This is a genomic window from Pseudomonas reidholzensis (assembly GCF_900536025.1).
GTDB classification, from domain to species: domain Bacteria; phylum Pseudomonadota; class Gammaproteobacteria; order Pseudomonadales; family Pseudomonadaceae; genus Aquipseudomonas; species Aquipseudomonas reidholzensis.
In genome coordinates this window covers 1-57,539 of the sequence record NZ_UNOZ01000022.1, presented here as the reverse complement: position 1 = coordinate 57,539, position 57,539 = coordinate 1, and the positions used below count along the sequence as shown (strand labels likewise).

General features: G+C 62.4%; 50 protein-coding genes and 1 pseudogene (1 of these 51 running past the window's edge). 27 read left to right on the top strand and 24 right to left on the bottom strand.

Features of this window, described 5'->3' with window-relative positions:
* The 9 genes from CCOS865_RS15685 to CCOS865_RS15645 all read right to left on the bottom strand — a co-directional run.
* Positions 1-761, bottom strand: partial view of an aldehyde dehydrogenase gene (locus CCOS865_RS15685; protein ID WP_119142413.1) — the 5' portion only. 724 nt of this gene lie to the left of the window's left edge; 761 of the gene's 1,485 nt are visible here — the first part of the coding sequence; it begins with the start codon at positions 759-761; the stop codon falls past the left edge of the window.
* 33 nt (positions 762-794) lie between these two features.
* Positions 795-2,405, bottom strand: coding sequence for a 5-guanidino-2-oxopentanoate decarboxylase (locus CCOS865_RS15680; protein WP_119142411.1), 1,611 nt, complete (start codon positions 2,403-2,405; stop codon positions 795-797).
* 39 nt (positions 2,406-2,444) lie between these two features.
* Positions 2,445-3,176: an amino acid ABC transporter ATP-binding protein gene (locus CCOS865_RS15675; RefSeq protein WP_119142409.1), complete on the bottom strand. Its 732-nt coding sequence runs from the start codon at positions 3,174-3,176 to the stop codon at positions 2,445-2,447.
* 10 nt (positions 3,177-3,186) lie between these two features.
* Positions 3,187-3,927: an amino acid ABC transporter permease gene (locus tag CCOS865_RS15670; protein WP_119142407.1), complete on the bottom strand. Its 741-nt coding sequence runs from the start codon at positions 3,925-3,927 to the stop codon at positions 3,187-3,189.
* Between the two features lie 24 nt (positions 3,928-3,951).
* Complete coding sequence (locus CCOS865_RS15665; RefSeq protein WP_119142405.1) at positions 3,952-4,770, bottom strand: transporter substrate-binding domain-containing protein; 819 nt, start codon at positions 4,768-4,770, stop codon at positions 3,952-3,954.
* 81 nt (positions 4,771-4,851) lie between these two features.
* Positions 4,852-6,387 carry a purine-cytosine permease family protein gene (locus tag CCOS865_RS15660; RefSeq protein ID WP_119142403.1) on the bottom strand — a complete coding sequence of 512 codons (1,536 nt, stop codon included), beginning with the start codon at positions 6,385-6,387 and terminating at the stop codon, positions 4,852-4,854.
* Positions 6,388-6,619: 232 nt separating this feature from the next.
* Positions 6,620-7,570, bottom strand: a complete 951-nt coding sequence (speB, locus tag CCOS865_RS15655; RefSeq protein WP_119142401.1) for an agmatinase — start codon at positions 7,568-7,570, stop codon at positions 6,620-6,622.
* A gap of 26 nt (positions 7,571-7,596) precedes the next feature.
* A complete protein-coding gene (locus CCOS865_RS15650) occupies positions 7,597-8,916 on the bottom strand; it encodes an aspartate aminotransferase family protein (RefSeq protein ID WP_119142399.1) in 1,320 nt (439 codons plus the stop codon).
* A complete protein-coding gene (locus CCOS865_RS15645; protein WP_244216125.1) occupies positions 8,913-9,956 on the bottom strand; it encodes a phosphotransferase in 1,044 nt (347 codons plus the stop codon). Before CCOS865_RS15645 ends, CCOS865_RS15650 begins: the two co-directional genes overlap by 4 nt.
* Positions 9,957-10,204: 248 nt before the next feature.
* Here CCOS865_RS15645 and pdxR point away from each other — a divergent pair, with 248 nt between their 5' ends.
* Positions 10,205-11,668 (top strand): MocR-like pyridoxine biosynthesis transcription factor PdxR, encoded by a 1,464-nt coding sequence (pdxR, locus tag CCOS865_RS15640; RefSeq protein ID WP_119142395.1) that lies wholly within the window; start codon positions 10,205-10,207, stop codon positions 11,666-11,668.
* A gap of 145 nt (positions 11,669-11,813) precedes the next feature.
* Positions 11,814-12,206, top strand: coding sequence for an ACT domain-containing protein (locus CCOS865_RS15635; RefSeq protein WP_119142393.1), 393 nt, complete (start codon positions 11,814-11,816; stop codon positions 12,204-12,206).
* 70 nt (positions 12,207-12,276) lie between these two features.
* On the opposite strand, the gene CCOS865_RS15630 is transcribed toward CCOS865_RS15635, so the two are convergent.
* From CCOS865_RS15630 to CCOS865_RS15600, 8 genes are all read right to left on the bottom strand, one after another.
* Positions 12,277-13,245 carry an NAD(P)-dependent oxidoreductase gene (locus CCOS865_RS15630; RefSeq protein ID WP_119142391.1) on the bottom strand — a complete coding sequence of 323 codons (969 nt, stop codon included), beginning with the start codon at positions 13,243-13,245 and terminating at the stop codon, positions 12,277-12,279.
* 10 nt (positions 13,246-13,255) lie between these two features.
* Entirely contained in the window at positions 13,256-14,647 is a 1,392-nt protein-coding gene (locus tag CCOS865_RS15625) for an NAD(P)/FAD-dependent oxidoreductase (protein WP_119142389.1), read from the bottom strand.
* A gap of 132 nt (positions 14,648-14,779) precedes the next feature.
* Positions 14,780-16,195 carry a BCCT family transporter gene (locus CCOS865_RS15620; protein WP_415842609.1) on the bottom strand — a complete coding sequence of 472 codons (1,416 nt, stop codon included), beginning with the start codon at positions 16,193-16,195 and terminating at the stop codon, positions 14,780-14,782.
* Between the two features lie 42 nt (positions 16,196-16,237).
* On the bottom strand, positions 16,238-16,399 hold the full coding sequence (locus tag CCOS865_RS28775; RefSeq protein ID WP_415842610.1) for a hypothetical protein: 162 nt from the start codon (positions 16,397-16,399) through the stop codon (positions 16,238-16,240).
* A 70-nt stretch (positions 16,400-16,469) separates the two neighbouring features.
* Positions 16,470-17,597: an FAD-binding oxidoreductase gene (locus tag CCOS865_RS15615; RefSeq protein ID WP_119142642.1), complete on the bottom strand. Its 1,128-nt coding sequence runs from the start codon at positions 17,595-17,597 to the stop codon at positions 16,470-16,472.
* Positions 17,598-17,602: 5 nt separating this feature from the next.
* A complete protein-coding gene (locus CCOS865_RS15610; protein WP_119142387.1) occupies positions 17,603-18,859 on the bottom strand; it encodes an aromatic ring-hydroxylating oxygenase subunit alpha in 1,257 nt (418 codons plus the stop codon).
* Positions 18,860-18,989: 130 nt separating this feature from the next.
* Positions 18,990-19,928 carry a LysR substrate-binding domain-containing protein gene (locus CCOS865_RS15605; protein WP_119142385.1) on the bottom strand — a complete coding sequence of 313 codons (939 nt, stop codon included), beginning with the start codon at positions 19,926-19,928 and terminating at the stop codon, positions 18,990-18,992.
* Between the two features lie 120 nt (positions 19,929-20,048).
* Positions 20,049-21,500: an aldehyde dehydrogenase family protein gene (locus CCOS865_RS15600; protein ID WP_119142383.1), complete on the bottom strand. Its 1,452-nt coding sequence runs from the start codon at positions 21,498-21,500 to the stop codon at positions 20,049-20,051.
* A gap of 274 nt (positions 21,501-21,774) precedes the next feature.
* On the opposite strand from CCOS865_RS15600, the gene CCOS865_RS15595 reads away from it, so the two are divergent.
* From CCOS865_RS15595 to CCOS865_RS15580, 4 genes are all read left to right on the top strand, one after another.
* Positions 21,775-23,175 carry an amino acid permease gene (locus CCOS865_RS15595; protein ID WP_119142381.1) on the top strand — a complete coding sequence of 467 codons (1,401 nt, stop codon included), beginning with the start codon at positions 21,775-21,777 and terminating at the stop codon, positions 23,173-23,175.
* 59 nt (positions 23,176-23,234) lie between these two features.
* Positions 23,235-24,617, top strand: coding sequence for an NAD(P)/FAD-dependent oxidoreductase (locus tag CCOS865_RS15590; protein WP_119142379.1), 1,383 nt, complete (start codon positions 23,235-23,237; stop codon positions 24,615-24,617).
* 12 nt (positions 24,618-24,629) lie between these two features.
* Positions 24,630-24,980, top strand: a complete 351-nt coding sequence (locus tag CCOS865_RS15585) for a cupin domain-containing protein (protein WP_119142377.1) — start codon at positions 24,630-24,632, stop codon at positions 24,978-24,980.
* Positions 24,981-25,046: 66 nt separating this feature from the next.
* Entirely contained in the window at positions 25,047-26,558 is a 1,512-nt protein-coding gene (locus CCOS865_RS15580) for a CoA-acylating methylmalonate-semialdehyde dehydrogenase (protein ID WP_119142640.1), read from the top strand.
* Positions 26,559-26,613: 55 nt separating this feature from the next.
* Here the strand turns inward: CCOS865_RS15580 and CCOS865_RS15575 are convergent, their stop codons facing one another.
* Positions 26,614-28,062, bottom strand: a complete 1,449-nt coding sequence (locus CCOS865_RS15575; RefSeq protein WP_119142375.1) for a PucR family transcriptional regulator — start codon at positions 28,060-28,062, stop codon at positions 26,614-26,616.
* Between the two features lie 188 nt (positions 28,063-28,250).
* Here CCOS865_RS15575 and CCOS865_RS15570 point away from each other — a divergent pair, with 188 nt between their 5' ends.
* The 4 genes from CCOS865_RS15570 to CCOS865_RS15555 all read left to right on the top strand — a co-directional run bounded on the left by CCOS865_RS15570 (position 28,251) and on the right by CCOS865_RS15555 (position 33,059).
* Positions 28,251-29,657: an NAD(P)/FAD-dependent oxidoreductase gene (locus CCOS865_RS15570; protein WP_119142373.1), complete on the top strand. Its 1,407-nt coding sequence runs from the start codon at positions 28,251-28,253 to the stop codon at positions 29,655-29,657.
* Positions 29,658-29,676: 19 nt separating this feature from the next.
* Positions 29,677-30,024 carry a cupin domain-containing protein gene (locus tag CCOS865_RS15565; protein WP_119142371.1) on the top strand — a complete coding sequence of 116 codons (348 nt, stop codon included), beginning with the start codon at positions 29,677-29,679 and terminating at the stop codon, positions 30,022-30,024.
* Between the two features lie 44 nt (positions 30,025-30,068).
* Entirely contained in the window at positions 30,069-31,430 is a 1,362-nt protein-coding gene (locus CCOS865_RS15560) for an MFS transporter (protein ID WP_119142369.1), read from the top strand.
* Positions 31,431-31,571: 141 nt separating this feature from the next.
* On the top strand, positions 31,572-33,059 hold the full coding sequence (locus CCOS865_RS15555) for a PucR family transcriptional regulator (RefSeq protein WP_119142367.1): 1,488 nt from the start codon (positions 31,572-31,574) through the stop codon (positions 33,057-33,059).
* 18 nt (positions 33,060-33,077) lie between these two features.
* Here CCOS865_RS15555 and CCOS865_RS15550 read toward each other — a convergent pair whose 3' ends face one another.
* Entirely contained in the window at positions 33,078-33,665 is a 588-nt protein-coding gene (locus CCOS865_RS15550; RefSeq protein ID WP_119142365.1) for a biliverdin-producing heme oxygenase, read from the bottom strand.
* Between the two features lie 112 nt (positions 33,666-33,777).
* Positions 33,778-34,353: a TetR/AcrR family transcriptional regulator gene (locus tag CCOS865_RS15545; RefSeq protein ID WP_119142363.1), complete on the bottom strand. Its 576-nt coding sequence runs from the start codon at positions 34,351-34,353 to the stop codon at positions 33,778-33,780.
* 149 nt (positions 34,354-34,502) lie between these two features.
* On the opposite strand from CCOS865_RS15545, the gene CCOS865_RS15540 reads away from it, so the two are divergent.
* The 3 genes from CCOS865_RS15540 to CCOS865_RS15530 are packed head-to-tail and all read left to right on the top strand — an operon-like array spanning position 34,503 to position 37,481.
* Entirely contained in the window at positions 34,503-35,615 is a 1,113-nt protein-coding gene (locus CCOS865_RS15540; RefSeq protein ID WP_119142361.1) for an alkene reductase, read from the top strand.
* Between the two features lie 59 nt (positions 35,616-35,674).
* A complete protein-coding gene (locus tag CCOS865_RS15535; RefSeq protein ID WP_119142359.1) occupies positions 35,675-36,460 on the top strand; it encodes an SDR family NAD(P)-dependent oxidoreductase in 786 nt (261 codons plus the stop codon).
* A 1-nt stretch (position 36,461) separates the two neighbouring features.
* On the top strand, positions 36,462-37,481 hold the full coding sequence (locus CCOS865_RS15530; protein ID WP_119142357.1) for an NADP-dependent oxidoreductase: 1,020 nt from the start codon (positions 36,462-36,464) through the stop codon (positions 37,479-37,481).
* Here the strand turns inward: CCOS865_RS15530 and CCOS865_RS15525 are convergent.
* Positions 37,462-37,992, bottom strand: a complete 531-nt coding sequence (locus CCOS865_RS15525) for a P-loop NTPase family protein (protein ID WP_119142638.1) — start codon at positions 37,990-37,992, stop codon at positions 37,462-37,464. The two genes, CCOS865_RS15530 and CCOS865_RS15525, sit on opposite strands and share 20 nt — an antisense overlap.
* Positions 37,993-38,190: 198 nt before the next feature.
* On the opposite strand from CCOS865_RS15525, the gene CCOS865_RS15520 reads away from it, so the two are divergent.
* Positions 38,191-38,907: a class I SAM-dependent methyltransferase gene (locus CCOS865_RS15520; RefSeq protein ID WP_119142355.1), complete on the top strand. Its 717-nt coding sequence runs from the start codon at positions 38,191-38,193 to the stop codon at positions 38,905-38,907.
* Positions 38,908-38,939: 32 nt separating this feature from the next.
* On the opposite strand, the gene CCOS865_RS15515 is transcribed toward CCOS865_RS15520, so the two are convergent.
* On the bottom strand, positions 38,940-39,689 hold the full coding sequence (locus CCOS865_RS15515; protein ID WP_119142353.1) for an SIR2 family NAD-dependent protein deacylase: 750 nt from the start codon (positions 39,687-39,689) through the stop codon (positions 38,940-38,942).
* Positions 39,690-39,818: 129 nt separating this feature from the next.
* Between CCOS865_RS15515 and CCOS865_RS15510 the strand changes: the two genes are divergently transcribed.
* The 4 genes from CCOS865_RS15510 to CCOS865_RS15495 all read left to right on the top strand — a co-directional run bounded on the left by CCOS865_RS15510 (position 39,819) and on the right by CCOS865_RS15495 (position 43,418).
* Entirely contained in the window at positions 39,819-40,031 is a 213-nt protein-coding gene (locus tag CCOS865_RS15510) for a PLDc N-terminal domain-containing protein (protein WP_119142352.1), read from the top strand.
* A 69-nt stretch (positions 40,032-40,100) separates the two neighbouring features.
* Positions 40,101-40,505 carry a RidA family protein gene (locus CCOS865_RS15505; protein WP_119142350.1) on the top strand — a complete coding sequence of 135 codons (405 nt, stop codon included), beginning with the start codon at positions 40,101-40,103 and terminating at the stop codon, positions 40,503-40,505.
* Positions 40,506-40,675: 170 nt separating this feature from the next.
* Positions 40,676-41,176 (top strand): GNAT family N-acetyltransferase, encoded by a 501-nt coding sequence (locus CCOS865_RS15500; protein WP_119142348.1) that lies wholly within the window; start codon positions 40,676-40,678, stop codon positions 41,174-41,176.
* Positions 41,177-41,315: 139 nt separating this feature from the next.
* Positions 41,316-43,418: a sensor domain-containing protein gene (locus CCOS865_RS15495; RefSeq protein ID WP_119142346.1), complete on the top strand. Its 2,103-nt coding sequence runs from the start codon at positions 41,316-41,318 to the stop codon at positions 43,416-43,418.
* Positions 43,419-43,457: 39 nt separating this feature from the next.
* Here CCOS865_RS15495 and CCOS865_RS15490 read toward each other — a convergent pair whose 3' ends face one another.
* Positions 43,458-43,817, bottom strand: coding sequence for a response regulator (locus CCOS865_RS15490; protein WP_119142344.1), 360 nt, complete (start codon positions 43,815-43,817; stop codon positions 43,458-43,460).
* A gap of 260 nt (positions 43,818-44,077) precedes the next feature.
* On the opposite strand from CCOS865_RS15490, the gene CCOS865_RS15485 reads away from it, so the two are divergent.
* From CCOS865_RS15485 to CCOS865_RS15445, 9 genes are all read left to right on the top strand, one after another.
* Positions 44,078-47,539, top strand: a complete 3,462-nt coding sequence (locus CCOS865_RS15485; protein WP_119142342.1) for a response regulator — start codon at positions 44,078-44,080, stop codon at positions 47,537-47,539.
* The gene (locus CCOS865_RS15480) at positions 47,536-48,357 is read left to right on the top strand and encodes a CheR family methyltransferase (protein WP_119142340.1); all 822 of its coding nucleotides are present in this window, start codon (positions 47,536-47,538) and stop codon (positions 48,355-48,357) included. The genes CCOS865_RS15485 and CCOS865_RS15480 overlap by 4 nt, the downstream gene beginning before the upstream one ends.
* Positions 48,354-48,929: a chemotaxis protein CheB gene (locus CCOS865_RS15475; RefSeq protein ID WP_119142338.1), complete on the top strand. Its 576-nt coding sequence runs from the start codon at positions 48,354-48,356 to the stop codon at positions 48,927-48,929. Before CCOS865_RS15480 ends, CCOS865_RS15475 begins: the two co-directional genes overlap by 4 nt.
* On the top strand, positions 48,923-50,149 hold the full coding sequence (locus tag CCOS865_RS15470) for a hybrid sensor histidine kinase/response regulator (RefSeq protein WP_119142336.1): 1,227 nt from the start codon (positions 48,923-48,925) through the stop codon (positions 50,147-50,149). The genes CCOS865_RS15475 and CCOS865_RS15470 overlap by 7 nt, the downstream gene beginning before the upstream one ends.
* Before the next feature lie 44 nt (positions 50,150-50,193).
* Positions 50,194-50,571: a response regulator gene (locus tag CCOS865_RS15465; protein ID WP_119142334.1), complete on the top strand. Its 378-nt coding sequence runs from the start codon at positions 50,194-50,196 to the stop codon at positions 50,569-50,571.
* Between the two features lie 57 nt (positions 50,572-50,628).
* Positions 50,629-51,030 (top strand): hypothetical protein, encoded by a 402-nt coding sequence (locus CCOS865_RS15460; protein ID WP_119142332.1) that lies wholly within the window; start codon positions 50,629-50,631, stop codon positions 51,028-51,030.
* A gap of 406 nt (positions 51,031-51,436) precedes the next feature.
* Positions 51,437-54,148 carry a type VI secretion system Vgr family protein gene (locus CCOS865_RS15455; protein WP_119142330.1) on the top strand — a complete coding sequence of 904 codons (2,712 nt, stop codon included), beginning with the start codon at positions 51,437-51,439 and terminating at the stop codon, positions 54,146-54,148.
* Complete coding sequence (locus tag CCOS865_RS15450; RefSeq protein WP_119142328.1) at positions 54,145-55,941, top strand: phospholipase D-like domain-containing protein; 1,797 nt, start codon at positions 54,145-54,147, stop codon at positions 55,939-55,941. Before CCOS865_RS15455 ends, CCOS865_RS15450 begins: the two co-directional genes overlap by 4 nt.
* Positions 55,941-57,203: a DUF6396 domain-containing protein gene (locus tag CCOS865_RS15445; RefSeq protein ID WP_244216124.1), complete on the top strand. Its 1,263-nt coding sequence runs from the start codon at positions 55,941-55,943 to the stop codon at positions 57,201-57,203. Before CCOS865_RS15450 ends, CCOS865_RS15445 begins: the two co-directional genes overlap by 1 nt.
* Positions 57,204-57,256: 53 nt before the next feature.
* Here CCOS865_RS15445 and CCOS865_RS15440 read toward each other — a convergent pair.
* A pseudogene (locus CCOS865_RS15440) lies at positions 57,257-57,539 on the bottom strand (hypothetical protein); the annotation flags it as partial.

Sequence of the window (57,539 nt, the reverse complement as noted above, 5' to 3'; positions counted from 1 at the left end):
CCCGAAGCTTCCAGCAGCACCTTGGCCACGCCCGTGGAGCCGGTGAACGCCAGTACGTCGATATCCGGGTGCAGGGAGAGGGCTTTGCCGACGCTGTGACCGAAGCCTGGCAGCACGTTGAACACGCCATCCGGGATGCCCGCCTGTTTCGCCAAGGCGGCGATGCGAATGGCGGTCAGCGGCGACTTTTCCGAGGGTTTGAGGATCACCGAGTTGCCCATGGCCAACGCCGGGGCAATCTTCCAGCAGGCCATTTGCAGCGGGAAATTCCACGGCACGATAGCGGCGACCACGCCTGCCGCTTCGCGGGTGATCAGGCCAAGCTGATTGGCGGGGATGGGCGCGATTTCACCGTAGACCTTGTCGATGGCTTCGGCGGTCCAGTCGATGCACTCCCAGGAGCCGGGAATGTCCAGGGCCAGCGAGTCGCTGATCGGCTTGCCCATGTCCAGGGTTTCCAAGAGCGCGAGCTCTTCGGCATGTGCCTCGATCAAGCGGGCGAAGCGCTGCAAGGTCTTCTTGCGCTCGGCGGGCGCCAGTTGGCTCCACTCACCGCTGTCGAAGGCGCGTCGGGCGCTGGCCACGGCCAGCTCGACATCGGCCTGGTCGCAGCTGGCGACCTGGGTCAGCAAGCGGCCGTCGATCGGGCTGTGACAGGCGAATTGCTGACCACCCTCGGCATCACGGTACTCGCCATTCACGAATGCACGGCCTTCGAATTTCAAGGCACTGGCTTTGCGTTGCCATTCACTTAACGACATTGGAACTCCTATTGTTCAGAAAGACGGGTGTGCTTACGGTGCAGTCGCGAACGGCGCTGTTTCACAGACTTCAATCAGGGTCGGCACGCGGCTTTGCCCGGCTTCGACCAGCAGCCTGGCGAGGTCCTGATGATCCGTTGCACGGGCGGCCTGCCAACCGAAGCCCTGGGCGATGGTCTTGAATTCGGGGGTGTAGATATCGACGCCGAGCGGTTCCACATCACGGCGCACCATCGCCGTCTTGATTTCGCCATAGCCGTTGTTGTTCCACAGCAAGACGATGATCGGTGCATTGGCTTCGACGGCGCTGCTCATCTCGCCCAAGGTGAACTGCAGGCCGCCGTCGCCGATCAGGCAGACCACCGGCGACTGCGGGTCGGCGATCTTGGCGCCGATCGCGGCGGGCAACGCATAACCCAGCGTGCCGTAACCTGTGGAGGCGTTGAACCAGCGGCGCGGGCCGTCCAGCTCGACCAGGTGGTTGCCGGTGTAGACCGTTTGCGTGGAGTCGCCGACATAGCGGGCATTGGGCAAGGCCTGGGTGATGACGTCGAACAGGCGCGAGTAATCCGCCCAGCCTTGCAGATCCTGGCTGACCTGTTTGCGCACGCCTGCGGCGCGTTGGGCACCCACGCTGTCATGGCTGAGGACGCTGAGCGGCAACTGCTCGAGCAGCGCATCGATCGCCAGCTCGGCATCTGCTGGCAGGGCGAGGGTGGGCACGAAATTGCGATTGAGCTGGGCCGGGTCGACGTCGATACGGATGAGCGTGCCGTTCAGCTTGAAGCCGCCATCGAACACCACGTCGTAGTCGGTCTCTGCCAGTTCGGTACCGATGGCGAGAATCACATCGGCTTCGGCGGCCAGCTTGCGCACCGGAACGAGTGACTGGTTGCTGCCGAGAGCCAGCGGATGGCCGTCGGGCAAGATGCCCTTGGCGTTGATCGTGCACGCGGTAGGTGCATCCAGGGCTGCCGCCAGCAGGCGCACTTTTTCGAAGGCTGCCTGGCAGCCGCCGCCGACCAGCAGCAGTGGTCGCTCTGCCTTGAGCAGCAGCTCGGCGGCCGCGCTGATCAACTCCGGATCAGGCGCAAGCCGGCCCTGGCGCGGCAGCTCGAGGATCGGCAGGTGGCTGGCATCACTCTCGATCAGGTCCAGCGGTATTTCGATATGCACCGGTTGTGGGCGGCCACTCCTGAACAGGCTGAAGGCTTGCAGCAGGATCTGAGGCAGTTGCTCGAGGCTCAGTACGGTATGGCTGAACGCGGTGACACCGGCAATCAGATTGCGTTGGCTGGGCAGCTCATGCAGGTAGCCGTTGCCCAGCCCCAGTCGGCTGCGCTCGTTGACGCTGGAAATCACCAGGATCGGTATCGAGTCGGCATAGGCTTGCCCCAGTGCGGTGGCAATGTTGGTCATGCCGGGGCCGGTAATGCAGAAGCACACACCGGGTTTTCCGGTCACTCGGGCATAGCCGTCGGCCATGAAGCCGATGCCTTGTTCATGGCGGGGAGTGACGTGGCGAATACGGCTTTTGGGCAAGCCACGGTACAGGCCGATGGTATGCACACCGGGAATGCCGAACACGGTGTCGACGCTCCAGGCCTGCAGTTGATTGACCAGGTACTCTGCACAGGTAGTCATTTGAATCTCCATTAGAAAAACCGCACCAACGGCCAAGCGTCAGTGGTGAATCTGGGCCAGGAACGCGCGCGCACGGGGGCTTTGCGGCGCCTCGAAAAATGTCTTGGGGGCAGCGGTTTCAACGATCCGGCCAGCGTCCATGAACACCACCCGGTCAGCGACCTTGCGGGCGAAGTCCATCTCATGGGTCACGCACAACATGGTCATGCCGTCTTTCGCCAGGCCGGTCATCACCTCCAGCACCTCGCCGACCATTTCCGGGTCCAGCGCCGAAGTCGGCTCGTCGAACAGCATCACTTTCGGGCTCATGCACAACGCCCGGGCGATGGCCACGCGTTGTTGCTGGCCGCCAGACAGCTGGCACGGCTTTTTGTGGGCATGGGCACCGATGTGGACGCGGTTCAGGTAGCCCTGGGCCAGTGCCTCGGCGGCATCGCGCGACAGCCCGCGGACTTTCATCGGCGCCAGGGTGCAGTTGTCGAGCACCGACAGGTGCGGGAACAGGTTGAAGTTCTGGAACACCATGCCCACTTCGCGCCGGGCGAACTGGCTGCCCTGGCTTTTGCTGATGTCCTGGCCCTCGACGATGATCGTCCCGCTGTCGTGCGGTGCCAGCCGGTTGATGCAGCGGATCAGGGTCGACTTGCCAGAGCCGGAGGGCCCGCAGATGACGATCTTCTCGCCCGCTTGCACGGTCATGTCGATGTCCTGGAGGACATGGAAGTCGCCATAGCGTTTGTTGACGTGGTGGAGCAGGATCATTTCGCTCATGCTGACCTCCTCATACCCGCCGCAGGCGGGCCATGGTGCGTTGAACAAAACTCACGCGGTTGATTTCTGCCGTCGGTGCATCCCAGGCCAGGCGCCTCTCCAGCCGTTTTTGCAGGCCGCTCAGCGTGTAGACCATGACCAGGTAGTAGACCAACGCCACCGCGTAGTACTCGGAGAACTGGAACGTGGTGGAGACCGTTTGCGAGGTGACCGCCATCAGCTCCTGCAGCGAAATCACCGAGGCCAGCGAGGTGATTTTCAGCAGGGTGATGAACTCGTTGGCCGTCGGCGGGATACCAATGCGCGCCGCTTGCGGCAGGATCACATGGCGCAGGGTGTGCCAGCGCGAGAGCCCCAGCGCATGCCCGGCGCTGTACTGCCCCGGATCGATCGCCTTGAGTGCCGCCCGGTTGATCTCCACCTGGTACGCCGCTTCGTTGAGGCTGAGGGCGATCCAGGCGGCGATGAACGGGGTGAACCACGCTTGCTGCAGGACTGGGAAGAACTGCGGCAGGGCGTTCCATACGAACAGCAGTTGCAACAGCGTCGGCGCCCCGCGGAACACGCTCAGTACCGAGCGCAGGGCGGTCCGCCAGAGTCTCGGCGGGCCGTCCAGCGCCAACGCGGCAGGGATCGACAAGGCAATCCCGACCGAATGCGACAACAGCGCCAGCGCCAGGGTGATGCACGCGCCCTTGAAGAATGCGTACGAAGTCAGGGCACTGAGGAAAACCTGGAAGTCGAACTGCATGGCCAATACTCCTGGACGTCGAAGTTACGGGTTCAGTTGTTCCACGCTGACGCTGGGCAACTTCCACTTCTCGGCGATGACCTTCATCTCGCCTTGGCTGCGCAGTGCTGCCAGCGCTTGCTCAAGCGCCTTGCGGTTACCCTCGATCGGGCGGATGTAGACGCCGAAAATCTGCTTCTCCGGGAAGGTGTACAGGGTCTGCAACTGACCTGGGTTCAACAGGTCGCGGTAGGCGTACTCGGTCGCCTGGGAGATCGACGCGACTGCGCGGCCGAGCAGCAACTGCTGAATGGCATCGCTCTGCTTGGGGTAGGTCTGCACGGTCGCTTGAGGTTTGCCGGCGGCCGCGAGGTGAGCGTTCAGCTCATTCATGATCTTGACGTTGTTGGTGCCGGACTGAATGGCCACGACCTGGCCACTGAGGTCATCCAGGTGGGTCATCTTGAATGTGGACTTGCTCGATCCGATGACTACGTTGGAGGTTGCCAGGTAGCCCACCGCCTGCAGCTTCTGGGTCCGTTCCGGTGTGATCAAGGTCCCGCTGATCACGGCATCACAGCGGTTGGCCTCAAGCCCTGGGAGCAGTCCGGTGAACTCGGTTACGAAGAAACCTGGGCGCACCTCCCAATGTTTGGCCAGGGCGCGCACCATGTCGGCATCGAACCCGACGGGCTCTTTGTCGCCGGCTTTCTCGAAAAACTCCAGGGGCGGGAATGAGGGGTCCGAACAGACTTTGAACTCACCGTCGGCGATGAAATCGGGCTTGACCGTTTCATCGGCATAAGCGCTGTTGAGGCCACCGACAAGGGCGAAAATGGACAGAGCAAGTGTGAGGCTGCGCATGGATGTTTCCTCTGAGTTCGCAAGCCCGCTGCCCGTGTGGGCACCGGGTAATCTGGGCAGATTTGAAGAGATGCAGGCTTTTCAGCGACCGATGTGGCGCATTATTGTTTTTTGAGCATCCAGACTCAGGGTGTGCGGTGACGGCAGGCCAAAGGCGCCTTTGGGGCCATACACCTCACGGGGTTCGGGGCAGATCACCAGCAACGTCCAGTACAGGGCTGCGGACAGCAGCAGGGACACCGGCAGGCTGATATCGATATCACCGGCCAGGCCTGCCAACGGTCCGACGAACTGACCGGGGATGTTGACGAAGCACAGGCCGATGACTGCGCTAGGGATCCAGGCGCCCAGGCCACGCCAGTTCCAGCCGTTATGGAACCAGTAGGCACCGCCGCGAAGTCCTCGGGTGAACACCTGCAGGTCGTCAGCGTGGTAGAAACCCCGGCGCACGATCAGGCCCAGTCCCAACACCACCATCCACGGCGTGGTACAGGTGACGATCAGCACGGCAAAGGTGGAAACGCTCTGCACCAGGTTGAAGCCGAAGCGCCCGATGAAGATGAATGCCACCGCCACCAGGCCAATCACCAGGGTGGCCTTGGCGCGGGTGAAGATGTTCGGTACCAGGCTGGACATGTCCAGGCCGACCCCATACAGCGAGGCAGTGCCGGTGGAGAACCCGCCGATAAAGGCGATCATTGCCAGCGGCAGGAAGTACCACCCCGGCGCAACGGCCAGCAGCCCGCCGATGTAGTTGTTGTCGGCCATGTACTGCGGCGCATGCTCGGCGACGATACAGGCCGTGGCCAGGCCGAACAGGAAGGGAGACAGGGTCGCCAGCTGGGCGAGGATGGTCGCGCCGATGATGCGGTACTTAGGCGTCGTGTCAGGGATGTAGCGTGCCCAGTCACCGATCGAGGCGCCGAACGAGATCGGGTTGCTCATGGCCAGCAGGGTAGAGCCGATGAAGGCCGGCCAGAAGGTGTCAGGATTGACCAGCGACACGGTCCCGGCGAAGTCGGCATTGAAGGTGTCCTTGAAGGCGAAGATGCCCACGAAGAACAGGATCGTCGCGCTCCAGACCGCGATCTTGTTGACCCACAGCATGAACTGAAAGCCGTAGATGCAGATCACCAGCACCAGCAAGGCAAAGAAGGCATAGATCATCGCCAGCACCCCATCGGACTCAGGCAGGCCGATCAGCCGATGCAGTGCCCCCAGCAACGCATCGCCGGCGCTCCAGACACCGATGGAGAAGAACGCGATCGCCACCAGTAGCGCCAGGAACGATCCCACGACACGGCCATGAACGCCAAAGTGGGCGCCGGATGAAACGGCATTGTTGGTGCCATTGATCGGCCCCAGCAGCGACACCGGCGAGAGAATGATCGAGCCCAGCAAAACGCCCAGCACAATGGACGCGGCGCCGGCCCAGAAGGACAGCCCGAACAGGACCGGGAATGCCCCCAGCATGCAGGTGGCGAAGGTGTTGGCCCCGCCGAAGATCATGCGGAAGAGGTCGAACGGCGTGGCGCATCGCTCATGATCGGGAATGCGTTCAACGCCAAAGGTCTCGATCCGGGTCAGCGAGACGTGTTTGTCCTGTTGATGCGACATAGGTCACCTCAAAGTGTAAGGGCAGATGTTTTGAACAGGCGCTGTTACGGCTCTGCGGCCGCTGCGCGTCTTGCGGTCAAAAAGGCAGTATCAAAAGGGTCTTGCCTTCGAACGCGGGTGCAAAAACATCCAGCACTGAGGTGTCAGGTCGTTCATCGGGTGCCTTTTATTGTTGTACATGGCATGGGTTTTCCTGAATGGAAGGGGAGCGCCAGGCGCTCCCCGACAGCGGCTATCGGTGGATGACGCCCGGCAGCACACAGAGCATTTCGTAGAGCAGGTTGGCGCCCAGCAGGGAGGTGTTGCCGGTCAGGTCGTAGGGCGGCGAAACCTCCACCACGTCACAGCCGACCAGGTCCAGGCCGTCACAGCCGCGGATGATCTCCATCGCCTGGATGGTGGTCAGGCCGCCGATTTCCGGGGTGCCGGTCCCCGGTGCCCAGGCAGGGTCGATGCCATCGATGTCGAACGACAGGTAGACCGGCCCACCGCCGACTTTCTCGCGGACCTCCTCCATCAGCGGGGTCAGCGATTTGTGCCAGCACTCCTCGGCCTGGACCACGCGAAAACCCTGCTTGCGGCACCAGTTGAAGTCTTCGGCGGTGTAGCCCTGGGCGCGCAGGCCGATCTGCACCACGCGATCACAGTCGAGCAGGCCTTCTTCCACCGCCCGGCGGAAGGTGGTGCCGTGGGCGAGTTTTTCGCCGAATTGCTCATCGTTGACGTCGGCATGCGCGTCGATGTGCACCAGGCCGACCTTGCCATGCTTTCTGTGAATGGCGCGCAGGATCGGCAGGGTGATGGTGTGGTCGCCACCCAACGTCATCGGGATGATGTCGTGCTCCAGGTAGCCGTGGTACGCCTCTTCGATGATCTTCACGGCGGCCGGCAGGTTGAACGTGTTGATCGCCACGTCACCGATATCGGCGATGCTCAAGGAGTCGAAGGGCGCCGCACCGGTGGCCATGTTGTAGGGGCGAATCATCACCGATTCGGCGCGAATCGAGCGCGGGCCAAAGCGGGTGCCGGCGCGCAGCGAGGTACCGATATCCAGCGGCACACCAATGAAGGCTACATCCAGCCCTTCAGGCGTTGGCAAATGGGGCAGGCGCAGCATCGTGGCGATGCCGCCGAAGCGCGGCATCTCGTTACCGCTGAGCGGTTGGTGAAAAGTCTTGGTCATTGCAGGTGTCCCTCAGGCGAATCGGTTTACGGCAGGTCGCGCAGCACGGCTTCCAGCGTTTCGATGAAAAGATCGGCATGTTCCCGCTGGAAGATCAGCTGCGGGCGCACCTTGAGGATGTTCTCCATGGGGCCTGCAGAACTGATCAGCACACCTCGATCACGCAGGCCGTTGACGACCTGTCGAGTGGCTTCAGCGGCGGGCGCTTTGCTGGCGCGGTCCGTCACCAGTTCCACGCCAATGAACAGGCCGCTGCCGCGCACATCGCCGATCACTGGGTAGCGCAGGGCGAGCTCTTCGATGCCGGCCTTGAGGTAGGCACCGACGGTTGCGCAGTTGTGCAACAGCCCTTGGGTCTCGATGACTTCCAGGACTGCATTGCCAGCAGCGCAAGACACCGGGTTGCCGCCAAAGGTGTTGAAGTAGCGCGCTGTGCGGCCGAATGCTTCGACAACCTGGGAGCGCATGACCGCCGCCGCAATCGGTTGACCATTGCCCATGGGTTTGCCCAGGGTGACGATGTCGGGCTTGACCCCATGGCGCTGGAAGCCCCACAGATGCGAGCCGGTCCTGCCGAAGCCCGACTGGACTTCGTCGGCGATGTACAACAGCCCTTCGGCTTGGGCCAGCTCGACCGCCTCTTTGGCAAAGCCGGCAGGGTCGGACAGCACGCCGTCGCTGGCAAAGATCCCGTCGAACAACAGCGCCGCGGGTTTGATCCCGGCACTGCGCAGGTCCTCGATGGCCTTGCGCACGTCTTCGGCGAAGATCCGCGAGACGTTTTCGGCGCCCAGGCGGTAGGCATCCGGCGCGCGTACGGTGCGCACGCAATGGCCGACCGGCACGCCGGAACCCAGCGAGGGTGATGCCGCAGCGACCTGTTCGGTGATGCCGTGGTAGGCGAGCTGGGTGACGATGACCCCGGTGCCCCCTGTGTACTGCCGGGCGATCCGCAGCGCCAGATCGTTCGCTTCGCTGCCGGTGCAGGTGAACATCACGTGATTGAGCTCGGCGGGGAAGGTCGCCAGGAGCTTTTCGGCGTAGTCCAGAATCCCCTCGTGGATGTAACGCGTATGGGTGTTGAGCACCTGTGCCTGTTCACAGATCGCCTTCACCACATGAGGGTTGCAATGGCCCACCGAGGCGACGTTGTTGTAGGCATCCAGGTAGCGTTTACCTTCGGCGTCATACAGCCAGACACCTTCGCCTCTGACGATATGCAGAGGGCGCTCGTAGAACAGTCGGTAGGCTGGGCCAAGTGCGCGTTCGCGACGTGCTACCAGTTCACGTTCTGTCGCCGGCAGGCGCTCGGCGTCCGCGGCAGTGAAGCCGTTTACCATGGTCATTGCTGCACCTCCCGCGCGCAGATCTGGCGAATAGTCTGTTGTGCCGACTCACGTGACACCTGGATGAACCTGCGCAGCGCGCTCCACGCCAGCGGCGCGTTGCGCAGGATGTACGCCCGGTTTTCGGGGTACATCGAGGCGCGCCAATTGGTAATGACGACGGTCATGACCAGGCGTGCGGCGATCAGGTCGAAGAGTATTTCCTGCTCGAGGTCTTCCAGCGGGCAGACCCTGTCATAGGCCTCGATGAAGGCGAACGCCTGTTCCAGCGGATCGCCTTGCTCGCCCAGCTGATAGGACGCTGCCACCGCCAGGTCATTGATCAGCGGCGCGTGGACCATGTCGCCGAAGTCGAGGATGTTGCGAATGACATCAGGGTCGTGGTCATCGACGATCACGTTGTGGAAGTTCAGGTCGTTGTGGATGACCTGAGCCCGCAGGCGCTTGAGATGGGGCAGGGCGTGCTGCTCGAAATTATCGAGAAAATGCTGTGCAAGCTGGCGGTCCTCGGCGCGTTCGATGTGTTCGACCAGCCCCTTCAGGCGCGACGAGTGCTTGATGTCCCAGAGCAGTTCATGGCCGGCGGCGGGGTGGAAGAAACCGCGCAAGGCCAGCCCCAGGCGGGCCAGGTGCTCGCCCAGACCCTGGCGCAATACTCGGCTCGGTTGCTCGACCTTGTTCAGGGGCGTGCCAACCACGAACGAGAACAGGCGGATCAGAACGGTCTGGCCATTCAGCTCCACGAACACCTGATACAGGCCATTGCTGCTTGGATGGATACGCTGCACCGGTAGCTGCGGATCAGTGTGCTGGATGTGCAGCAGGGCCTTGTTCTGGAAGTCGGTGACGTTCGGATCCTCTGCCGGGTTGGAAATTTTCAGCAGAAACTGACGGCCGTCGTCGCAGTGCAGGTGGAAGTTGAGGTCTCGTTCGCCGGCCAGCAGTTTTGCGCGGGCACTCAGGCCAAAATGCAGCTTGGCGATCGCGCAGGCCTGCTCGTTGCTGGCTTGGGCGCTGGCGGCGGTGAGGACATGATCCAATGCTGGTTTTGTTTGAATCGTCACTGATCAATCACTCTATCGGTTGCATCGAAAGCGGGTGAGGTACCCGTCAACATGCGGCTGACGATAGGGCAGTATGGCTATACCGTGTATAGCCAGAATTGATCAGGTTATAAGTCCACTTTGGCCTGGGTATCTCCAAGGTGGGTGGCGAATCAGAGCAGACAGCCTGCGTCTGCTGGATATAAGCTGTTTCTCCATCCTTGGCCGCGGCTTGAGTCCACTTCATGCGCTCGCTTCTGCACGACCTGCTTGTCAGCCAGCTTCAGCGTTCCGCCGAGATGACCCTGCAACGCCAGCTGTACCGCATCATCCAGGCGTCGGTGCTAGAGGGCCACTTGCCGGTCGACTACAAGATGCCGTCCACCCGGGCACTGGCCGATCAACTGCAGATCTCCCGTATTACTGTCTCCCTCGCGTATGAGCGGTTGACGGATGAGGGCTATCTGTACGCGCGGCCTGGCAGTGGCACCTACGTTGCCGACACGCTCCCTCAGGCCTATGCGCAACCCACCACGGTGCAGGCGCCCGAAGCGGTGGAGGCGCTGCTTTCGCAACGTGGCATGGCGATTACCGCAAGGGTCACGGGCCTGGCGAAAGCCGGTGGGGCGTTCGTGCCTGGCGTGGCTGACGCTGATCTGTTCCCGTTTCATATCTGGAAGCGACTGCAGAACCGCTACTTCAAGAAGAGCCAGGGCGAGCTCACCGGGTATGTCGAACACGGTGGCTACAGGCCGTTGCGCGAGGCACTGGCGTCGTACCTGTATGCCTCCCGTGCGGTCAAATGCAGCCCCGAGCAAGTGATCATCACCATGGGCACTCATCAATCGCTGGACCTGATCGCCAAGCTGTTAAGCGACCCCGGCGACACCGTCAGGGTCGAGTCGCCGTGTCACTGGGGGGCGCCGGTGGTGCTCTCGGCCGCCGGCCTGAACGTGCTACCGATGGGCGTCGACGCCGAAGGGGCCTGTTTGCCGGTCATTGAAAAAGGCGATAACCCACGGTTGGTATTCGTCACACCGTCCCACCAATACCCTACCGGCAATATCATGACGCTCCAGCGTCGACGGGAATGGCTGGCGTTTGCCGAGGCGCACAACTTCTGGATCCTGGAAGACGACTACGACAGTGAGTTTCGCTATGACATCGAACCCATTCCGTCACTCCAGGGGTTGGATTCACGGCAGCGTGTGATCTACATGGGGACGTTCAGCAAGGTGACGTTTCCAGGTTTGCGGCTGAGTTACCTGGTTGTCCCCGAGCCGCTCGCGGATGCTTTCAGCAAGGGCATGACCCAGCTCTACCGCCCCGGCTTGTTGCCCATCCAGGCGGCGATGGCCGACTTCATTCAAGAGGGGCATTTTGCCAGCCACATCAGAAAGATGCGTGCGGTCTACGGCGAGCGCAGGAGCCTGCTGCAGGCCTGCCTGCGCGAGCAGTTCGGGGAGCTCATAGCGTTTTCGTCGGGGGCGGCCGGCATTCACCTGGCGGTGAACATCAGCCCGGTGGGAGCGGCACAGAAGATGATCGAGCAGGCCGCGAACTTCGCGCTGACCCTACGCGGTTCGTACCACATCGACCCAGGCGTCCACGATGGGTTGCTGGTACTGGGCTATGGCGGCGTCAAGGTCGAGGAGATACCGGCTGCGGTCAGGCGGCTGCGACAGCTGTATGACGCTGTCACTGCCTAGGGGATCGTCGGCGATGGTCCTGGAATAGAGCTATAAGAAAAATTAATTGCTCTGATGGTGGATTAGTAGAATTGATGAGCGCGGGCGCCCACTGAGGCAGCGCTGTGGATAGACTGCAGGCCTGTCTCGCCTATCCGGAGCGCTCATGAAACTGGTTAAAAGTATTCGCCTGAAAGTTCTGCCTGAACACTATGCGATATCCCGCCTCGACGGTGATCAAGCCCTGCCAGCCTGGGCGGACGGTGAGGGCTTCGTGAGCATCGCCCGTTCGCCAGATGAGCTGTCGATAGTCTGCCATCAACGTCGTGTGCCAGAAGGCATCAAGATAGATCGAGACTGGCGCTGCATTCAGTTCGTTGGGCCGTTTGCATTCGACGAAATCGGCATTGTTCTGTCGGTGGTACGGCCGTTGACCGAGGCAGGCTTTGGGGTGTTCGTGGTTTCAACCTTTGATGGCGATTTCTTGCTGCTCAAGGCGGACCAGTTCACCGAGGGGCTGGAGACCCTGCGGGAGGCGGGGCATCAGGTCGAGCCCTGATCGCGCGACGCTGGACATCCACGGCGGCAGCTACATCCGCTAAAAGAGGCGCTGCCGCGTGGGTCAGGCATTAGGCTGAATGGACCTCGCGCGCAGCCTCCCGGCGCGCGACAAAATCGCTGATATTGTCTACCGCACTGTCCATCAACTGCTGCATGGCGTCTTCACTGCTCCAGGCGATATGCGGGTTGAGCAGGAAGTCGTCGCGGTCGATCAGGGCGAACAGCGGGTTGCTCGGGTGCAGCGGCTCATGCTCGACCACATCCAGCGCCACCCCGCCCAGGCGATCGTGCAGCAGCGCATCGATCAGCGCCGCTTCATTGACCACGCCACCGCGCCCGGTATTCACCACCAGCGCATCCGGCTTCATCAACGCCAGTTGCGCCGCGTCGATCAGGTTGTAGGTCTCGGGCGTCAACGGGCAGTTGATCGACAGCACATCGCAGCGCTTCAGCAGCTCGGTCAATGGCCGGCAATCCTCGCCACGGCGTTTGCCTCCACGGTCTTCGAACAGCACCTGCATGCCGAACGCGCGCGCGAGGTGCGCCAGGCGCAGGGCGATCGGCCCGCTGCCGATGATCGCCAGTTGCTTGTCGCGCACATCGCGGATGCGGTGGTTGAAGTAGATGTTCTGATAGGCGGCCTCGCCGGCATGCACCTGGCGCATCAGCCGGGTGAACGCGGCGGGGCGACGGAACAGCTCGAGGATCATCGCCAGGCTGTGCTCGGCCACGGTGTTGGCGGCGTAGCCCGGCACGCTGGACACCTCGATGCCGTGGGCTTCGCAGTACTCGACGTCGACGATATCGCGGCCGGTCAGGGCCAGCGAGATCATCTTCAGTTTCGGCAACTGGCGCAGGTGCTCTTCGCGCAGTGGCACGCTGCACGTCAGCGCCACCGTGGCGTCCTGCAAGTGCTCGAGCACTTGCTCCGGGTGGGTATAGGCGAACTGCTGCCAGCGGTGCGGGCAGTCCGGACGCTTCAGGCGGGTCGAGGGGGCCAGGCCCTCGTCGTCGAGAAAGACGATCTGTTCGGTCACGATCAAATCCTTATTTCTTCTGTGCCGGCACGTAGCCGGCCGGGGCCATGGCAACCAGCTGGCGGGTCACGAAACCGGCGTCCTGGTCGTGGTCTTCGAGGGTTTCCTTGCGCACCAGGGCATCGCGCACCAGGTGCGCGCCGAAGAAGCGCAACGGCTCGGGTGGCAGCAGCTTCATCTTCTGCTCGACCAGGCCGCAGTTGGCCCATTCGTCGTTGGCGTGGGTCGCCAGCGACTTGATGATGCGGCTGGCGAACACCGTGGTCGCCACGCCGTTGCCGGAAAAGCCGATGCCATAGCTGACGGTCTGGTGTCGGTCGAGGTAGCCGAAGTTCGGCAGGCCCTTCATGGCGCGGTCGATCGGCCCGGTCCAGCTGCTGACCACGGGCACGTCCGCCAGTTGCGGGTACAGGCGGCGCAGCTCGGCGGCGACCTTGTCGGCCGCCGGCGAAGGTTTTTCATACAAGTTGCCGATGCGCCCGGCGTAGGCGAACTGGCCCAGCGGCTTGCCGAACACCACGCGGCCATCGGGGGTGTTGCGCCAGTAGTTGAGCACGGTGCGCGAGTCGGTCATGCATTCGCCACCGCTGAAGCCGATGGCGTCGAGCTTGGCCTTGACGGGCGCCGTGGCGACCATGTCGCTGGACATGATCGCGATCATCCGGCGCAGTTCTGGGAACTGCGCGCCCCACGCGTTGAGTGCCAGCACCACGTGAGCGGCCTTCACCTGGCCTGTGGCCGTGTGCACCACCGGGTGCTTGCCGCGTTGCAGGTGGGTGAACGGCGATTTTTCGAAGATCTGCACGCCCAGCGTGAGGGCGACCCGGCGCAGGCCACGGGCGAGCATGGCCGGCTGTACGGTGGCGGCGTTGGGGTCGAAGATGCCGCCGAGCACCAGCGGCGAGCCGACGCGGCCGCGAATCGTCTGGCGGTCGAGTTCCTGGAACGGGTTGACGTCGAGCTTCTGCAGGCCCTCGGTGAGTACGCGCCAGGAGTTCATCTGCCGCGGGTTGGTGGCGGTCCACAGCCAGCCGTCCTTGCGGTACTGGGCGTCGATGCCATGTTCGGCGCAGAAGCTGCCGATCTCGTCGATCGCCGACTCGGCGGCCTCGCAGATGCGCCGCGCCTCGACATCACCGCAGATGGTCCGCAGCGACAGGTACTTGCCCCACCAGTTGGTGGCGACGCCGCCGTTGCGGCCGCTGGCGCCGGAGCCGCAGCGGTCGCGCTCGACGATGACGATGCGTTTCTCGGGGTGCGCCTGCTTCAGGCGGATGGCCGACCACAGGCCGAGAAAACCACCGCCGACGATGCACACATCGGCTTGAATCGATTCCTGCAGGGCAGGGGCCAGATCGCTGTCCAGGTCTAACGCCTGGGCATACCAGAATCCACGGTACATAGGGGTGCCTTCGAGCCAGTGTTGTCTTGTGCTGAAATGATGCGCAGCGGTGGACGTTGCGCACTATGACGCGGGGGACAATTGATAGAACAACGCTGCTGATGTCCCCCCTTGATAGCCGTGCAGCGGCGATCAGCCAGGTTCGACCACCCGCGGCGGCTCCTGGATCACCACGGAGACCGGCGCCAACTCTGCGTTCGTTCGTAGGGCGCGCAACAGGCTGTAGCTCGTCACGCCCATGTAGATCGCAATCGGCAGCCCCACCACGATGCTCGCCATCTGGATCGCCAACAGCCCGCCGGCAATGATCAGGCTCGCCGCAATCGCCCCCTCCAGCACGCACCAGAGCACCCTCAGCCAGTTCGGCGGGTTGATGCTGCCCACCCCGTTGAGCATGCACAACACCTGGGTACCGGCATCGGCCGCCGTCACGAAGTGCACCGCCAGGAGCAGGCAGACGATGATGCTGAGGATGCCGCCCAAGGTCTTGCCGTCCAGGCGCTCGAGCAGGGTGAACATCGCCGTGGTGGTTTCATTGCGCGTGGCTTCGAGGATCGGCCCACCGGTAAACGGCCCCGCTGCAGCCTGCTCGGCCACTGGCAGGTTGGTGTAGGCCTTGCGGGTGTCCTGCTCATCCTTCAGCGCCGTACCACCAAACACCGCCATCCACAGGATGGTGACCAGGGTCGGCACTACCAGCGCCCCGACGACCAGCTCACGGATGGTCCGCCCGCGGGAGATCCGCGCGATGAACAACCCCACGAACGGCCCCCAGGTCATCCACCACGGCAGGTAGAAGGCGGTCCAGCTGTTCTGCCAACCGCTGTCGTGCTGGGTGTCGGTCCACAAACTCAGGCCGACGATGTTCTGCAGGTAATCGCCGGTCGATTCGAACAGCAGGTTCATGATGTAGTGGGTCGGGCCCAGGGCCAGCACCACCAGCATCAGCCCCAGCGAGATGAACATGTTCACGGTCGACAGGCGTTTCATGCCGCGCGACACGCCGGCGATCAGTGAGATCGAGGCAATCACCGTCACCACGGCAATGATCCCCAGCTTGAACGACAGGCTCACCGGTACGCCGAACACCTGGTTCAGGCCGGTGTTGATCTGTTCGACGCCCATGCCCAGCGACTGCGAAACGCCGAACGCGGTCACGGCGGCGCCAATGATGTCGACGGTGTGGCCGATCGGGCCATAGATGCGCTTGCCGATCAGCGGGTAGAGCACCGAGCGCAAGGCCAGCGGCAGGCCTTCGCGGTAGGCGAAATACGCCAGGCCCAGGCCGATGATGGTGAAAATTGCCCACGGGTGCAGGCCCCAGTGGAACAAGGTGATGCGCATCGCCATCGAGGCGGCCTCATCGCTGAGGCCAGGGCTGAACGGGTTGCTGGCGTAATGCAGCACGGGTTCTGCGACCGACCAGAAGATCAGCCCAACGCCCATGCCGGCACTGAACAGCATGGAGATCCAGGCCGCGAAGCTGAATTCGGGCTTCTCGTCCGGGCGGCCGAGCTTGAGGGTGCCGTGACGACTGCAGGCGATCACGATGAGCACCATCAGCACCCCGCTGACCAGGGCGATATAAAATCATTTGAGGTTGTTGAGAATGGCGTCGGAAGCGTTCTTGAACACCCCGGCGGCCTGGTCGCCCTGCGAGGCGCAGAGGGCCACGAAGGCAATGACTATGAGCAGCGACCCGACGGTCACCACGGGGCTCAGGCCCTTGAACAGGCCAGTTTTGGCACGCATCGGCTATTTCCTTTTTATTGTTTGCAAGGCCGGACGGTGGAAGTCGGAAAAGGCGCCCGCAGGCGCCTGGTCAGAGATCGATCACCAGATCTGAAGTCGGGCGGCTGCAGCACAGCAAGCGCAGGCCCTTGTCGATTTCGCGCTGGCGGATGCCGCCGTTGTGGTTCATCTCCACACTGCCTTCGAGCACTGCGGTCTTGCAGGTGCCACAGACACCCTGGCTGCACGAAGAGGGGACGACCGCGCCGGCCTTTTTCGCCGCGCTGAGCACGGTCTGGTCGGCGCTCATGGTGAAGGTCTTGCCCGAGCGCGCCAGGCGCACGCTGAAGGTGTCCTGGAGCTGGCCGGGTGCGGCGCACGGCGGCGCTTCGACCTCGGCTTCGGCAGTGATGTCGAAGCTTTCCTGGTGGTAGCGGGCCAGGTCGAAACCGGCGTTGCCCAGCAGTGCCTTGGCCGCGTCCATGTAGCCTTTCGGGCCACAGGTGAACACCGAGCGCTCCATGAAGTCGGGGATGCGTTGCTGGAGCTGCTCGAGCGACAGGCGTCCTATCGGCCCGGTCCAGTCCGGTTCGTCGCCCAGGCCTTCACAGAAGAACAGCGTGCGCAGGCGCGGCATGCTGCGCTCAAGGCGCGCCAGTTCTTCGCGGAAGATGATATCGGTCGGGGTGCGTGCGCTGTGCACGAAGACGATGTCCAGGTCCGCATGCAGGTCGGCGGCGGCGCGGGTCATCGACATCAACGGGGTGATCCCGGAACCGGCGGAGAGGTACAGCAGCTTGCGCGCCGGGCCGGCGACCGGGGTGAAGACCCCGGCTGGCCCCGACGCGGCCATGCCATCGCCGGCCTTGAGATTGTCGTGCAGCCAGTTGGAGACCGCGCCGCCCGGCACCCGCTTGACCGTGATCGAGAAGGTGAACGGCCGGGTCGGGGTCGAGGACAGGGTGTAGCAGCGCGACACGCTTTGGCCGTCGATCAGCGGCGACACGGTGAGGAACTGCCCAGGCTCGTACGCCAGGGCAGGGTAGTCCGGGCACTGGAAGGTAAACGTCTTCACGTCGTGGGTTTGCGCCACGACACTCAGGCATTCGATGCGCTTGCGCGCGCCGCTGGCCCACTGGGCGCCGTGGGCGGCCCAGTGATCGCTGTCGGCAAAACGCTGGTCGGCGCGCAGGTGGGCGATGTTCTCGAATTGGCTCATCGCGGTCATACCCCGTGGGCTTCGAGGCGCGCGCTGTACCAGCGCAGAAACTGCTCGACGTAGGGTTCGGTGAACTCGGAGTAGGGGCCGGGAATGTAGCCTGGGTCCTGGGTGCCGCTGTGGGTGATGGCGACCAGGTCGGCGTCCTGGCGGGTGGTCGCCACCCAGACCTCGGTCAGGCGTTGCAGGTCGTAGTCGACCCCTTCCACGGCGTCCTTGTGCACCAGCCATTTGGTCCGTACCAGGGTGCGGTCTGGTGCCAGCGGGATGATCCAGCTGATCATGGCGTGGTCACTCATCACGTGGGTCCAGGCATTGTTGCCCCACAGGTGCGTGTCGCCCAGGTCCTTGCGGGTCAGGTTGCCGAGCAGCCTGGTGCAGGCCACTTTGGTGTCCAGGGTCTGCGACTCGCCGCTGCCGGCGATGATCATGCGCTGGGTGCGGAACTGGGTAGCGGCGTGGTCATCGAGGTGCTCCACCGTTTCATACAGGTGTCCCTCGCTGGCCCAATTGGCCTCGATTCCGGCCTTGCGGGTCTGGTAGGCATCATACGAAGCGATCTGCTCTTCGCTCATCTCTTCGAAGCTGACGCCGAGGTCTTCGGATTGATAGGACACCAACAGTTCCGGGTGCGTGCCGTGGCAGTGATAGCACTCGCGGTTGTTTTCCATGACCAGTTTCCAATTGCCGTTTTCGATATAGTCGAGTTCGTAGGCAATCTTTGTATTCGTCAGGTCATACGGCGCAAAGCGTGCGCCCATGATGTCTTCTTGAACAGCGATGTCATCCGGTGGGTTATCGCTGAGGCAAACAAATACATGCGTGCCGATAACTTTGCAGTGTACCGGTATCAGGCTGCGGCACTTCGGGTCGAACTGCTTGCCCATGTGCGCGGCGTGCTTGAGGCTGCCGTCGAGGTCGTAGGTCCATTGGTGGTAAGGGCAGACCAGCATGCCCACGGTGGACTTGCCGGGCGGCTTGAGGCGGGCGCCGCGGTGGCGGCAGACGTTGCGGTAGGCGCGCACCTGCTGGTCGTCGTCGCGCACGATGAGGATCGACGATTTGCCGATATCGGTCGCGAATACATCACCCGGTTCTTCGACGTCGGCCGTCACTGCAACAACGATCCAGTGTTGGCTGAAAAAGATATCGAGGTCAGTGTCGAATATATCCTGACGGCTGAATACTTCACCCGGCAGGCCAAAGCCCGGTTGCCGCGAAGCTAAAACTTCGCGATGAGTTTTAATAGGCGCGCTCGTCATGGTAGTCCTCAGGCACTCTTATTCTAAGTATGGTTACTGCATGTGCGAGGATTATCTGAGTGGCTAAAATACCCGTCAATGCGCCTATTTTTACTTCAGGCATTACTTCAAGTTATGCGTATACCTGCACTCAATCGTTCAATGGCGCACGGTCCTGCAGCCAGCGAATAACCGCCCAGTCTTCTGCGCTCGCGCTGCGGCCGTCGGGGATCACCACGTAGTACGCCTCTGCAGGTCGCACGACGAAGGGCTGCAGGCGCACCAGTTCGCCGGTGCCGAGCAGGTGCTCGACCACGCGGCCCCAGCCCAGGCCGATGCCATGGCCATGCAGCGCCGCGTGCACGGCATTGGCGTGCAGGTTGCAACGCAGGCTGAACTGCAGCTTTTGCGTACGCAGCCCCAGTGCCTTGAACCAGCCTTGCCAATTCATCCAGCCCTCCGAGGTGGAGTCGGCTTCCAGCAGGCTGGCCGCGGCCAGTTCCTCGAGGGTGCGCGGCGCTGGGTTGCGGGCCAGCCAAGCGGGTGAGCAGACGGGAAACAGCGCTTCGTCAAACAGCAGGATCGCCTCGCCGTCTGCCCATTGGCCATTGCCATAGCGCACCACCAGGTCGGTTTCCTGGGTGCGCAGGTCGCCGGTGAACATCTGTGTGGCCAGGCGCAGCTTGAGGTCGGGCACGGCCTCACGCAGGGCTTGCAGGCGCGGCATGATCTGGAACTGGGAGAACGAGGCGGTGGCGCCGAGGGTGATTTCCTTGCGGCCGCCTTGCTGATTGAGGTCGTCGAACACGGTGGCGATTTTCTGCAGGGATTCGGAGATGACCGCGAACAGCGCCTGCCCCTCGTAGGTCAGGTCGATGCTGCGGTGCAGGCGGTGGAACAGCTGCGCACCGACGTTTTCTTCCAGCGCCTTGATCTGTTTGCTGACGGCGGCCTGGGTCACCCCGAGCTCCTTGGCGGCCAGGGTAAAGCTGCTCAAGCGAGCAACGGCTTCGAACTGGAGGAGGGCGGTCATCGACGGGATTATGCGCCGGTAGCCCTTTTGCTGGCCGCCAGTGTCGTGGGTTTTCATTGTTGTTTTCTCAGGGCTTGCACGGCCGAACGACTGTCCGACAAGGGGGACGGCATGCTCCCTCAGGGCCCGCATCCGTGCAAGGCCCTGGGCGAGCAGGCATCGCCCGTGACAGGGCCGTCAAGCCAACTGATAGGTCGTCTTGACCCGCGTGAAGAACTGCCGCGCGTGGGTCCCTTGCTCGCGGGAGCCAAGGCTCGATGCACCATTGCCGCCAAACGGCACGTGATAATCCACCCCGGCGGTCGGCAGGTTGACCATCACCATGCCGGCCGAACTGTTGCGCTTGAAGTGCTCGGCACTGCGCAGCGAGGTGGTGACGATCCCGGCGGACAAACCAAACGCGGTATCTTCGGCCGCCGCGAACGCCTCGTCGTAGTCGCGCACCTTGAGCACGCTCAGCACCGGCCCGAAGATCTCTTCGCGGTAGATGCGCATGTCCGGGGTCACCTCGCTGAACAGCGCAGGGGTGAACAGAAATGCACCCGCCGGGTTGTCGATGCGCTCGCCGCCACAGACCAACCGCGCGCCTTGCTCGACACCACTGGCGACATACGCCAGGTTCTGTTCCAGCTGACGCGCGTCGACTACTGGGCCGATATCGGTCGAAGGTTGCTGCGCATCGCCCACCTGCAACGCACGGGTGCGTTCGGCGAGGCGCGCGACGAAGGCATCGTGAATACCCTCGGTGACGATCACCCGCGAGCTGGCCGTGCAGCGCTGCCCGGTGCTGTAGAACGAACCGTTGAGCGCCACCTCGACGGCCTGTTCGAGGTCGGCGTCATCCAGCACGATCAGCGGGTTCTTGCCGCCCATCTCCAGCTGGACCTTCTTCATGCCTTCCGCAGCCAAGCGGGCGATCTGGCGGCCGGTCTGCTCGGAGCCGGTGAAGCTGATGCCATCGACATGAGGCGAGCGAATCAGCGTGTCGCCGACACTGCGGCCCGGGCCGATCAGCAGGTTGAACACGCCGGCCGGCAGCCCCGCCCGGGAAATGATCTCCGCCAGTGCCCAGGCGGACGATGGCACCAGCTCGGCCGGCTTGAACACCACGCAGTTACCGAAACACAGCGCCGGTGCGATCTTCCAGGCCGGGATGGCGATCGGGAAGTTCCACGGCGCGATGATGCCGATGACCCCGAGCGGTTGGGTAAACACGTCGATACCGACGTCCTGGCGGACCGACGGGTACTTCTCGCCTTCGGCGCGCAGCGCCTCCTGGGCGTAGAACTTGAACGAGCGCCCGGCGCGCTCCACTTCGCCCAGCGCCTCACGGACGATCTTGCCCTCCTCGCGGGCGAGCAGCACGGCCAGCTCATCGCGACGCGCGAGGATCTCGCTGCCGATGAAGTCCAGCGCGTCGGCGCGCTGCTGCGGGTTGCTCCGCGCCCAGCCTGGCTGCGCGCGGCGGGCCGCGGCGATGGCCTGTTCGGTGAGTGCCTGGTCGGCACGTGCGAAGCGCTCGATGAGGTCGTCGGGGTTGGACGGGTTGCGGTTGTCCAGCAGGTCGCTGGCGTCGACGGTGGAAACGAAGGCGCCATCGACGTAGCTGCTCTTGGTCACGGGGTTCATGCGCTACCAATCCTTTATGGGTGGGTCTGCCGGGCATGATGCTCAGCGGCGCCCCGTGCCCGCTATCACGGACGTGACAATTGATAGGACGACCGGGCATGGCGCTCAGCGTATTGCCCCGCGTTCAACGCGCTGATTTGACGCCAGTTGCGCTTCATACATTTGTACAAAACGATCGTCTCCAGCGCGGATTTTGACGATGTTCAATGCCTTGTGACGTGCATAACCTTCAGGCAGGGCAGTGTCGATCACTAAAAACAAGAGGAGACAATCAATGCCTATTCAGTCGGAGCACGATCCGCGCTTGAAGCGTGCGCTCAAGACGCGACACATCAGTATGCTGGCACTTGGCGGCGTCATCGGTGCGGGGCTTTTTGTAGGCTCCAGTGCCGTTATCGCTTCAACCGGGCCTGGCGCTTTCATCACTTACGCAATCACCGGCCTTATCGTTGCCTTGGTCATGCGGATGCTCGGCGAAATGGCCGCGGCGCACCCGGCCAAAGGCTCGTTCGTCGATTATGCGCGGATGGCCTTCGGCCGCCCGGCAGGCTACATGACCGGTTGGCTCTATTGGTATTTCTGGGTCATCGTGGTGGGCTTCGAGGCCGTGGTCGGCGGGCAGATCATCAATGGCTGGTTTCCCGACCTGCCGGTCTGGGTCATCGCCTTGGGATTGATGGTCGGCATGACCTTGCTCAACCTGATGTCGGTGCACTCTTTCGGCGAAGCCGAGTACTGGTTCGCCGGTATCAAGGTGGCCGCCATCGTGGTCTTCCTGGTGGTCACGGGGGCCTATGTCTTCAACCTCTGGCCAGGCTCGAACGCTACGTTCAGCAACCTCACCGCGCATGGCGGCTTCCTGCCTCATGGGGTGTCCTCGCTGTTCACCGGGGTCGTGGTCGTCATCTTCTCCATGACCGGGGTGGAAGTCGCTACGCTCGCGGCAGCCGAGTCCGAAGACCCTTCGAGAAACATCCGCAAAGCGGTCAATACCGTCATGGTCCGCATTCTCGTGTTCTTCGTGCTGGCGACCTTCATCATCGTGGTGGCACAGCCATGGACAGAACTGGTGCCTGGCAAATCGCCCTTCGTGACGACCTTGGACCATATCGGCATTCCCGGTGCTGGCGACATGCTGACCGTGGTGATCCTGGTCGCGGTGCTGTCGGTGTTGAACGCTGGGTTGTACACCTCGTCGCGCCTGCTTTACGTGCTGGCGTCCAATGATGAGGCGCCACGCTGGATTGCCGCCGTGAGCAGTAAAGGCGTTCCGGTCCGCGGGGTGATCGCTTCGACGCTGGTGGGGTACGGCTGTGTGGTCATCGCAGCCGTATGGCCTGACACCGTGTTCCAGTTCCTCATCAACTCTTCCGGCACGGTGTTCCTGTTCGTCTACCTGATGATCTGCCTGTCGCAAATCAAGCTGCGCCGCAGGTGGGTGGCGGAGGGGTCGCTGAAGTTCGCCATGTGGGGCCATCCCTGGCTGCCGCTGCTGGTGACCGCTTCGATCATCGCCGTGTTGGTCAGCATGGCCTTCGACCCGACGATGCAGATCAGTCTTGTGCAATGCCTGCTGGCAATTGCCGCGATTGCCGCCTCCTACGCAGTGCTGCGGGTGTCCCGTGCCGGTCGACACGCCGAAGGGGTGAAGGCCGGGCCTGCCAGCAACACCTAGTCAACCAAGCCGTATCAGACACAACCCATGTTCAGGGTAGTCAATGGGAAGCCAACAGCATGTCAGCGAAATTTGAATTGACCCAGTTACCTAACAAGCCGCTCTGGTTCGAGCCCGGGCAGCTCCGGGAGCGCCTGGACGGAGCCGTGCAGGCCGATGTGGTGATCATTGGTGCAGGGTACACCGGGCTCTGGACGGCGTACTACTTGCTCAAAAGTGATCCGTCACTGCGCGTCGTGTTGCTTGAGAAGCACCAGGTCGGTTTCGGCGCCTCTGGGCGTAACGGGGGCTGGGCCTCGGCGATTTTTCCGATCTCCCTGTCGAGGGTCGCTGAGATGTACTCCCATCAAGCTGCCTTGAACCTGCAGGCTGCGATGAACCAGACGGTCGATGAGATCGGTCGGGTGCTGGCCCTGGAACACGTCGATGCGGACTTCGCCAAACAAGGCTTTCTTTCGCTGGCGCGCAGCGCGCCGCAGCTTGACCGTGTGAAGGCTGCGGTCGAGGCGTCGAAGCGATTCGGGCTGCCCGACCAGTGGCAGGCGCTGGAGGGTGCGCAGGCTCGCGACAGGCTGGGGGCTGAGGGTGCACTGGGAGCCCTGTATACCGAACATTGCGCGCTGATTCACCCCGGCAAGCTGGTTCGCGGGCTCGCTCAATTGGTCGAGCGCATGGGTGCAAAAATCTATGAGCATTCTGAGGTAACAGCCCATACGCCAGGCCATGTGCAAACAGCGCAGGGCGCGGTCCGCGCGGAGTATACGGTTCGCGCAACGGAGGCGTTCACCTCTCAGCAACCAGGCTATTCGCGATTTGTCATCCCGCTGTACTCGCTGGTCCTGGCCACTGAGCCGTTGCCGCGTGACCTGCTGGCCAAGCTCAACCTAGACCATCGCCTGGCCTTCAATGACATGCGTCACCTGCGTGTCTACGGGCAGGTCACCGCCGAAGGACGGTTGGTCTTTGGGGGGCGAGGAGCACCCTATCAATGGGGGTCGCGCATCTCCGAACAATCCGACCTCATGGACAGTACCCACCAGAAGATCCACGAAACCCTGCTCGAATTTTTCCCGGCCCTGGCAGATGCGCAAATCACTCATCGCTGGGGCGGCGCACTCGGCGTTTCCCGTGATTGGTGCCCCACCGTGAGCATGGACCGCAAGACCAGGTTCGCCTGGGCTGGCAACTACGTCGGTGACGGTGTAGCCACCAGCAACCTCGCGGGTCGTGTGCTGCGCAACCTGATCCTCGAACAGGACGAAGACATCAACGCTCTGCCGTTCGTCAATCACCACTCCCCGAACTGGGAGCCCGAGCCGCTGCGCTGGTTAGGGGTGAACGGAGGCCTGGCCGCGGCGTCGCTCAGCGATATGGAAGAACGCATCACCAAACGTCCCTCACGCACTGCGATGTTGCTTGAAAAGCTGACCGGTGCGCATTAACAGGAGTATCCCATGACCCGTTTCACCATTATCAAGGGCGCCTCGATCGAGTCGTTGCCACTGAACCCTGCGGGCCAACGTGCCGGCGCAGACAAAGGCGATCCGCAGATCGCTATCCAATCGCTGGCCCCCGAGGCGAGCGGCAACCTGGGGGTCTGGGAATGCCAGCCAGGTGGCTGGCCGGTGGTAAACCGGCCCGATACCGAGTTCACCTACATCATCTCGGGCCGTGCCGTGCTGACGGATGACGCTACCCAAGAGGCGGTGGAGGTGACGGGGGGTGACTTGATCATCTTGCCGCCCGGCTGGACCGGTCGCTGGGATGTGCTTGAAAAAGTCAGAAAGGTCTACGCGATCTACTGACCTGCGCCGCGTCCCTGACGGCGGCTTCGACGAGTCACCGTATCACTCATGATCGAGAACAATTCCATGACCCATAACATCGTAAACTGGATCTCCGGCGCCCCTGCAGAGACCACCAGCGGCCAGCAACTGCCCGTCTATAACCCTGCCACTGGCGTGGTCACCGGCCAGGTGCAATTGTCTGCGCAACGTGACGTGGACGCCGCAGTGGCCTCGGCCAAGGCGGCGTTTCCGGCCTGGAGCAACCTGTCGCCGCTGCGCCGTTCGCGTGTACTGAACACGTTCCTGGCGTTGCTCAACGAGCACCGCGATGACCTGGCCCGGATGATCACCGCCGAGCACGGCAAGGTCTTCACCGATGCCCAGGGCGAAGTGATGCGCGGCATCGAGATCGTCGAGTTCGCCTGCGGTGCGCCGCAGTTGCTGAAAACCGATTTCACCGACCAGGTCAGCACCAACATCGACAACTGGACCCTGCGCCAGCCGCTGGGTGTGGTCACCGGCATCACGCCGTTCAACTTCCCGGTAATGGTGCCCATGTGGATGTTCCCGGTAGCCCTGGCCACGGGTAACACCTTTGTCCTCAAGCCAAGCCCGCTGGACCCTAGCCCGAGCCTGTTCATCGCCGAACTGCTGAAGCAGGCCGGCCTGCCTGACGGGGTGTTCAACGTCGTGCAGGGCGACAAGGATGCGGTCAACGCGCTGATCGAGCACCCGGATGTTCAAGCGGTATCGTTTGTCGGCTCCACCCCGATCGCCAACCATATCTATGAGACTGGCGCGCGTCATGGCAAGCGCGTGCAGGCATTGGGCGGCGCCAAGAACCACCTGGTGGTGATGCCGGATGCCGATATCGACCAGGTAGTCGATGCATTGATCGGTGCGGCCTACGGCTCGGCCGGCGAGCGCTGCATGGCGATCAGCGTGGCGGTGTTCGTCGGTGATGATACCGCCGAAAAAGTCATGCCCAAGCTGATCCAGCGCACCCAGGAACTGAAGGTGCTCAACGGCACCAACCTGCAGGCCGAGATGGGTCCGATCGTCACCCGCGCCGCGCTGGAGCGCATCACCGGCTACATCGACCTGGGCGTTGAGGAAGGCGCCAAGCTGCTGGTCGATGGGCGTGGTTTCAATGGCCAGGCTGCCGGTGAGGAGTGCGGCGATGGTTTCTGGCTGGGCGGCACACTGTTCGACAACGTTACGCCAGACATGCGCATCTACAAGGAAGAGATCTTCGGCCCAGTGCTGGCTTGCTTGCGGGTGAAGGACTTCGCCGAGGCGGTGGAGCTGATCAACGCCCATCAATTTGGTAATGGCGTGAGCCTGTACACGCGTGACGGCCATGTCGCCCGCGAATTCGGCCGGCGCATCCAGGTGGGCATGGTCGGCATCAACGTGCCGATTCCGGTGCCTATGGCGTGGCATGGCTTCGGTGGGTGGAAGAAGAGCCTGTTCGGTGACATGCATGCGTATGGTGAAGAAGGCGTGCGCTTCTATACCAAGCAGAAGAGCATCATGCAGCGTTGGCCGCAAGGCACCGCCAAAGGTGCGGAATTCGCGATGCCGACCAGCCACTAAGGCGCTCGGCTAGCTGACACGAACGGCCCCGCCCACGCAGCGGGGCCGTTTGCGTTTACAGGCTGGCTTGAAGCAGGTTGATACTTTTACCAGCCTGGATGGCGATCCAGAAGCGAGCGATGCCGCTGGTGGTGGTGGGCTTGATGCCTGTCAATTGTTCCACCAGTTTTAGCCGGTAGACCAGCGTCTGGCGGTGCACACCCAGGTCCAGGGCTGTCGCTTTCCAGTTGCCGTCGTTTTCGAGAAAGGTCATCAGTGTCGGCAGCAGCGCAGCGCCCTGGGTGCGGTCATGCTCGATCAGCGGCCCCAGGTAACGGCCGACCAGGGCCCGGGCTTCGGCCAAGGATTTTGGCGCCATGATCAGGCCCGTCTCGGCTTCACCATAGCGCAGCATCGGGCTATCTATCTCCAAGGCCTGGGTCAAGGAGAGCCGCGCCTGCCGCACACTTTCACGAAAGCCCGCGGCCGTGACGATGGGGCCACTAATACCGATCTTGGTACCCGGGCCAAGGCTGCTGCAGAGGGCCTCGAAAAGCGCCGTGTCATCATCCGTGATTGCCAGCAACAGCCCCGCGTCAGCCAGTAACAGGGGCGCGGTACGCTGAAGGGAAGGCGCATGGTGCACGTCGTCCGCGTGCCAAGGGCCGCTCAGGTCAGGTTTGATCGCCAGGCTGACAAGCGTGCCTGTCAGCCCCCGCCGCGCCAGCATGGGCCGCACCAGAGAGGCGTCGGTCTCGAGCTCCAGCAGGCTGCGCAGCAGCGTTGCGCCTTCCTCCCGCTGCATGTCACGTTGGATCATCAGGCGTTCAAGCTCGACGCCAAGTAAACCCACCAGTGAACGCACGAGGATCGAATCTTCAACGGTCCGCTTCTTGCGGCGGCTCATCACCAGATTGGCACGCGTGCGGCCGCCGATAGGGATACTTTCCATGGCTTCGGACGTGTCATGGTTTATGGCCGTCGTCGCAACGATGGTGTCGCCGCTGACCGTATCCTCGATGGCCAGGTTCAAGTCCAGGGTGTTGCCCAGGACGGACAGACGGCCATCGAGATCTGGCACCTCGCGTAAAGCGTCAGCGTAGGTTTGAAAGAGGCGTTCGCTGGCGTTGAAGCGTTCACGCTGTGCCCGTAGAACACTTTCGATCACATGATGAGAAAGCTTCACGAACTCGAGCTCGAAACTGGCGTGAAGTAGCGGAAACAACAGCCGGTCGGCAGCGTCCAGCATCGCCTGCGACAGTGCAGGAGCATTGGCCTGAGGTGCCACCACCAACGCACTGGCATTGCTTTGCACGAGCCGCTCCAGCCACTCGACCTGACTGTCCCCATCGGCCGGCAGCCCCAAGCCTGTGGTCATGACCAGATCACCAGGCGACACCCAGCGCCAGGGATCTGGGAGATCGACAGTGTGCGCCCACGCGATGATTCGACCGGCACCGGCCAGACCAGCCGCAGCGTGCAATTTCAGTGATTCGATGGCGAGCAGGTCTTGCACGGTTAGCATGGCGTGTCTCTCATCCAACGTGAGCTGAGCGTATCAAAACAGACAGCCTGCATGATCGCAGAACAGGAGGGCTTTCAGTATTCGTCTGATGTTATGAACGTTGCCGAGTGTTTTCCTATGAACGCTCAATTGCTGATGGCGCCCCGGCGCCGCGAAACTGTGTCAAACAACACAGTGGAAGCACTCCCATGCGCCTGGCACCTTCTCGTTCTCTGACGCGTAGCTTTTGGCTTCAGAGCCTGCAGGAAAACCTCCAGCCGACCTTGCCCCTCGAGGGCGAGTACCGCGCTGACGTTGCCATCGTCGGCGGTGGTTTTGTCGGCCTGTGGACCGCGCTGACCCTCAAGGAACGCGACCCCGATATCAACGTCGTGATTCTCGAACAGGACATCTGCGGCGGTGGGGCGTCGGGCCGCAATGGCGGCTTCGTGATGTCCTGGTGGCCGAAGATCGGCTCGCTGATGGGCTTCTGCACCCAGGAGCAGGCGCTGTTTCTGGCCAACGCTGCCGAGCATGCGATCACCGAGCTGGGCGAGTTCTGCGAGCAGCATGGGATCGATGCTCATTATACCCGCAGCGGGTGGCTCTGGACCGCGACGACGCCGGCTCACATCGACAGTTGGAATGGCACGCTAGGTCTTTGCGAACGGCTTGGTGTGCGGCCCTTCGAGCGGCTGTCCCAAGCTGAGGTGGCAAAGGCCACAGGCTCTGATGTCCACCTCGCCGGCGTCTATGAACGCAGCAATGCCACCGTGCAGCCCGGCGCGCTGGTCCGGGGTATGCGGCACGTTGCAATCAACGCGGGGATTCGCATCTTCGAGCAGACACCGGTCAACAGCATCGAACCTGGCCCCGTCGTGCGGCTCAGCACAGACAAGGGTCATGTCAACGCCGCTGCGGTTGTGCTTGCCAGCAATGCGTGGGCGGCCGCGATCCCTGAGCTGGCGGGCCTGATCGTCCCGGTGAACAGCTCGATCGTGGTCACTGAGCCCATCCCGTCGAAGCTCGAGGCCATGGGTTGGACAGGCCAGCAGTCGATCACCGATTCGCAGTTGATGGTGGACTACTACCGCACCACCCGGGACGGCCGCATCGCGTTCGGCAAAGGGACGGGGGCCTTGGCCTTTGGGTCGAGGATAAACGACACGTTCAGTCATCACCCCGACAGCATCGCGCTGACCGAGCGCGATCTGCGTCGCACCTATCCGAACCTCGCCGCGACACAGATCACCAGCGCGTGGTCAGGGCCTATTGATCGCACGTACGACAGCCTGCCGGTGTTCGGCTCGTTGGCGGGCAGCGACAACATTCATTACGGGATTGGCTGGAGCGGCAATGGCGTCGGCCCCAGCCGGCTCGGCGGCCGGATTCTTGCCAGCCTTGCGCTTGGCAGCAAAGACCCGTGGAGCACCTGCCCACTGGTCGGTCGCCCCTGCAGGACGTTCCCCCCGGAGCCCTTCCGGTATGTGGGCGGCACCCTCGTCAGACACGCGGTAATCCGCAAGGAGCGTGCTGAGATGAGGGGCGCTCGACCTCGCGCCATTGACCGCCTGTTGGCTGGGCTTGCCCCAGCCGGACTCGAAGACAAAGCCTGACCCAATAGGAGCCAAGACCGTGACCCCGATCGTCAAACGCCTCACTGCCGACACTGAGTTTTCTCCCCAGACGCCGGTCGCCCAGCCCCTCGGCGATGTGATCTCGCAGACCCGCGTAGCCATCAGCCAGGTACTGGAAGATCCGCGTGTCTCGCTCGGCCTCTGGGAGTGCACGCCCGGTACCTGGCGCCGTCAGGTGCTGCAGGCCGAATACAGCTACTTCATCAGTGGCAAGGGACAGTTCACCCCTGACGAGGGTGAGCCAATCCACTTCCAGGGGGGTGACGCTGTCTACTTCGCGCCAGGCACGACCGGTGTCTGGAACATCGAGGAAACCGTGACCAAGCACTACTTCATCGTCGGCTGACTGGCCCTCGCACCTTCCATAAATTCAATAACAAAGGTTGCTCTATGAGCGTATTCGATATCATCGAAAATTCGCCCGTGTCCAAGTTTCACCGCAAGTTACTCCTTGCCTGCTGCGGTGGCCCGTTCCTGGACGGTTACATCCTCAGTCTGATTGGCATCGCCCTGATCGGCTTCGCCAATGATATTCCTGCCTCGCCGGTGGAAACCGGGCTCATTGGTGCAGCGTCGTTACTGGGTATCTTCTTCGGCGCAACCGTGTTCGGTGCGGTCACCGACCGGATTGGCCGCGAGACCATGTATGCTTTGGACTTGACGGTGCTGATCGTTGCGTGCGGCCTGAGTGCCTTCGTGACTGACGCCTGGCAACTGATCCTGCTGCGTTTTGTCATCGGCCTGGCGGTGGGTGCGGACTATCCGATCGCGACCTCGCTGCTCACCGAATTCACCCCCGCCAAGCGCCGTGGATTCATGATTGGTCTGTCGGGCCTCGCCTGGTCGGTGGGCGCGATGACGGCGTTCGTGGTGGGCTACCTGGTGGTCACCTTCAGCGGCGATCATTCGCTGTGGCGCTGGATGCTGTTCAGCGGCGCTGTCGTTGGCCTTATCGTGGTGATCATGCGCCGCGGGATCCCGGAATCGCCGCGCTGGTTGGCCAGCAAGGGCCGCGTGCAGGAAGCCGAAGAGGTCATTCGCAAAGTCTATGGCACCTCGGTAACGATTACCCAGCACGACATCGATCAGCTCAATGACGGTGGCCGTCCGCGTTCTTGGCGAGCCGACCTGAAGATGATCTCTTCGGGTGGCTACCTCAAGCGCACCATCATGTGCGGCGTACTCTACTTTGCCCAGATCACGCCGCAGTACGTGCTCTACACCTTCGGCGGGATGATCCTGGTGTCTGCCGGCATCAAGGGCGTCAACGCTTCCACGCTGGGTGAACTGCTCATCGCAGTCCTGTTTGCGATCGGTGTGATCCCCGCGTTGAAGCTGGTCGAGACCTGGGGGCGCCGGCCGATGGTGTTGGTGCCCTTTGCACTCATGGCCGTACCGCTGTTCGCACTGGGGCTGTGGGCCGATGCGCCACCCTGGTTCATCCTGGGTGCCTTCGCGTTCTATGCGTTCGTGTCGGGCGGGCCGAGCATTCTGGAGTGGATCTACCCCAACGAGCTGTTCCCCACTTCCGTTCGCGCCACAGCGGTCGGTGTGGCCGTTGGTTTCAGCCGTATCGGGGCTGCCACCGGTACCTACCTGACCCCCATCGGAATCGAGTCGATCGGCCTGCAGGCGACGCTGCTGATCGGGGCCGGGGTGACCTTGCTGGCGTTCTTTGTCTGCCTGGCCTGGGCGCCAGAAACCAAAGGTCGGTCGCTGCAGCAATCTGCCTCGCTGGGCCTGGCAACGTGAGGCCGGTTTTCAACGCTGCGTCCGACTCGACGATCGATGTACGTCACTGCTAGGGTACGGGCAGCGCCCAGCGGCGCTTGTGGCCACGCGTCACCTGCGCCGCCGTGCATTTCGGCATCCCCAGCCTGGCAGTCAAACCCCATGTCATTCAGCATTCAGGACATCATCGACAACCCAGCGCTGCGCACCCGGTTGCTCACAGGTGCGCAGGGTGCGCTGAGCGCTTTGCGATGGGCGCATGTTTGCGAATTGGCCGATCCTAGCGAATGGCTGGGGGAGGGCGATCTGCTGATGACTACGGGCATGGGCATCCCCCGCGACGCCGAGCAGCAACGTGCCTACGTCATCCGATTGTCCGAGGCCAGGGTGGCGGGCCTGATGATTGGCGAAAACATGCAAGCGCCGGACGACATCAGGGCATTGCAGGATCAAGCCTCGCTGCTCGGGTTCCCGGTATTGACGACGCACTACTCGGTGCCGTTTTCAGCCGTCACCAAGGCCATTCTCGATGCACGCCAGCAGACCGAGGATCAGCGCCGTCGCGCGGTGGTACGGCTTTATGAAAGCGCCAGGATCGGGCTAGGCCACTTGGGGCTGAGTGGCCTCGTGTCGAGGCTCGCGGCCGATGTCTCGGCAGAGCTGTACCTGTTCGATGTGCGCAGCTTGGCTCCCTGGGAGAAAGGGCTGGCGGCATTGCCTGAGCAATGGTGCAAGGTATTGGGAGCCCGCGCGCGTCTCACCTACGATCTCTCCCGTTGCCATGATGGCGAGCACGAAGCGCTGGTAATGGCCTTACCGGCGTTGCCCGAGTGCGCGATCCTTGCGACGGGTGGGCAACTGCTCGACTACGGGATCCTCCACCATATCGCGTCGGTCCTGGCTATCGAACTGGAGCGTGTTCAGGGTGAGCATGAGCGGATGCTGCGGCTGGGATCGGAGCTCCTCGATGACGTGCTCAACCAGAGGCTGTCCGAGCCTGCCGCGCTAGCACGCTTGCTACAGCTGGCCTGCCCGCCTGCGACGGCTTGCCTGGTGCTCGCCAAGCTTGACCAAGCGGCTCCGGACCACTGGCAGCATGAGCTGAGCCGGCAAAACCTGAAGGTACTGGCCAGGCAGGCAGGTGACGAACTGGTGATCTTGATCGCCGATCACGCAGCCAGCGCAGCATTGCAATCGATGCTGGGCTGCGGTGTGGGGATCAGCGCACCGTTAGGTGCGGGGCTGCGAGCGCCGGAAGCCTTGCGGGAGGCTCGCCTGGCGCTTGCGCATACTACGCCCGCCCGGCCAATAGTGGACTACGCCAACGCGCTGGATGAAGCCTTCTGGTTACCCAGCGACCTGGCACAGGCGCGCAGGATGTACGGCCGCGTTATAGGCAGTCTCATTGACTACGACGTCCAGAATGGCAGTCAGCTCATCCACACCCTACGGGTATTTCTGGAGCAGAACCGCTCCTGGCAAAAGTCGTCGCAGATCCTCAACGTTCACAAGCAAACGCTCGTTTATCGGATTCGCCGAGTCGAAGAAATCACCGGGCGTTCGCTGGATGACACCGAGGGCGTCGTCGCGTTGTGGATAGCACTGCGTGCAATGGACATCGCAGCCGATGGGCAAGCGTCGGACTGCTGAAACAGGCTGGCAGGTCACTCACCCCGCAAACACCGCGCGCAAATGCGCACGGTAGCTGTCGAACGCCGCAATCGCGCCGGCAACGACCTGAGCGTCTTGCTCAGCATCCAGCGCCAGCCCATCGAGCTTGGCCACAAACTCGCGCCAGTGCAGTGCACGGCCATCCGGGTGCGGCGCCAGGTGGCGAGCGCCCTGGTTGCCGTCCAGGCCCAGCTGCTGGGTCTGCTTGAACAGAAACGCTGCGCCGAGGTTCGAGCCTTCGCTGCAATACAGCCAGCCCAAGGCCTGCGCCGGACTGGCGCTGACCTGCGCCGGCGCGGGCGGCAGCGCCAGGCCGAGGTCGCGCAGGTCGGTCTCGACCGCTTCGAAACGCGAAAGCTGCAGCAGCCCTGGCAGGCGCTGGTTGAGCTGTTCGTCGTGGTACAGCGACAGCAGGCTGCCGTGGAAGCGATGCTGTACGTGCAGGAAGCGCGCATAGCGCTCGCGGTCTTCGAAGGGCCGGGCGGCCATCACCAGCGCGTCGACACTGTCGTGCTCACGGCTGCTGGAAGCCTTCAGGCGTTTGCAGCGGCTGTCTTGCGAGAGGGGCGTGGAAAGCGCGGGCATCGGGGTGTCCATGGCGGGCGGGTGAAGCGTGCAGGATGCGCACCGTTGTGAGTGCTGATCCCTGGCGCACTATTAAGATCGCTCAACCCGGCAAAGGTTGCTAGCACGCCGACTACGATTCACTGGATATCGATGCTGTCATCTGCGCGTGACACACCGCCAGGATCTCATCGGCCAGTGCCGAGTCGTCAGGGCAGGCGCGCGAGAGCATGACGGCGCCGACCGCGCGCGCCAGCAGGTCGATCATTTTTTCCCGCGTTTCACCTGGCGGCGCATCCGGCCGGGTGGGGTATTTCTCGCCAAGCGTTTGCAACGTTTGCTCGATGCCGTCAGCGAAGGCCGACTTCAGATCGCCGGACTGCCGTGCAGCGTCGCCGCACAATGCCGCCATGGTGCAGCCGGTGGCGCGCCCGTCGCGATGATCCCTCGACACATACACGTCGACGAAATCCTGCACGCTCAGTGCCTCGGCACTGACCAGTGACCGCGCAAGGCTGTTGGCCGAGGCTTCAGCCATCAAGTCTGCTTTTGAACCGAAATGCTTGTAGAAGCCGCCGTGGGTGAAGCCGGCGGCGGCCATCAGGTCGGCCACGCCTACCCCGTCAAAACCACGCTCGCGAAACATGACCGAGGCTGTTTCAACGATGTGCTCCCGGTTTGCCTGGGCTTGAGCCTTGCTGACGCGCATGTTGGGTACCTCGCTACCACTGCAGATGACAGGGCTGGATGATACATAGATGTTGGGCGTAATCAAAACCGTTGACAGTTTAGATTTCGATCATCATCCTAATGGCAGGCGACATCAACCTCCATCAACGGGCACGGAACAACCACCTCATGAGCGACTTGAACCTGTTTACCCCTTACACACTGGGCGCCCTCACGCTGGCCAACCGTGCGGTGCTTGCGCCATTGACACGTAATCGTGCCGGTGATGGCCTGGTGCCGAGCGAGTTTGCCGCCGCCTATTACAGCCAGCGGGCCAGTGCGGGCTTGCTGATTTCCGAAGCCTCGCAGATCTCCCAGCAGGGGCAGGGTTATCAGGACACCCCGGGCATCTACACGCAGGCACAGATCGCGGGATGGCGAAAAGTGACCGATGCGGTGCACGCCGAAGGTGGAAAAATGTTCCTGCAACTGTGGCATGTGGGCCGTGTTTCCCACGTGGATCTGCAACCGCACGGCGCGGCGCCTGTCGCACCTTCCGCGCTGCGCCCGGCGACCAAAGTGTTCGTCAACGATCGTTTCGAGGATGTCTCCGAACCGCGAGCGCTTGAAACTGAAGAACTTGCGGGCATCGTCAACGACTTCCGCCAAGCGGCGGCAAACGCGATCGCAGCGGGCTTCGACGGTGTAGAAATTCACGGTGCCAACGGTTATCTGCTCGATCAGTTCATCAAGGACGGCGCCAACGTGCGTACTGATGCCTACGGCGGTTCGATCGAAAACCGCGCACGCTTGCTGCTGGAGGTGACCGCCGCAGTGATCGCCGAGATTGGCGCGGATCGCACAGGCCTTCGGCTTTCTCCGGTGTCGCCGGCCAATGGGGTTTTCAGCAGTGATCCGCAGGCTCAGTTCGACTACATCGTCGACCAACTCAATGCACTGGGCATCGTCTATCTGCACGTCGTCGAAGGCGCGACCGGCGGGCCACGCGACGTGGCGCCGTTTGATTTTGCCGCCTTGCGCCAGCGCTTCAACAACACCTACATCGCCAACAACGGCTATGACCTGGACTTGGCAACCGCACACCTGGCGCAAGGCAAGGCAGACCTGATTGCCTTTGGCCGCCCCTACATCGCCAACCCTGACCTGGTGGCGCGGTTCCAGGCCAATGCACCGCTGTCCGCATTCGACCCCGCGACGCTCTACGGCGGTGGTGCGGCCGGGTACATCGACTACCCGACGCTGGCCCAGGCAAGTGTTGTGGCGACTCAGCCAGTTGGCTGATTCCGTCTGATTTCGATCACCCGTCAACCCCAATCCACCTACTGCATAGAGCTGACCTCATGACTACTCGTCCTACCGTTCTCATCACTGGCGCGTCCTCCGGCATCGGCTCGGTTTACGCCGAGCGTTTCGCCCAGCGCGGGCATGATCTGGTTCTGGTTGCCCGTGACCACTCGCGGCTGGAAACGCTCGCTGCAACGCTGCGCGACGAACACAACGTCACCGTCGAAGTGCTTCAGGCCGACCTGACCAACATCAGCGATCTGCAGACGGTTGAAGCACGCTTGCGCGATGACTCGCGCATCAGCATCCTCGTCAACAATGCCGGCGCGGCGCAGTCAGGTAGCTTCATCGAACAAAGCACCGACAGCGTTGCGCAGTTGGTAGCCCTGAACACCACTGCGCTGGTTCGCCTTTCCAGCGCCATCGCGCCCCGCTTGGCCAACGCCGGTGAGGGCGCAATCATCAACATTGGGTCAGTAGTGGGCCTGGCGCCAGAGTTCGGGATGTCGGTCTATGGGGCGACCAAGGCATTTGTGCTGTTCCTTTCCCAGGGCCTGAGCGTGGAACTTTCGCCCCGGGGTGTTTATGTACAGGCCGTTCTGCCGGCAGCCACCCGCACCGAGATCTGGGATCGCGCGGGTATCGACATCAACACGTTGAGCGAAATCATGGAGGTCGGTGATCTGGTCGACGCAGCGCTGCTCGGCTTCGATCGTCGCGAGCCGGTGACCATTCCTGCACTGCAGGAAGGCGAGCGCTGGGAAACCCTGCAGGTTGCTCGCCAGGGGCTCTTGTCGCAGATCAAACAGTCCGCCGTGGCGCAACGCTATTTGAGTCGTTGAGATGAAGGCATTTTTCATCGAGCGCTATGGCAAGCAGAATGGAAGGATTGGCGAGGTGCCCGATCCTCAGGTGGGCGCGCATGATGTTCTGGTCCGGGTGCATGCAGCGAGCGTGAACCCTTTGGATTCGAAGATCAGAACGGGGGCGTTCAAACTGATCCTGCCTTATGGATTGCCCTTGATACTGGGCAATGACCTGGCCGGCGTCGTTGTCCGTACGGGGGCTGCGGTACGCCACTTCAAGGCAGGGGACGAAGTCTATGCACGTCCCCCCGAGGCACGGATCGGAACCTTCGCCGAGCTGATTGCCGTGGACGAACATGCGCTTGCGCTGAAGCCCGCGAACCTTGGCATGACTGAAGCCGCTTCCATGCCGTTGGCCGCCCTGACCGCCTGGCAGGCGCTGGTCGAGACCGCCCAGCTGCAGAAGCACCAGAAGGTGCTGATTCATGCAGGGTCCGGCGGTGTCGGCAGCCTTGCGATCCAGCTCGCCAAGCACCTCGGTGCCTTTGTCGCGACCACCACCAGCACGGCAAATGTCGAATGGGTCAAAGGGCTCGGGGCGGATGTCGTCATCGATTACACGCAGGAGGATTTTACAGACGCGGTGAGCGACTTCGATGTGGTGTTGAACAGTCTCGGCGCCGATGTTCTGGCAAAGTCAGTCAAGGTGCTCAAGCCGGGCGGTCAGCTGATTTCCCTTTCAGGGCCACCGACCGCGCAGTTTGCCCGAGAGCAGGGCTTGCCCTGGGTGGTGAGGCAGGTAATGCGACTACTGAGCAGCGGTATCCGCAGAAAAGTCCGCAATCACGGAGTCCGCTACGCATTTTTATTCATGCGTGCCAACGGGACACAACTGCGTAACGTCACCTCGCTTGTAGAGCGTGGCGTCCTGAAACCGGTCATTGACCGCTGCTTCCCTTTTCAATCGACTGCGCAGGCGTTGCAGTACGTCGAGCAGGGACGTGCCAGAGGCAAGGTTGTCGTGACGATGGAGGAAGTTATTCAGCATGCGCGATGACGAGCGCAGCCATCTGTTCAGTACTGTTCGCCCCGTCAACGCGCAAGACGGGAGACGCTTGCCCTGACAACCACCGCTCGTGCCACGCCCGGTTGCGCCCTGAAAAGTCGGGGTCGTCGTACTGCGAAGCCCACTCCCTGAACCCCACATGTATGTCATGCATGTCGCCCCCGGGCGCTATACGATCCCCAAAGCGCGCTTTTTCACGCGCGGCCAGGCGCTCCAGGCGCACGGCGGTTGGCGTCACGACGAACACGATGAGATCGGCCTGAGCGAGGAGTGCGTCTCCCCAGACCATACAAGAGCCGGTCAATACCCAATCGTCCTCACCGAGTGCCTGCTGGATCAAGGGCACGCGCTCGCTGACGGGCCGCTTGGTGGTGAAAGGCGGGTTGGTCGGCATCCAGTAGAAGTCATCGACATCGGCCTGCCGCAACCCGAGTTGCGTGGCAAGGTTCTGGCCCAACGTCGTCACGCCAGCACAGGAAGCACCTGTGATGTAGATCCGCATGTTTTCCTCCGTGAATGCAGTCGTTTTCGGGGTGGGAAGATACCCGATTTCCTTCTGCTCTCGCATTCATCCGTACACGGTGGCGGCATTGGCCGCGTCAAGTCCTGCATTCCATATGGGAATGCAGCTTATAAAATTAATGAATTTTTATTATCGATAAGGCTGGCGTAGCGTGTTCTGAGGATAAGGAGAGCCGCTTTGAAATCAGCCACCCTCAATACACCCGATAAATTCGATACCTCCCGTGCCAGCGAGTATGGCACCCAGAGCCGCATTGCCTTGGCCGGCTACGACGCGTGCCACGACCTGGCCGCCTGCATGTTGGCCGCGACCCTTGGCAATGCAGGCGCGGCGAAGATACTGGTGGTGGGTGCCGGCGGCACGGCCCAGGAGATCATCGCCATGGCCAGGCTAGAACCGCACTGGCGGTTTACGGCCGTTGACCCCTCCGCGCCAATGCTTGCAGCCGCGACGCAGCAGCTGGAAGCACACCAGTTGCTGGATAGGACGGACATCGTTCATGGGGATGTCGAGGGCTTGGTGGCCGCGCAGTCATACGACGCGGCCACCCTGATCGGGGTACTCCATCATGTGCCGGGGGATGATGCCAAACATCAACTGCTGCGCTCGATCCATGCGCATCTCAAACCGGGTGCACCGCTGATCGTCGCCGGCAATCGCCATGCCTACGCCTCTCAGCCATTACTGCTGCAAGCCTGGGGACAGCGCTGGCGGCAACAGGGGGCCAGCCCCGACGAAGTGAAGGTCAAGCTTGGCAAGATCCTGCAGGGCGCTGATCCCCCACATTCAGAGGCTGCCGTTCAAAAGCTGTTGCATGACGCCGGGTTTGGCGACACCACGCAATTTTTCAGCAGCTTGTTCTGGGGTGCCTGGCTAACCTACAAAACCGCATGATCCAGCCTGCCTGAACGGCCGCCTCTCGCCGTTCAGGCGAACGCTTCACTCAGCAACCTCGGCAACACCTCACCGGCCTTGCCTGCAATGGCAAACTCACGCGCATGCCCGCTGCCGCTCACCTGCGGATTGATATGCACCACCCGCGCCCCGGCCTCCAGCGCAACCCCCGGGATCAACGCCGCCGGCTGCACCACCCCGGAGGTCCCCACCGACAGCAGCAGGTCGCACTCCGCCGCGGCCAGGAAGGCCCGGCTCAGAGCTTGCTCTGGCAGGCTCTCGCCAAACCAGACCACGCCCGGTCGCAGCGGCCCGTCGCATTCGGCGCAGCGCGGGGGCTCGATCCGTTTGCCGTCGCGGGCGCCTTCGGGCAGCGCCAATGCGCTGCTGACCGACCGGGCGCAGGCCAAGCAGCGCGCGGCGTCCAGGCGGCCGTGCAGGTGGATGACGTCGTGGCTGCCGGCGCGCTCGTGCAGGTCATCGACATTCTGGGTAATCAGGGTCAGCTGGGGCACGCGCGTGGCCAACTCGGCGATGGCCAGGTGGGCGGGGTTTGGGCGGGCATCGGCGATGCCGGCCCGGCGCATCTCGTACCAGCCCCAGATCAGTGCGGGGTCGCGACGGAAACCTTCGGCGCTGGCGAGCTGGGCGGGGTCGAAGCGCTCCCACAGGCCGGTCAGCTTGTCGCGAAAGGTGGCGATGCCGCTTTCCGCGGAGACGCCGGCGCCGGTAAACACCACGACATGACGGGCATCGGCGAGCAGGCGAGGGTCGAAGTGCATGACAGTCTCCAGACGTGCAGGGCAGAGCAATCGACTACTCTGCCAGTGTGGGTGCTGATCAACAACATCGGAATGAACCCTCGGCACCGCTCACGACCCAACGCAGTACATGCTCACGGGAGAACGCTTATGGAAATCGGTACGATCTGGATCATCGTCGCCGCGTTTGTGATCTTGCTGGAGATCTTCGCCATCTGGCACATCATCGGCAGTGAACGACGGGCCGAACGCAAGATGCTGTGGATCGTCTTCGTGGTCTATGCGCCTATTCCAGGGTTGCTGTTCTGGCTGGTGCGCGGGCCGCGCGCGGTCAAGGGGCGGGCGGTGCTGGAAGAAAAATAGAAGGCGCTTGACCTCGACCTTGCTAGAGGTTTGATACTCGGTCGCTCTCTCACTCGATGGAGCGATCTCATGAATTCTGCGTTTCAGCTGTCCAACCCCGACGGGCTCTACGACCCTAGCGGCAATGCCTACTCACATGTTGCCGAGGTACGGGCCGGGAGCCGCTTGCTGTATGTAGCCGGGCAGGGCGGCGAAGATGCCGAGGGCAATCTCTCGCCGCTGTTTGCCGAGCAGGCGCGGCAGGCGCTGGAGAATGTTCGGCTGGCCTTGGCTTTCAAGGGCGCCGGCCTGGGTCAGGTGTTCAAGTTGACGCTGTTGATCGTTGATCACTCCGAGGAACGTTTGCGTGAGTGGGTGGCGGCGGCTGACCGGGCGTGGGAGGGACAGATGACCCCGACCTGTACGCTGATTCCTGTAGCGCGGCTGGCGCTGGATGGCATGCTGGTGGAGGTCGAGGCGGTGGCGGCTGTCTGATTGGGTTATATCCCGGTTGACGCCATCGCGGGCAAGCCCGCGCCTACCTGCCCCGCGTCAGTAGAGCCCTTGCGCATATTCGTAGGAGCGGGCTTGCCCGCGATGGCGTCAGCCCAGGCGACACTGCCCCCCAGCAGCGATACACTTTTCTCTTTGCCTCCCGGATCCCCATGTCAGCCCCTATCGAACTCCTCCAGACCGACCCCGACCAGGCAGCGCTGATCCGCAATCTGTATCAGTTCTACGCCTACGAGTCGTCCGACTGGGAGCAGGAGGACGTCGAGGTCGATGGCCGTTTCTACGTTCACGAGCCGCACCTGGCCCGCTACTGGCAGTCGCCCGGCTGGAGCGCCAACCTGGTGCTGGTGGATGGCTTCATCGCCGGGTTCGTGCTGGTCGAGCGCAGCGAGCTGCCAGGCATCGATGCGTTGGAGCTGGCCGACCTGTTCATCATGAAGAAATACCGTCGCCAAGGTGTCGGCCGGGCCGTTGCCGAGTTGCTGCTGTGCAGCGAAGGCTCGGACTGGCTGCTGCGCTGTTACCGCGAAGACCCGGTCGCCCTGGCCTTCTGCAGTGCCGTGCTGGCTGACCTGCCGAGGCCGGTGCATGGCATTACGCTGGACGACGACCCCAATCTGCTTAATTATCTGATCGTCTCGACCACCCACTGACAGCGTCTTGTTGCCAAGAAAATGTGACGTGGTTCACAAATCGACTTTCCACCCGGCATAATGCCATTACGTCTTGTCCCAGGCCCGGCCTCCGTGGCCTGGGATTTATCCGTTCGTGTCGCAGGTTCAGGGAAAAACCATGTCGCTAGTCGCAAGCTCCGACGTCATGTATCGGCTGTTGATCCAGAGCGTGGTCGACTATGCCATCTACATGCTCACCCCCGAAGGCGTGGTCGCCAACTGGAACCCGGGGGCGCAGCGGGCCAAGGGCTACCGTGCCGAGGAGATCGTCGGCAAGCACTATTCCCTGTTCTACGAAGAAGAGGATCGCGCCGCCGGCGTGCCCGAGCACAACCTTGAGCAGGCCCGCCACACCGGCCGCTTCGAGGAGCACGGCTGGCGCGTGCGGCAGGACGGCAGCGCGTTTCGCGCACACGTGGTGATCGACGCGGTACGCGATGACCAGGGCCAACTGGTCGGCTTCGCCAAGGTCACCCGCGATATTTCCGAGCGCCACCGCTACGAGCTGGAGCTGCTCGAAGCCAAGGTGCTGGCCGAACAGTACAGCCAGGAAATGGCCAACCTGTCGCGCTTCCTCGATTCGGTGATCGCCAACATCCCCGCCAGCGTCATCGTCCAGGACCTGCACAGCCAGCGCATCCTGCTGGCCAATCAGCAGGCCGAACGGCTGTTTGGCGGGCAGAATGCGAGCATGATCGGCCAGTTGCCAGGCGACTGCCTGATGCCGGCGGCGGTCGAGTACCTGGAGCAGCAACTGGCCCGTGGCGCGCGCAGCAGCAAGGGCTATTCGGCCGAGACCCGGGTCGACACCGCCTGCGGCCCGCGTACCCTGCGCAGCCGCGCGCTGCTCAGCCAGCACCGTGACGGCCAGGCCGACTACGTGCTGTTCGTCGCCGAGGACGCCACCGAAGAGCTGGCCGCTCACGCGCAGATCCACCACATGGCCCACCACGACGCCCTCACCGGGCTGCCCAACCGCACGCTGTTCCACGAGCGCCTCAAGCAGGCCCTGCTGCGCGGCGAAGACAGCGGCAAGCTGACCGCCGCGCTGTGCCTGGACCTGGACAACTTCAAGAACATCAACGACTCGCTGGGGCATGCCTTTGGCGACAAGCTGCTGCGAGCGCTGGGCAAGCGCCTGCGCCGCGAGTTGCGCGAGCATGACACCCTGGCACGCTTGGGCGGGGACGAGTTCGCCGTGGTCCTGACCAGCCTGGACAACCCGGAGGCTGCGTGTGTGACCGCCCGGCGCTTGATCGAGGCGATCGCGCCGCCGTTCCAGATCGAAGGCCACCAGTTCACCGTTGGGGTGAGTATCGGTATTGCCCTGTCGCCAGACGACCATGACCAGGCCGAACAGCTGCTCGGCTACGCCGACATGGCCCTGTACGAGGCCAAGCGCAACGGGCGTAACCGCTACGAATGCTTCCACCTCGAGCTCGACGTCGCCGCACGCCAGCGCCGCCTGGTCGAGACCGACCTGCGCACCGCGCTGCACCTGGGGCAGTTGCAGCTGCATTACCAGCCGGTGGTCGATCAGGAAACCCACAGCGTCACCGGCTACGAGGCGTTGCTGCGCTGGGAGCATCCGGTACGTGGCATGATCATGCCGATGGACTTCATCCCGATTGCCGAGGAAACGGGGCTGATCCACGAGATCGGCGCGCGTGCGCTGAACCTGGCGTGCCAGGAGGCCGCGACCTGGGGCACCGAGCAGGTGGTGTCGGTCAACCTGTCACCGGTGCAGTTCAAGAACGCCAACCTGGTCCATATCGTCACCTTGGCGCTGGCCGACTCGGGGCTTTCAGCCTTGCGCCTGGAGCTGGAGATCACCGAATCGGTGCTGCTCGGCAACAGCGAGGAGAACGTGCGCACCCTGCGCGCGCTGAAGGACCTGGGGGTGTCGATTTCGCTGGACGACTTTGGCACCGGCTACTCGTCGCTGGGGTATTTGCGCTCGTTCCCCTTCGACCGGATCAAGATCGACAAGTCGTTCGTCCACGACATGTGCGACAGCCGCGAGGCGATGTCGATCATTCGGGCGATTACCGAGCTGTCCAACAGCCTGATGATCAAGACCACGGCCGAGGGGGTGGAATCGGCCGAGCAGATGGAGCGCCTGCGGGCGGAGGGGTGTTCACACTTCCAGGGCTTCTTTTATGGGCGCCCGGCGCCGGCCAGCGAGCGTCTGACGCATATCAGCAAGCTGGGCGGCGACTGACTTGGGGCTGCAGCGCGGCCCCAGGGTCCGGCACGCTGCCTAGGAAGCGTCAGGCGTGCCGAGAATGCTCACCACCTTGTCGCGCAGCTGGTCGATGCTGAACGGCTTGCCGATCATGTGCATGCCTTCTGGCACATTCAAGCTTTCGGCATAGCCACTGGCAAACAGTACCGGCAGCAATGGCCGGATCTCCCGCGCCTTGCCGGCCAGCTCCTCGCCGCGCATGTCGGGCAGGCCGACGTCGGTCATCAGCAGGTCCAGCGCCTGATCGGGGTTCTCGAGAATCCGCAGGGCAGCCGTGGCGGTGTCCGCTTCGATGGCTGTATAGCCCAGCTCGTCGAGCACTTCGACCATCAACATGCGCACGATGTCGTCGTCTTCGACTACCAGAAGGTGCATTTTCGGGATCCTGTACAAAAGAAGTGTCTCTACTCTGTGCCTAGAGCAGTGCCAGAAGTTCCCCAGCATAACGTTCAGCGCAATTCGATGGAACGATTGGCGCACCCCGTTCTCAAATACTGGCTAAATGCCCCTGCCAGATGTGGCAAAGCTGGTTAGACTTTGCCCTTGAACCAGCACACGGGACCCGCGGGCGCCATGACATCAGGCGCGTCACCGCCAGTGGTATTCAACGGACTTTTTCGCTCAGGCGTTTTCAGATGATTCAATCAGCCTCGATGGACCAACAAAGCTTCCGCAAGCTGTTGAGCCGCAACATCGGCTTGCCCCTGGGAGTGGGCCTGCTAGGCGCCGTGGCGTTTGTCGCGGTGATCTACTACCTGCTTTCGGCCATGCAATGGGTCGAGCACACCGACCGTGTCATCGGCAATGCCAATGAAACGGTGAAGCTGTCGATCGACATGGAAACCGGCATGCGCGGGTTCTTGATCACCGGCGACGAGCGCTTCCTCGACCCGTATGAAGTGGCCAAGCCGCGGATCTTCAGCAGCCTCGAGAGTTTGCGCGACCTGGTCGCGGACAACCCACCCCAGGTTGACCGCATCGCTCGATTGATCGCCCTGCAGCATGCCTGGAACGATTTTGGCCGCGAGATGATCGACCTGCGCCGTAGTCAGGGGGGTTATCAGGCGGCGATTGGCAATGGCCGAGGCAAGCGCATCACCGACGAGATCCGCAAGGAGTTCGACACGTTCATCGCCTCCGAGCAGCAGCTGCGCCAAGCCCGTAACGAAACCGTCAGTACCGTCACAACGACGGCGATCACGGCGTTCGTGCTGTTTATCGTGGCCTTGAGCGGGCTGCTGGCCTACCTCGGTCGCAGAGACCTGCTGGCGCTGTCCGACAGCTATGTCAGCAACCTGCAAGCCCAGCAACGGGCGACCGAGCGCCTGGAGCACAACGCCTGGCTGCGCAACGGCCAGACCCAGTTGGCCGAGCAAGTGCTCGGCCAGCTGACCCTGCCCATGCTCGGCGACAATGTTCTGCGCTTCTTCGCGACCTACCTTGGCAGTGTCGTCGGTGCCTTGTATGTGCGCGATGAGCACGGCAACCTGGTGCGCGTTGCCAGCTACGGGCTGAGCGCCGAGGAGCAGGTACGCACGCAGTCACTTGCCGGCCATGAGGGGCTGTTGGCCGAGGCGGTGCGCCAGGCGCGCCTGGTGCCGTTGAATCAACTGCCTGAAGACTATTTCCGCCTGAGCTCGGGGCTGGGCAGCGGTTTGCCGCGCAGCGCGCTGCTGATGCCAACCCGCGACGAAGGCCGGATCAATGGCGTCCTCGAACTGGGCTTCCTGCGCACGCTGGACGAGCGCGACCAGGAGATGCTCGAGCGCGTTGCCGAGAACCTCGGCATGTCCATCGAAAGCGCGCGTTATCGCCAGCGCCTGCAGGAAGTCCTGGCCGAGACCCAGCAGCTCAATGAAGAGCTGCAGGTCCAGCAAGAAGAGCTGAAAACCGCCAACGAAGAGCTCGAAGAGCAATCGCGGGTGCTCAAGGAGTCCCAGGCCCACCTGGAAACCCAGCAGGCGGAGCTGGAGCAGACCAACGCGCAGTTGTCCGACCGTACCGATGCCCTCGACCGCAAGAACAGCGAGCTCAACCAGGCCCAGCAAGAGCTGCAGGCGCGCGCTGAAGACCTGCAGCGCTCGAGCAAGTACAAGTCCGAGTTCCTCGCCAACATGTCCCACGAGCTGCGCACGCCGCTCAACAGTTCGTTGATCCTCGCCAAGCTGCTGGCCGAGAACGCCGACGGCAACCTCAGCGAAGAGCAGGTCAAGTTCGCCGATTCGATTTATTCGGCGGGCAATGACCTGCTCAACCTGATCAACGACATCCTCGATATCGCCAAGGTCGAGGCCGGCAAGCTCGAGGTGCGCCCCGAGTCGACCCAGGTCGAGCGCCTGGTCGAGGGCCTGCGCGGGATGTTCCTGCCGCTGGCCGCAGACAAGGGCCTGGACTTCCAGGTGCAGCTCGAGCACCCGCTGCCGGTGAGCCTGTTCACCGACCGCCAGCGCCTGGAGCAGATCCTCAAGAACCTGCTGTCCAATGCCATCAAGTTCACCGAGCGTGGCCAGGTCAGCATGACCATCAGCCAGCAGGCCGGCCTGGGCATCGTATTTGCCGTGCGCGACAGCGGCATTGGCATCGCACCCGACCAGCAGCAGGCGATCTTCGGCGCCTTCCACCAGGTCGACGGCACCAGCAACCGCCGCTATGGCGGTACCGGCCTGGGCCTGTCGATCTCGCGCGACCTGGCGCACCTGCTCGGCGGCCAGATCAGCGTCGACAGCAGCCCGGGCCAGGGCAGCGTGTTCAGCCTGATCTTGCCTGAGCGCTACGAGTCGGACGACGAGCAGGTCGAGGTGCACAGCCTGCGGCCGGCCGTGGACGAGATGCCGCCACTGCCCAAGATCGCCCCGCCGGCACCGCTGCCGCGGCACGCCTTCACCGACGACCGCGAGCTGGCGCCGTTCAGCAACCGCTGCATTCTGGTGATCGAAGACGAGCCGAACTTCGCCCGCATCCTCTTCGACCTGGCCCACGAGCTGGGCTACAGCTGCCTGGCCGCGCAAGGGGCCGACGAGGGCTTCCAGCTGGCGGCGCAGTACCTGCCGGACGCGATCCTGCTGGACATGCGCCTGCCCGACCACTCCGGCCTGACCGTGCTCCAGCGCCTCAAGGAGCAAGCCAGCACCCGCCATATCCCGGTGCATATCATTTCGGTCGAAGACCGCATCGAGGCGGCCATGCACATGGGCGCGGTGGGCTACGCGGTCAAGCCAACCAGCCGTGACGAGCTCAAGGAAGTGTTCGCCCGCCTGGAAGCCAAGCTGACCCAGAAGCTCAAGCGCATCCTGCTGGTCGAGGACGACGACCTGCAGCGCGAAAGCATCGCCCGCCTGATCGGCGACGACGACATCGAGATCACCGCGGTGGCCCTGGCTCAGGACGCGCTCGACCTTCTGCGCGACAACATCTACGACTGCATGATCATCGACCTCAAGCTGCCGGACATGCTCGGCAACGAGCTGCTCAAGCGCATGACCGCCGAAGACATTCGTGCCTTCCCGCCGGTGATCGTCTACACCGGGCGCAACCTCACCCGCGAAGAAGAGAGCGACCTGCTCAAGTACTCGCGCTCGATCATCATCAAGGGCGCCCGCTCGCCAGAGCGTCTGCTCGACGAAGTGACGTTGTTCCTGCACAAAATCGAGTCGCAGTTGTCCAACGAACGCCAGCGCATGCTCAAGACCGCGCGCAGCCGCGACAAGGTGTTCGAGGGGCGCAAGATTCTCCTGGTGGACGACGATGTGCGTAATATCTTCGCCCTCACCAGTGCCCTGGAGCACAAGGGCGCCATCGTCGAGATCGGTCGTAACGGGCGCGAGGCGCTCGAGCAGCTCGAGCTGCACGACGACATCGACCTGGTGCTGATGGACGTGATGATGCCGGAGATGGACGGCTACGAAGCGACCCGGCTGATCCGCCAGCAACCGCGCTGGCGCAAGCTGCCGATCATCGCCGTGACCGCCAAGGCGATGAAGGACGACCAGCAGCGCTGTCTGCAGGCTGGCGCCAATGATTACCTGGCCAAACCGATCGACCTGGACCGACTGTTCTCCCTGATCCGGGTCTGGCTGCCGCAACTGGAGCGAATTTGACTAGCGAGCGCAACACCGACATCGAGATCCGGCTGCTGATCGAGGCGATCTACCTCAAGTACAGCTACGATTTTCGCGATTACTCCGGCGCTTCGATCAAGCGCCGGATCCTTCACGCCGTGCGCCAGTTCGACTGCCGCACGGTGTCGGCGCTGCAGGAGCGGGTGCTGCACGACCCGGGCATGTTCATGCAGTTGCTGCAGTTCCTGACCATCCCGGTCAGTGAGATGTTTCGCGACCCCGGGCACTTCCTCGCACTGCGTGAGGAAGTCGTGCCGCTGCTGCGTACCTGGCCGTCGATCAAGATCTGGATCGCCGGCTGCAGCACAGGCGAGGAGGTCTACTCGATGGCCATCCTGCTGCGCGAAGAAGGCCTGCTCGAGCGGACCATCATCTACGCCACCGACATCAACCCGCACTCGCTGGAAAAAGCCAAGCAGGGCATCTACTCGATGCCGAGCATCCAAGGCTATGAAGAGAACTACCGCAAGGCCGGTGGCCGCCGCGACTTCAGCGAGTACTACACGGCTGCCTATGGCAACGCCATCATGGACAGCAGCCTGCGTGACAACGTGACCTTCGCTGATCACAGCCTGGCCACCGACAGCGTGTTTTCCGAAACCCAGCTGGTGTCGTGCCGCAACGTGCTGATCTACTTCAACAAGGACCTGCAGGACCGTGCCCTGGGGCTGTTCCATGAGTCGCTGTGCCATCGCGGCTTTCTCGTCCTGGGCAGTAAAGAGTCGGTCGACTTCTCCGCCTATGGCGACCGTTTCGAGCCGCTGGTCAAGCCCGAACGGATCTTCCGCAAGTCATGAACGGTATCGAAGCGATCGTTATCGGTGCCTCGGCGGGCGGCGTCGCGGCGCTGTTCGCGGTGCTGGGCGGCCTGCCGGAACGCTTCGCGATCCCGGTGCTCTGCGTGCTGCACCTGCCAGACGACCGCCACAGCCAACTGGCCGAAGTGCTGCAGCGCAAGATCGGCCGGCCGGTGCGTGAGGCGGGCGACAAGGTGCAGATCGAGCGCGGCCTGATCTACGTGGCGGGGCCGGGGTATCACCTGTCGGTGGAGCGCGATTTCAGCCTGTCGCTGAGCCAGGAAGCACCGGTGCACTTCTCGCGGCCGGCGATCGACTTTCTCTTCACCTCGGCGGCGGATGCCTACCGCGCGGGTTTGCTCGGCGTGCTGCTGACCGGCGCCAATGAAGACGGCGCGCAAGGGCTCGCCTACATAAAACAATGCGGGGGCCGGACCGTGGTCCAGGACCCCCAAGACGCACAGGTCGCGTTTATGCCGGAGGCCGCGTTGGCCCTGCACAGCCCCGACCACATACTTTCTCTGAGCGGCATTGGGCAATTGCTCGTGACCCTGGAACCCAGCGCATGCTAAGCCAAATCATCGCCAAACTGCTGATCGTCGACGACCTGCCGGAAAACCTCCTGGCGCTCAACGCCCTGATCAACGGTGACGACCGCGAAGTGCACCAGGCGCAGTCCGCCGAGCAGGCCTTGGGGCTGTTGCTCGAACACGAGTTCGCCCTGGCCATCCTCGATGTGCAGATGCCGGGCATGAATGGCTTCGAGCTGGCCGAGCTGATGCGCGGCACGGAAAAAACCAAGAACATCCCGATCGTCTTCGTCAGCGCCGCCGGGCGAGAGATGAACTACGCGTTCAAGGGGTACGAGAGCGGTGCGGTGGACTTTCTGCACAAGCCGCTCGACACCCTGGCGGTGAAGAGCAAGGTGTCGGTGTTCGTCGACCTCTATCGCCAGCGCAAGGTCCTCGACCGCCAACTCCAGGCCCTGGAGCGCAGCCGCCAGGAGCAGGAGCTGCTGCTCGGCCAGCTGCAGGTGGCGCGCGGCGAACTGGAACGTGCGGTGCGCATGCGCGACGACTTCATGTCGATCGTCTCGCACGAGGTGCGCACACCGCTCAACGGCCTGATCCTGGAAGCCCAGCTGCGCAAGATGCACCTGGCCCGCGGCAACCTCGAGGCGTTCAGCGAAGACAAGCTGCAGGCGATGGTCGAGCGCGACGAACGGCAGATCAACAGCCTGATCCGCCTGGTCGAAGACATGCTCGATGTGTCGCGCATCCGCACCGGCAAGCTCTCGTTGCGGCCTAAGCGTTTCGACCTGGCCCAGCTGGTGCGCGGCCTGGTGGAGAACTTCACCGCCCAGGCCAACGCCCTCGACACGTATATCGAGCTGCAGCGCTGCGAGGCGCTGGCCGGCGAGTGGGATGAATTTCGGATTGAACAGGTAGTAGCCAACCTGTTGTCCAATGCTTTGCGGTACGGTGAGCGACGACCGGTGCAGGTGCGGGTATTCGCCCAGGATGGGATGGCGTGGGTGCAGGTCCAGGACCAGGGCATCGGCGTCAGCGCTGGCAACCAGCAGCGGATCTTCCAGCAGTTCGAGCGCGTAGCGGCTCTGCAGGCCAGTGGCGGCCTGGGTTTGGGGCTGTATATCTCCGAGCAGATCGTGCAGGCCCATGGCGGCCGCATCCGGGTCGACAGCGAGGAGGGCAAGGGCGCCACGTTCAGCGTGCTGCTGCCGCTCGCGGCCTTGTCAGCACAAACCGACCAGGCCCAGGCAACCTCTGTGTAAGCCTGGGGTCAGATGGCCAACTTATTGAATTTCAAGGCGTTGTCATGAGCGAAGATGCACAAGATGTGGTGCTGGTGGTCGAAGACGAACCGGCGATCCGGATGATCCTGCGGGATTATCTTTCCCTCGAGGGCTACCACGTGCTGGTGGCGGAAAATGGCGAAGAGGCGTTCGAGATCCTCGCGAGCAAGCCGCACCTGGACCTGATCGTCACCGATTACCGATTACCCGGCGGGATTTCCGGTGTGCAGATCGCAGAGCCGGCGGTCAAGTTGCGCCCTGACCTGAAGGTGATCTTCATCAGTGGTTACCCGGCGGAGATCCTCGAGTCGGGCAGCCCGATCGCGCGCAAGGCGCCGATCCTGGCCAAGCCGTTCGACCTCAACACGCTGCATGAGCAGATCCAGTTGCTGCTGCGCTGAGCCGCGTCGCTAGCGGTTGGCATCGCTCATGGCAAGGTCAGCGGCTATGCTTGCCCCATGACCACCACTCCCGACCAGCGCCAACCCTGTCCCCCAGGCGCCTGCAATTGCGGGCGCGAGCATCTGCAAGCCTCGCCTGAGGCCGCCCAGCGCATCCTGCGCCTGACCCGCCAGGAAGAAAAGCGCCTGCTCGATCGCCTGGAAAACCTCAAAGGCCTGGAAGACCTCGAGCGCCTCCAGCACTTGATGTACGAGCAACTCGGCATCCGCGTGCGCATCGCCCCCAGCTTCAATGAAGTGCGCAGCATGCGCGGCATCAACATCGAACTGGCCGAGCAACCCGGCCTGTGCCGCAAGACCCGCCAGGCCATCCCCGCCGCGATCCGCCGTGGGCTGGAGCGCAACCCGCAGGTGGCGTTTAGGTTGCTCGATGCTCACGACTTGTTGCGCGACGCTTGAGCGTTGGCGCCTATCGATATAGGTCCTTCTGTAGGAATTTTAACCTAATAAAGTAGGGCATTTCCCAAAGGCCTATTTGGGGTGGAGCAGTGACAATGTTGGCGCTATGGTAGTTCGGAGTTACTGCGCTGAGCGCTACGTTGTTGTGAAGGGCGCCTAAGTTATCAAGTTCATTGAACTGCTTCTGCGTGAATGTAGCGGGCTCGTGTCGCTGTCGGGACGTTCGCCAGTTAACAGTTAGCGTTTTGTTCTCGTTCGATCATTTCCGTTCGCTCGTTATTGGTGAGCAGGCGCTGAGCTGTGCGCTGTGTACTCGGCTGCACTGTCTTGGCGGCTGGGATATGGGTTGTGCGTTCGAAAGTGCAGTTGAAACTTAACCACGGTCGGGTTTTATAGAGGCAAGGATATGCTTAACGAATTACTTACCTTCTTCGATCATAGTCGCCATCAACTCAAAGTTCGCGGTGTTGCTGCCGTACTTGATGTCTTGACCTTCAAAGGCCATGAAGGGTTGAGCCGACCGTTTAAATACACCGTAGAGTTCACCTCGGTCACGCAAGATATCGCGGTCGAACAAATGCTTGGCCGGGACGCCAGTTTCACCCTCCATGCGCCGCCGGAGAAGCGGCCGCTGCCGGGCTTCAGCCTACCGCCGGTGAAGCCGCTGCGCACACTGCACGGCGTGATCACCGGCTTCAAGCGTCTGTCCGACTCCAGGGACGAAGCCCGCTATGAAATCACCCTGGAAGCGCACCTGGCCTTGCTCGGGCGGGGCAAACAGTACCGCATCTACCAGCACCAGTCGGTGCCGGAGATCGTCGAGAGCGTGTTGCGCAGTCGGCATCAGTTCGAAGGGCAACATTTTCTCTTCCAGTTGGTGCGTGACTACCCCCGGCGCGAGCAGGTCATGCAGTACGGCGAGAGTGACCTGGCCTTCATCAGTCGTTTGTTGGCCGAGGTCGGTATCTGGTATCGCGTTGTCAGTGATGACCGGTTGTCCATTGATGTCATCGAGTTTCATGACGACCAGCGCCACTATCAGTTCAATGTAAAGCTGCCCTGCCGGCCGCCATCGGGTATGAGCAGCAGCGGCAAGGATGCTGTCTGGGACCTGCAGGCCTGCCATCGAGTAGTGGAACAGCACATCAATGTGCGTGCCTATCACCACCGTGATGCCCGGGCCTACCTCGACGGTGAAGTCGATCAGACCCGGGGTGCGACTACCACCTATGGCGAGGGCTATCACTACGCCGAGCCCTACATGGCACTCGGGGATGCCCTGGATCAGGACGAGGACCTGCTCAGCGAGAGTGGGTACTTCTATGCGCGCTTGAACCACGAACGCTTTCTCAACCAGCAGACGCGCCTCAGTGGTGTCAGCAGTAGCACAGCCCTTGCGCCTGGCCAGGTGCTGAAAATCTCCGATGGCGCGCCGCAGGCGTTCGGTACCGGTGCGGTGATCACTTGCGTAACCCTTGAAGCAACACGCGATAGCAGTCTGCTGACCCACTTCGAGGCCATTCCCTACTCGGAGACGGTGTGTTTTCGTCCGCCGCTGGGGGCCAAGCCGCAAATGGCCGGCACCGTGCCGGCGCGGGTGACCAGTAACCGAGCCAACGATCCTTACGGCCATATCGACCTGGAAGGCCGGTACCGCGTCAGCTTCCTGTTCGATCGCGATACGTGGAAGGCTGGTGAAGAAAGTGTCTGGCTGCGGATGGCCCGGCCGTATGCCGGCGACACGCACGGCCTGCATCTGCCGCTGATCTGCGGCACCGAAGTGGCGGTAGCGTTCGAGCATGGCGATCCGGATCGGCCGTACATCGCGCACGCCTTGCACGACAGCCAGAACCCCGACCACGTCACCTTGCGCAACTACAAGCGCAATGTCTTGCGTACCCCGGCCAACAACAAGCTGCGCATGGACGACACCCGTGGGCAGGAGCACATCAAACTCAGTACCGAACATGGGGGCAAGAGCCAGCTGAATCTTGGCCATCTGGTCGATGCGCAAAAGAAGCAACGCGGTGAAGGCGTCGAGCTGCGCACCGACGCATGGAGTGTGCTGCGCGGTGGTAAAGGCGTCTTCATCACCGCCGATGCGCAAGCCAAGGCGCAGGGCCCGGTGCTGGAGATGAGTGCCGCCAAGCGTCGCCTGCAGGATGCCGGTGATCAACTGCAACAACTGTCAGTCGATGCCGAGGCCAGCCAAGCCGAGCCGGCCGACGTGGCGGCGCAACTGGCCTTGCTGCGCGATCAGCTCGATGAGCTCAAGGCTGCGGTGGTGCTGCTCAGCGCTCCGGATGGCATCGCCTTGACCAGCGGCAAGCACCTGCAACTGGCGGCGCAGGGCAACCTGATGCTCAACGCGGGCGGCGAGGCTGACCTTAGCGTGGTCAAGCGCTTGTTTGTTGGCGTCGGGCAGGGCCTCAGCCTGTTTGTTCGCAAGCTGGGTATCAAGCTGATTGCCAACCAGGGGCCAGTGACGGTCCAGGCACAAAACGACAGTTTGTCGCTAATGGCGCGCCAGGGGCTGGAGATCACCAGTACCGAAGACCAGGTCTTCATTACCGCGAAGCAGAAAATCACCCTCAACGCCGGTGGCAGCTACATCACCTTGGACGCGAACGGCATCGAATCCGGGACAGAGGGCGATTACAACGTAAAGGCGGCGATGTTCGATTACAGCGGGCCAGCGAGCATGACCGCGAGTTTTCTGGAGTACCCGCAAAGCCTGTCTGCACAAGTGTTTCGCTTGCGCGTGCCGTCCGCCCACGAGGCGGCGGGGCAGAGCTGGGCAGGTATGCCTTACAAGCTTTATGCCGATGGTGCGTTGCTCAAGGAGGGCGTGCTGGACGACGGCGCCGAGTTGCGGATCGATCATCAGGTCGTGACGCGGGAATACCGCCTGCAGATGGCTAATGGCACCAGCTTTCAGATCCCGGTCCCGGGTGAATATCGCAATCCCCCGCAAGCCCACCTGGCCAACCTCGGCCTGCTTAACCATACCCCGCAGACACATCCCGAAGTGGGCCAGCCATCGACCCACAGCGATCACCGCGTCAAGTACGCAGGGGTCCTCGACGGACTCGTCGACACACAAGGAGACCCTCAATGAAGCAGGCCGATATCGTCGTACCGCTCGTTTTGAAGCACACCCGCACGGTGACCTGTGTCCCTCGCTGGTTTGTTCAGGAAAGCCAGTACCACCCTGAAATCGCCACGTTCACGCCGTTGATCAACGGCGAAGAAACATTTGCGGCCGTGCACCACGCGATTGCCAACGCGACCAAGACGATCGACATCATTTGCTGGGGGTTTCAGCCGTCGATGTTTTTCATTCGCGACGGCAACGCACCGAGCATTGGCGAGCTGCTCAAGAGCAAGGCGGCGCAAGGTGTGCGCGTGCGCGTATTGGGCTGGGAAATGCCAGCCAATGTCGCCGGTGCGGCCGGTGAGGCCAATTTACCAGGCAAGAGCCAGCACTTCGGTCGTGTGCTCCTGGATTGGGATCGGGCGCTGCAAAGTTCCACCGACCGCCAGTACAGCGAAGACATCGACTGGTTCAAGGACTTCGAGGTCGCAGGCAACAAGGCAGTACAACGCATCGCCGCTGGGGTGCCGCTGTTTGTCAGTCGAGGTTTTAGCGCCCGTGAGCGCTTGCGCATTTACAAGGAGGTGAGCAAGGGCAGCCTGGATCGGCAAATCGGCTTGAAGATGATCGCGGCGCTGATGGGCGTTCCGACCCATCATCAGAAAAGTGTGCTGGTTGACTACGAGTTGCCGCAGCAAGCGGTCGGCTTTGTCATGGGTCACAACATGCTGGACGAGTACTGGGATACCCCGGCGCATTCGGCGCTAAACCGTAGTGACTACACCCGCCCCGCACCCAATCGCGGCCCGCGCGGCTTTGCCCCGCGACAGGATATTTCCAGCCGGGTCAGCGGGCCGATCCTGGAGCATCTGCACCACAACTTTGCCATGGCCTGGACCAAGGAGACCGGTGAAGAACTGCTCAAGGCACGCTCGTCGATCGAGGTCGGGCGCAAGCTTCAATGCCACCACGGCACTCCGCAGATGGCGCAGTTGCTGCGCACTCAGGCGCAGGAGGGTTTGCGTGAAATCGAGCAGCTTTACCTGCAGGCAATCAACAACGCCACCCAGTTCATCTACATCGAGAATCAGTACTTTCGCTGGCCGCCACTGGCCGAGGCGATCAAGCGCGCCGCCGCGATGCAGACTGCCGAGGGCCGCGACCCCGGGTTGCATGGCGTGCTGCACCTGTTCGTGGTCACCAACGCCAGCGACGACGCCATAGGCGCGGGCACCGCCAAAACCCAGCGCGTGCTCGAAAGCCTCGGGCGTGCCGACACCATCCCTGAGGTTACTCGCCTGCAGCGCATCGAACAGGCCAGGCGAGAGATCCCGGCGCCACTGGACCCGCGTGACCGGATGGGCACGCTGAAGCTGGAGGCGCAGACCGAAGCCATCAATGCCAGCGTGATCAAACCGGAAGAAATCCCAGGCTTGAAGATTCACGTGTGCTCACTGGTCGCCCCCGACTCGCCAGCAGGCCGGCCATGGATGCCGGTGTATATCCACAGCAAGTTGATGATTATCGACGACGTGTTCACCACGTTGGGGTCGGCCAATATCAATACTCGCAGTATGCAGGTGGACAGCGAACTGAATATTGCGCATGAGTGGCCGAGTGTGACGAAGGCGATGCGGCGAAGGTTGTGGGATCTGCATACAGGCGGAAAAGGGGGGCAGGATAACCCTAAAAAGGCGTTTAAAGATTGGCACCAGATAATTACTGATAACAAAGAGCGTCATCAAGGTAAGAGTGGGCCAATCGCTGCGCTTGTGGAGTTTTTTTACGATGAAGCAACTATGAAAGATCTGGACTGATGCGCGGGCTGTTGCTTGTGGCGGTGTTTTTTCTGAGTGGGCACGTAGTTGGAAGTGTCATAAAAGGGTCGGGGGGGAATGCCATGGAACCGCTTAATAGTGCCGGCGTCAGGCTGGCATTCACGTGCGTGCACGAAAAAGATCCAGTTGTGCCGAATGACGTTGATATGATTTTTCACTACGCGCGCTGGTTGCAAAAAAATAATCAGCTCAAGCGAGTTTCGCAAGTGGATGCGGACGTCGAGCGATTGTATCGAATAGCTGCGGAAAATGGCCATCATAAAGCAAATATTAATTTGCAGAACGGCGCCATGCGTGGGCGTTTCAAATTAACAGGCCGAGAGCATCTGCGGTTTAGCGAGGAACTCATTGGTGCGGGCATAGCAACGGGCTATTTATTCGTGAGTTACTTCTTAAAGCAAGGGTCAGCAGGATTGAGGCAGGATCCCGATATGTCCATGAGGTACCTTCGCAAGGCCGCGGACGAAGGTAACGCGCAAGCTCAGTACGCTGTCGGGGAAAAACTGGCCCCTATTGATATCGCTCCTGCGGTTGCTCGGCAGATGCGCCGCTGTGCTGCGGAGCAAGGCCACGGTGCGGCTGCTGTAGCCCTCGCTGTGAACTTGAGACGCACTGGACAGTACCGTGAAGCGCTTGAGTTGTTTCAAATGGGAACCGCCGCAGGCTATGAACACGCAGCCGGTTATTTGGATGATGGATTTCGAGGCCCTGAGCCAGAAAACTCCCTCCATTTTCTCGCGCAACAGATGGATCTGGAACGTGCTGAACGCTACAACAAAATTTGGCACATCCTCGCCAGTTACTCCTACGCGGACCCTAAAGTTCCAGAGATCAACGACATTGTCCCGCTACCGCCTGCCAAGTTGCCGCCGTGGGACGGTAAGCTGCAATGGCTGGAAGCACGCTTGGCCAATGTCCCTCCAGAAAGACCCAGCGAGGTCCTGATCCACAAAATGGCCCAGGCCAAAGTCCTCGATCCAGTCACCGGCAAGCCCATGCCGGGCTCACCGGCGTTTAATGAAACCAACTTCCCGGTCATGACCTGTTTGAGTGGCGAGGCTTGCCCTGAAAGCGGCTACTGGAAAATCGTTTGGACCAGTTGGACCGAGCATGTTCGTTACTTTGAGCAAGGTGAGGTCATGCCCCTGCACTTGATGACTTGGCCGGAACCACGGTTATGGCCGCTTCGGGACAAGATTGTCCAACGTAATGAGCGCGTGAGGTGGGGGTTGCTCGGTTGAACATTCTGGTTAGGATTATCTGACGCGATGAGGCCCGCACAGACACTAAAAAATCACTTGGACAGGTATTTCATCGCATCCTCGAGCCCCTGCAGGGTCAGCGGATACATCTTGTCCTCGACCAGGTCCCGCACCAGGTGGGTCGACGCGGTGTAATCCCAGGTCTGCCGGGGATACGGGTTGATCCACACGACCTTCTTGAATTTCTCCACGAAGCGCTGCATCCACACATACCCGGCTTCTTCGTTCCAGTGCTCGACGCTGCCCCCCGGCTGGGTGATCTCGTACGGCGCCATCGCCGCATCGCCGACGAACACCACCTTGTAGTCATCGCCG

Bases quoted from the DNA above. Each gene is read 5' to 3' on its own strand.
- CCOS865_RS15680 (WP_119142411.1), bottom strand. From the start codon at position 2,405: ATGACTACCTGTGCAGAGTACCTGGTCAATCAACTGCAGGCCTGGAGC.
- CCOS865_RS15675 (WP_119142409.1), bottom strand. From the start codon at position 3,176: ATGAGCGAAATGATCCTGCTCCACCACGTCAACAAACGCTATGGCGAC.
- CCOS865_RS15670 (WP_119142407.1), bottom strand. From the start codon at position 3,927: ATGCAGTTCGACTTCCAGGTTTTCCTCAGTGCCCTGACTTCGTACGCA.
- CCOS865_RS15665 (WP_119142405.1), bottom strand. From the start codon at position 4,770: ATGCGCAGCCTCACACTTGCTCTGTCCATTTTCGCCCTTGTCGGTGGC.
- CCOS865_RS15660 (WP_119142403.1), bottom strand. From the start codon at position 6,387: ATGTCGCATCAACAGGACAAACACGTCTCGCTGACCCGGATCGAGACC.
- speB (WP_119142401.1), bottom strand. From the start codon at position 7,570: ATGACCAAGACTTTTCACCAACCGCTCAGCGGTAACGAGATGCCGCGC.
- CCOS865_RS15650 (WP_119142399.1), bottom strand. From the start codon at position 8,916: ATGACCATGGTAAACGGCTTCACTGCCGCGGACGCCGAGCGCCTGCCG.
- pdxR (WP_119142395.1), top strand. From the start codon at position 10,205: ATGCGCTCGCTTCTGCACGACCTGCTTGTCAGCCAGCTTCAGCGTTCC.
- CCOS865_RS15635 (WP_119142393.1), top strand. From the start codon at position 11,814: ATGAAACTGGTTAAAAGTATTCGCCTGAAAGTTCTGCCTGAACACTAT.
- CCOS865_RS15625 (WP_119142389.1), bottom strand. From the start codon at position 14,647: ATGTACCGTGGATTCTGGTATGCCCAGGCGTTAGACCTGGACAGCGAT.
- CCOS865_RS28775 (WP_415842610.1), bottom strand. From the start codon at position 16,399: ATGCGTGCCAAAACTGGCCTGTTCAAGGGCCTGAGCCCCGTGGTGACC.
- CCOS865_RS15615 (WP_119142642.1), bottom strand. From the start codon at position 17,597: ATGAGCCAATTCGAGAACATCGCCCACCTGCGCGCCGACCAGCGTTTT.
- CCOS865_RS15610 (WP_119142387.1), bottom strand. From the start codon at position 18,859: ATGACGAGCGCGCCTATTAAAACTCATCGCGAAGTTTTAGCTTCGCGG.
- CCOS865_RS15605 (WP_119142385.1), bottom strand. From the start codon at position 19,928: ATGAAAACCCACGACACTGGCGGCCAGCAAAAGGGCTACCGGCGCATA.
- CCOS865_RS15600 (WP_119142383.1), bottom strand. From the start codon at position 21,500: ATGAACCCCGTGACCAAGAGCAGCTACGTCGATGGCGCCTTCGTTTCC.
- CCOS865_RS15595 (WP_119142381.1), top strand. From the start codon at position 21,775: ATGCCTATTCAGTCGGAGCACGATCCGCGCTTGAAGCGTGCGCTCAAG.
- CCOS865_RS15590 (WP_119142379.1), top strand. From the start codon at position 23,235: ATGTCAGCGAAATTTGAATTGACCCAGTTACCTAACAAGCCGCTCTGG.
- CCOS865_RS15585 (WP_119142377.1), top strand. From the start codon at position 24,630: ATGACCCGTTTCACCATTATCAAGGGCGCCTCGATCGAGTCGTTGCCA.
- CCOS865_RS15580 (WP_119142640.1), top strand. From the start codon at position 25,047: ATGACCCATAACATCGTAAACTGGATCTCCGGCGCCCCTGCAGAGACC.
- CCOS865_RS15575 (WP_119142375.1), bottom strand. From the start codon at position 28,062: ATGCTAACCGTGCAAGACCTGCTCGCCATCGAATCACTGAAATTGCAC.
- CCOS865_RS15570 (WP_119142373.1), top strand. From the start codon at position 28,251: ATGCGCCTGGCACCTTCTCGTTCTCTGACGCGTAGCTTTTGGCTTCAG.
- CCOS865_RS15560 (WP_119142369.1), top strand. From the start codon at position 30,069: ATGAGCGTATTCGATATCATCGAAAATTCGCCCGTGTCCAAGTTTCAC.
- CCOS865_RS15555 (WP_119142367.1), top strand. From the start codon at position 31,572: ATGTCATTCAGCATTCAGGACATCATCGACAACCCAGCGCTGCGCACC.
- CCOS865_RS15550 (WP_119142365.1), bottom strand. From the start codon at position 33,665: ATGCCCGCGCTTTCCACGCCCCTCTCGCAAGACAGCCGCTGCAAACGC.
- CCOS865_RS15545 (WP_119142363.1), bottom strand. From the start codon at position 34,353: ATGCGCGTCAGCAAGGCTCAAGCCCAGGCAAACCGGGAGCACATCGTT.
- CCOS865_RS15540 (WP_119142361.1), top strand. From the start codon at position 34,503: ATGAGCGACTTGAACCTGTTTACCCCTTACACACTGGGCGCCCTCACG.
- CCOS865_RS15535 (WP_119142359.1), top strand. From the start codon at position 35,675: ATGACTACTCGTCCTACCGTTCTCATCACTGGCGCGTCCTCCGGCATC.
- CCOS865_RS15530 (WP_119142357.1), top strand. From the start codon at position 36,462: ATGAAGGCATTTTTCATCGAGCGCTATGGCAAGCAGAATGGAAGGATT.
- CCOS865_RS15525 (WP_119142638.1), bottom strand. From the start codon at position 37,992: ATGCGGATCTACATCACAGGTGCTTCCTGTGCTGGCGTGACGACGTTG.
- CCOS865_RS15515 (WP_119142353.1), bottom strand. From the start codon at position 39,689: ATGCACTTCGACCCTCGCCTGCTCGCCGATGCCCGTCATGTCGTGGTG.
- CCOS865_RS15510 (WP_119142352.1), top strand. From the start codon at position 39,819: ATGGAAATCGGTACGATCTGGATCATCGTCGCCGCGTTTGTGATCTTG.
- CCOS865_RS15505 (WP_119142350.1), top strand. From the start codon at position 40,101: ATGAATTCTGCGTTTCAGCTGTCCAACCCCGACGGGCTCTACGACCCT.
- CCOS865_RS15500 (WP_119142348.1), top strand. From the start codon at position 40,676: ATGTCAGCCCCTATCGAACTCCTCCAGACCGACCCCGACCAGGCAGCG.
- CCOS865_RS15495 (WP_119142346.1), top strand. From the start codon at position 41,316: ATGTCGCTAGTCGCAAGCTCCGACGTCATGTATCGGCTGTTGATCCAG.
- CCOS865_RS15490 (WP_119142344.1), bottom strand. From the start codon at position 43,817: ATGCACCTTCTGGTAGTCGAAGACGACGACATCGTGCGCATGTTGATG.
- CCOS865_RS15485 (WP_119142342.1), top strand. From the start codon at position 44,078: ATGATTCAATCAGCCTCGATGGACCAACAAAGCTTCCGCAAGCTGTTG.
- CCOS865_RS15475 (WP_119142338.1), top strand. From the start codon at position 48,354: ATGAACGGTATCGAAGCGATCGTTATCGGTGCCTCGGCGGGCGGCGTC.
- CCOS865_RS15470 (WP_119142336.1), top strand. From the start codon at position 48,923: ATGCTAAGCCAAATCATCGCCAAACTGCTGATCGTCGACGACCTGCCG.
- CCOS865_RS15465 (WP_119142334.1), top strand. From the start codon at position 50,194: ATGAGCGAAGATGCACAAGATGTGGTGCTGGTGGTCGAAGACGAACCG.
- CCOS865_RS15460 (WP_119142332.1), top strand. From the start codon at position 50,629: ATGACCACCACTCCCGACCAGCGCCAACCCTGTCCCCCAGGCGCCTGC.
- CCOS865_RS15455 (WP_119142330.1), top strand. From the start codon at position 51,437: ATGCTTAACGAATTACTTACCTTCTTCGATCATAGTCGCCATCAACTC.
- CCOS865_RS15450 (WP_119142328.1), top strand. From the start codon at position 54,145: ATGAAGCAGGCCGATATCGTCGTACCGCTCGTTTTGAAGCACACCCGC.
- CCOS865_RS15445 (WP_244216124.1), top strand. From the start codon at position 55,941: ATGCGCGGGCTGTTGCTTGTGGCGGTGTTTTTTCTGAGTGGGCACGTA.